This is a genomic window from Streptomyces naganishii JCM 4654, assembly GCF_014650575.1.
GTDB lineage: Bacteria > Actinomycetota > Actinomycetes > Streptomycetales > Streptomycetaceae > Streptomyces > Streptomyces naganishii.
The window spans coordinates 1-57,671 of the sequence record NZ_BMVF01000019.1 but is presented as its reverse complement, the minus strand read 5'-3'; the positions used below and the strand labels follow the sequence as shown (position 1 = coordinate 57,671).

Here is a 57,671-nt window from a genome sequence, read left to right as displayed (position 1 = left end):
TTCGCCAACCAGCAGGGCGAGCCGAAGAAGAACGCGCTTGCCATGCTGGAGAACATCTCCGCCGCCAAGCAGCGCCCGCTCGCCCGCGTCCTCACCGGACTGTCGATCCGTCACGTCGGGCCGGTGGCCGCCGAGGCGCTGGCCCGTGAGTTCCGCTCGGTCGACCGCATCGAGCAGGCCACCGAGGAGGAGCTGGCCGGCACCGAGGGCGTCGGCCCGATCATCGCGGCCTCGCTCAAGGAGTGGTTCGCCGAGGACTGGCACCAGGAGATCCTGCGCAAGTGGCGGGCGGCCGGGGTGCGCATGGAGGAGGAGAGCTCCGGCGAGGACGAGGGGCCGCGCCCGCTGGAGGGACTGACGGTCGTGGTCACGGGCACGTTGGAGCACTTCACCCGCGACGGCGCCAAGGAGGCGCTGCAGAGCCGGGGAGCGAAGGTGACCGGTTCGGTTTCGAAGAAGACCTCCTTCGTGGTGGTCGGTGACAGCCCCGGATCGAAGTACGACAAGGCGATGCAGCTCAAGGTTCCGGTTCTGAACGAGGAGGGTTTCGGGGTCCTGTTGGAGCGGGGCGCTCAGGCCGCGGCCGAAGTCGCGCTTCCGACCGGTGAGTAGCGGTTGAAGTCCACTCGTTCGGCGCATATCAGATGCATACGGGTGGCCGGGTCGCATTCGGGCAACCGTCGACGACCGCTGCCCCAGACAGCCTTCCGCGGCCTACTGTTGAGATGTGCGCCTGCCGTGCCCAACTGCGGTCGGGGCATCCCCGTGCTCCTGGTGAGCACGGGGAAGGGTTTTCCGGCGCGGAGCCGTTGAGGGTTGTTGTCGGGCACCGGGCCGCGTGGCGTGGGCACCGCCGGCTGTGAGAGGGACGGGAATGGAACCGACCGAGAGCGCCGCCCCGCACTCACGGCTGCGCCGGCTCACCGGCGCGCTGCGGGGGCGCCGGGAGCGGACGCCCAAGCGCCCGGGCGCCCCGGGACGTACGGGACAGGCGGGCGGCCCCGCCGGACAGTACACCGCGGCGGACGTCCGCCCCTCAGCGCAGCCGGCCGCCGAACAGGGCGCCGGACCGGCCGACGCCGGGCCCGGGGCGCACACCCCACGGCCCGTGCTGCCCGCCGCGGTCGTCGCGGCCGCGGGACTCGTCCTCGGCGCCGGCTTCTACCGCGCCTTCGCCGGCCACCACGCGCTCTTCCCCTGCCACACGGTCGGCTGGTCGCTGGCCGTGCTCACCGGCATCATCGTCGGCCACCTCGTCATGCTCGGCCGCGCCCGCTGGTGGGGCGGCACCGGCTCAGGCACCGCCCTCACCCTCGCCGTGCTGCTGCTCTACGGCTGGGTGCCCGCCGGCATGGTCAGCCTCACCGTGGTCGTCCTGGTCGGCATCGCCCGGCGCAACCGCTGGCGGCCCGGCGTGCTGCACGGCGCGGTGGACATCGTCGGCATCGGCGCCGCCGCCCTCGTGCTCGGCGGCTTCGGTCGCGTGCCGAGCGTGGAGCGGCCCTGGTACCCGGCCGGCTGGACCGCGTACACCGCGCTCGAGGTGGTGTCGGCCGCGGCGGTCTACCTCGCGGTCACCCGCACCCTGCTGTGGTACCTCAGCGCGCCGCGCACCGGGGGACTGCCCACCGTGGCCCGCACCGTCCTGGTCAGACAGGGCCTGGTCGCCGTCGCCCTGCTCGGCATCGCGCCCCTGCTCTGCGTGGTCGCCGCCGCCAAGCCGGTCCTGCTGCCCCTGTTCGCCATTCCGCTCATCGCCCTGGACTCCACCCTGTGGATGGCCCGCGCCCGGGCCGAGGAGCAGTTGCGCGACCCGCTGACCGGACTGCCCAACCGGCAGTGGCTGCTGGAGCGCATCTGGACCGCCCTCGACGACGCCGAACGCATCGGCGCCCGGACCGCCCTGATGCTGATCGACCTCGACCGCTTCCGGTCGGTCAACGACACACTCGGTCATCTCGCCGGGGACCGGCTGCTGTTGCAGATAGCCGACCGGCTGCGGGCCGCCCTCCCGCGCGGGGCGGAGGCCGCGCGGCTCGGCGGCGACGAGTTCGCCGTGTTACTGCCGGTCGCCGACTCCACCACCTCGGCCACCCGGATCGCGCGCGGCCTGGTCACCACGCTCAGCTCGCCGCTCGACCTGGACGGGCTCACCCTCGTCCTGGAGGCCAGCGCCGGCGTCGCCGTCTTCCCCGACCACGCCCTGGACGCCGAGGGCCTGCTGCGCCGGGCGGACGTGGCGATGTACCAGGCCAAGCGGGACCGCACGGGCGTGGAGGTCTACGAGTCCAAGCGGGACTCCAACACCCCCGACCGGCTCGGACTGCTGGGCGATCTGCGCCGGGCCCTGGACGCCCGCGAGGTCGAGCTGCACTACCAGCCCAAGGTCCGCTTCGACGGCCAGGTGGCCGGCCTGGAGGCGCTGGTCCGCTGGGTGCACCCCGAGCGCGGCAAGGTCCCGCCGGACGAGTTCATAGCGATAGCCGAGTCCTCGGGGCTGATGCCCCACCTCACGGAGTACGTGCTGGAGACCGCGCTCGGGCAGGTCGCCGAGTGGCGCGGACAGGGGCTCTTCGTGCCGGTCGCGGTCAACGTCAGCCCGCGCGACGTGCACACCCCCGGCTTCGCCGGCTCGGTCGCCGCCCGGCTCGCCCGGCACGGCGTCCCGGCCGGCGCGCTCCAGCTGGAGATCACCGAGCACGTGCTCCTCGAGGACCCCCAGCGCGCCGCCGACACCCTGCACGCGCTGACCGGGCACGGCGTGAAGATGTCCCTGGACGACTTCGGCACCGGCTACTCCTCGCTGGTGCACCTGCGGCGGCTGCCGGTCAGCGAGCTGAAGATCGACCGCTCCTTCGTGGCCCGGCTCGCGGTCGACACCGAGGACGCCGAGATCGTCCGCTGCACCGTGGACCTCGCCCACTCGCTCGGCCTGCTCGTCGTCGCCGAGGGCGTCGAGGACGACGAGACCTGGGAGCGCCTGCGCGACCTCGGCTGCGACGCCGTACAGGGCTGGCTGGTCGCGGCCGCGATGCCGCCCCAGGAGACCACGGCCTGGCTCCGCGCCCGCGGCTCCCGGGGCTGGGTCCGCCCCCGAGCGGCCCTCCCCGCGGCAGCCACCGACGACTAACACGCCCCTCGGAACCCCACCCGAGGCGGGACGAGCAGGCGCCCCCAGCGGCCAGCCGCGGCACGAGGAGGGATGCGCGCCGCTCCGGCGGATACACCAGGTCGGTGCCCGCACCCGGTACCGGACGCCGGCCGCCGGGCCAGGACGTGTGCGCGGGGCTGGAGGACACCCGCCGGGCCAGGGCAGGGGGCCCGTGCCGGACGACGCCCGCCGGGCCGCGAGATGCGCGCGCGGCCGGAGAGGGCCGCCGGGCGAGGGATGCGCGCCACGTCGGGCGACCCCGCGTGAGGCCGGGGAACACGGGGCAGACCGGGGGATACGCGCTGGCGCGGGGATACGTCCCACGCTCGGGGTGCATGCCGTGCTTAGGAGTGCCTGCCGCGCTGGGGGATTCTGGCCGTGCCGGGCGCGCACGCGGTGTCAGGGGCCGCGCGTCGGGCCAGGGGCCGCGCGTCGGACCAGGGAACGCGCGCGCCTGAGAGGACACTCTGGGCCCGTGACGTAGCGCTGCACCCGGAGACGTACTCCGGGCTGTGGACGCAACGCCGTATCAAGAGACGCACTCCGGGCCGGAGACGCAACGCCGTACAGGGAGGCGCGTGCCGGGCCGGTGGGCGCCGGGGCGGGGCGCTCCCTGGCCCGGGGGGCGCGCCGGGGCGGGCCGCGCATCCCGTGTCGGAGGGCGCGCGCCCTGCCGGGGAAACCGTTTCACGGGTACCCGGCCCCGCCCCATAGGATTGGCCCCAAACCACACGCACTCACCCCAGAGGATCGCTGCATGCCTGGCATTACGCGCGAGGAGGTCGCCCACCTCGCCCGGCTGGCGCGTCTGGAGCTGAAGCCCGAAGAGCTCGACCACTTCGCGGGACAGCTGGACGACATCATCGGCGCGGTGGCCCGCGTCAGTGAGGTCGCCGACCAAGACGTACCGCCGACCTCCCACCCGCTGCCGCTGACGAACGTCATGCGCGCGGACGAGGTCCGTCCCTCGCTCACCCCCGAGCAGGCGCTCTCCGGCGCCCCGGCCCAGGAGCAGCAGCGTTTCAAGGTGCCGCAGATCCTGGGGGAGGAGTAAGCAGCCATGACGGACATCATCAAGCTGACCGCGGCCGAGACCGCCGAGAAGATCGCCTCGGGCGAGCTCACCGCCGTCCAGGTCACCGAGGCCCACCTCGCCCGTATCGAGGCCGTCGACGAGAAGGTGCACGCCTTCCTGCACGTCGACCGCGAGGGCGCCCTCGCCCAGGCCCGCGCCGTGGACGAGAAGCGGGCGCGCGGCGAGAAGCTCGGCCCGCTGGCCGGCGTGCCCCTCGCGCTCAAGGACATCTTCACCACCGAGGGCGTGCCGACCACCGTCGGCTCCAAGATCCTCGAGGGCTGGATCCCGCCGTACGACGCGACGCTCACCAAGCGCCTCAAGGCCGCCGGCGTCGTGATCCTCGGCAAGACCAACATGGACGAGTTCGCCATGGGCTCCTCCACCGAGAACAGCGCGTACGGGCCGACCGGCAACCCCTGGGACCTCACCCGGATCCCCGGCGGCTCCGGCGGCGGCTCCTCCGCCGCGCTCGCCTCCTACCAGGCCCCGCTCGCCATCGGCACCGACACCGGCGGCTCCATCCGCCAGCCGGCCGCCGTCACCGGCACGGTCGGCGTCAAGCCGACGTACGGCGCGGTGTCCCGCTACGGCATGGTCGCCTTCTCCAGCTCCCTCGACCAGGGCGGCCCCTGCGCCCGCACGGTCCTGGACGCGGCGCTGCTGCACGAGGTGATCGCCGGACACGACCCGCTCGACTCGACCTCCATCGACGAGCCGGTCCCGCCGGTCGTCGAGGCCGCCCGCAACGGCAGCGTGGCCGGCATGCGCGTCGGCGTGGTCAGGCAGTTCCGCGGCGAGGGCTACCAGGCCGGCGTCATCCAGCGTTTCGACGAGTCCGTCGAGCTCCTCAAGGAGCTGGGCGCCGAGATCGTCGAGCTGGACTGCCCGTCCTTCGACCTGGCCCTGTCGGCGTACTACCTGATCGCCCCCTCGGAGTGCTCCTCCAACCTGGCCCGGTTCGACGGCCTGCGCTACGGCCTGCGCACCGGCGACGACGGCTCGCACTCCGCCGAGGAGGTCACCTCCCTCACCCGCGAGGCGGGCTTCGGCGCCGAGGTCAAGCGCCGCGTCATGCTCGGCACGTACGCGCTCAGCTCCGGCTACTACGACGCCTACTACGGCAGCGCCCAGAAGGTCCGCACGCTCATCAAGCGGGACTTCGACAAGGCCTTCGAGCAGGTGGACGTGATCGTCTCCCCGACGACCCCGACCACCGCGTTCGCGATCGGCGAGCGCGCCGACGACCCGATGGCGATGTACCTCGCCGACCTGTGCACCATCCCCACCAACCTGGCGGGCAACGCGGCCATGTCGCTGCCCTGCGGTCTCGCCCCGGAGGACAACCTCCCGGTGGGCCTGCAGATCATCGCGCCCGTGATGAAGGACGACCGGCTCTACAAGGTCGGCGCGGCCGTGGAGGCCGCCTTCGTGGAAAAGTGGGGACATCCGCTGCTCGAGGAGGCTCCGTCGCTGTGAGCAATGCACTGTCCAAGGCCAAGGGGTTCAAGAAGTCCCGCACCGGTCTCTACGTCTCGATGGCCACGTCGGCGTTCGGCGCCGTCGGTGTCTACAAGCAGATCAAGAAGGCCCGTGGCGACAACGACACGCTGCGGCTGCTCGACGCCGTCGTGACCGGCGCCGCGGTCGTCACCAACCTCGCCATCCTCTACCGCGAGCTGAAGCGGCTGGGCGACGACGACGTCCTGCTGGGCTGAGAGGGAAGTTTTCACCGTGACCACCACGACCGACCTGGTGTCGTACGAGGACGCGCTGGCGTCGTACGACCCCGTCATGGGCCTCGAGGTCCATGTCGAACTCGGCACCGCCACCAAGATGTTCTGCGGCTGTTCGACCGCGCTCGGCGCCGACCCGAACACCCAGACCTGCCCCACCTGCCTCGGCCTGCCCGGCGCGCTCCCGGTCGTCAACGCGACCGGCGTGGAGTCCGCCATCAAGATCGGTCTCGCGCTGAACTGCGAGATCGCCGAGTGGTGCCGCTTCGCCCGGAAGAACTACTTCTATCCGGACATGCCGAAGAACTTCCAGACCTCCCAGTACGACGAGCCGATCGCCTTCAACGGCTACCTCGACGTGCAGCTGGAGGACGGCGAGACCTTCCGCGTGGAGATCGAGCGCGCCCACATGGAGGAGGACACCGGCAAGTCGACGCACGTCGGCGGCGCCACGGGCCGCATCCACGGCGCGTCCCACTCCCTGCTGGACTACAACCGCGCCGGCATCCCGCTGATCGAGATCGTCACCAAGCCGATCACCGGCGCCGGCGAGCGCGCCCCCGAGGTCGCCAAGGCCTACGTCCGTGAGCTGCGCGAGCTCATCCGTGCCCTCGGCGTGTCCGAGGCCCGCATGGAGATGGGCCAGATGCGCTGCGACGTGAACCTGTCGCTGATGCCCAAGGGCGCGGACAAGTTCGGCACCCGCAGCGAGACGAAGAACGTCAACTCGCTGCGCTCCGTGGAGCGCGCCGCCCGCTTCGAGATCCAGCGGCACGCGGCCGTGCTCTCCTCGGGCGGCACGATCGTGCAGGAGACCCGGCACTTCCACGAGGACACCGGTTCCACGACCTCCGGCCGCGTGAAGGAGGAGGCCGAGGACTACCGGTACTTCCCGGAGCCCGACCTGGTGCCCGTGGCCCCCTCGCGCGAGTGGGTCGAGGAGATCCGGGCGGCGCTGCCCGAGCTGCCGCTGGCCCGCCGCACCCGGCTGCTGGCCGAGTGGGGCATCTCCGGCACCGACATGCAGGCCATCCTCAACGCCGGTGCGCTGGACGCGATCGTCGCCACGATCGACGCCGGCGCCGACGCGGCCTCGGCCCGCAAGTGGTGGATGGGCGAACTGGCGCGCAGCGCCAACGAGTCCGGCAAGGCGCTGGACGAGCTGGCGATCACCCCGGCGCAGGTCGCCCGGGTCACCGAGCTCGTCGCGAAGGGCGACCTGAACGACAAGCTGGCCCGCCAGGTCATCGAGGGCGTCCTCGCCGGCGAGGGCACCCCGGACGAGGTCGTCGACAAGCGCGGTCTGAAGGTCGTCTCCGACGAGGGTGCCCTGACGACCGCCGTCGAGGAGGCGATCGCGGGCAACCCGGCCATCGCGGACAAGATCCGCGGCGGCAAGGTGGCCGCGGCCGGCGCCCTGGTCGGCGCGGTCATGAAGGCCACCCGCGGCCAGGCCGACGCGGCCCGCGTCAAGGAGCTGATCCTGGAGAAGCTGGGCGTCACCGACGCCTGACCCGAGCGGCCCGGACCACGGGGGGACACGCCGACGAGGCGCGTCCCCCCGTACCGCTTCCCGGGCTCTCCCGGCCCGCACCCCGGCCCCGTACCCCGACCCGCATTCGGGCGGGTTCCGACCCCGCATCCGGGTTTTCCGCCCGGAGGCGCTACGCTCGCCCGCCATGAGTGGACGCGCCGATTCCGAAACGCACGCCGGCATATCCGGGGCGGACGACGTCGAGGCCACCGGCGACCGCGACGCGACCTCCGGCGCCGCCGGGGCGGCCGAGGACGACGAGGGGTCCGGGGACCCCGCGGAGGTCGCGCGCCGGGCCCGCTGGACGGCGAGCGGGGCCGGGGCGCTGCTCACGCTCGCCGGTCTCGCCGCGTCCCTGCTGCGGCTCAGCCGCTCCGCCCCCGCGGCCGTACCGGCCGCCTACGCCGCCGGCGCGGCCGTGTGCGCGCTCGCCGCCCTCCTCGGCGCCCGGGGCCGTACCCGGCGCGCGCTGTGGCTGCTGATCGCCGGGGTGATGGTGATGGCCCTCGGCGACCAGTCCGATTGAGCGAGCCCGCCGCGCGGCCCGTATCACCGAACGGACACCCGGCGGACGACAGATCATGCCTGATTGTGCTGTGAGTTGGGTCGCACTCATGTGAATAAGCCCACGAACGCGGTAAACGATCAGATTCGCCTGCAACAGTGTTATCCATTGCTCATGCGTTCTTTGCGGGCTGTTCCGTTCATGGACCACTGTTCCCGGTCAAAGATCCACAAATAGTCACTCGGGAGCACGTTCGTGGCAGCCCTTGCGCGCTGGTGTGTCCGGCACCGCCTCGTCGTCGTACTGCTCTGGCTTCTCGCGCTCGGCGGGGTCACGGTGGCCTCCACCGTCGCCGGCGCGGCGTACTCCAACGACTACGAGGTGCCCGGCACCGACTCCGGCCGCGCCACCCAGCTGCTCCAGGAGGGCTTCCCCGGACTCGGCGGCGACAGCGACACCGTCGTCTGGCACACCACCTCCGGCACCGTCCGCGCCGCCGACGTCGCGCAGACGATGTCCGGCGCCCTGGACCGGATCGCCGCCCTGCCCGGCGTGGCCTCCGTGACCAGCCCCTACAAGGGCGGACAGGGCGCCGGCCGGATCAGCCGGGACGGGCACACCGCGTACGCGACCGTCACCTTCGACCGCCCCGCCCAGGACATCACCAAACCGCAGGCCGAGGCCGTGGTCAGCGCCGCCAAGGCCGCCGAGGCGGACGGGCTCCAGGTGGAACTCGGCGGCAGCGCGATCAGCCTCACCCAGTCGTCCGGCGGGCACGTCGCCGAGATCGTCGGCGTGGTCGTGGCCGCCGCGGTGCTGCTGGTGGCGTTCGGCTCGCCGGCCGCCGCCCTGCTGCCCATCGCCACCGCGCTGGTCGGCGTCGGCACCGCCTACTCCGCCATCGAACTGCTCGGCCACGCCATGACGGTGGCCGACTTCGCGCCCATGCTCGGCATGCTGATCGGCCTCGGCGTCGGCATCGACTACGCGCTGTTCATCGTCACCCGGCACCGGCGCGGCCTCAAACGCGGACTGAGCACACCCGAGGCCGTCACCAACGCCACCGCCACCACCGGCCGGGCTGTCGTCTTCGCGGGTGCCACCGTTTGCATCGCGCTGCTCGGCATGCTCATCCTGCGGCTCGGCTTCCTCAACGGGGTGGCGATCGCCGCCTCGTTGACGGTCGTCCTCACCGTGGCGGCCTCGGTGACGCTGCTGCCCGCCCTGCTGTCCTTCATCGGCCCGCGCGCCCTGAGCCGGCGCGAGCGGCGCCGCCTGGCCGAGCACGGGCCCGAACCCGAGGTGCCCACCGGGTTCGCCGCCCGCTGGTCGGCCTTCGTCGAGCGCCACCCCAAGCTGCTCGGCGCCCTCGCCCTGGGCGTGATCACCCTGCTCGCGCTGCCCACGCTCTCCCTCCACCTCGGCACCTCCGACCAGGGCAACGACCCGGGTACGACGACCACCCGACGGGCGTACGACCTCGTCGCCGAGGGCTTCGGACCCGGCGTCAACGGGCCGCTCACCCTGGTCACCCGCGTCGACGGCGCCGAGGACCGGCTCGCCCTGGACAACCTCGACACCACGCTGCGCGGCACCCGGGGCGTCGCCGCCGTCACCCCGGTCACCTACGACACCGGCGGCACCACCGCCTACCTGAGCATCGTCCCCGACTCCGCGCCCCAGTCGCAGCGCACCAGCGACCTCGTCGACCGGCTGCGCACCGAGGTGCTGCCGCGCGCCGAGACCGGCACCGGCCTCGACGTGCACGTCGGCGGGGTCACCGCCGGGTACGACGACTTCGCCGGCGTCATCGTCGGCAGACTCCCGCTGTTCGTCGGCGTGGTCGTCGGCCTCGGCTGCCTGCTGCTCCTGCTGGCCTTCCGGTCCATCGGCATCCCGCTCAAGGCCGCCGCCATGAACATAGCCGCCGTGGCCGCCGCGTTCGGGGTCGTCGTCGCGATCTTCCAGTGGGGCTGGGGCAGCGAGTTCCTCGGCCTCGGCCGGGCGGGGCCCGTGGAGCCGTTCCTGCCCGTGATCATGGTCTCGGTGCTCTTCGGGCTGTCCATGGACTACCAGGTCTTCCTGGTCAGCCGGATGTACGAGGAGTGGCTGGAGACCGGCGACAACCGGCGGGCCGTGCGCGTGGGCCTCGCCGAGACCAGCCGGGTGATCAACTCGGCCGCGGTCATCATGATCTCCGTCTTCCTCGCCTTCGTGCTCAGCGGCGACCGCGTGATCGCGATGTTCGGCATCGCCCTCGCCGCCGCCGTCGCCCTCGACGCCTTCGTCCTGCGCACCCTGCTGGTGCCCGCCCTGATGCACCTGCTCGGCGACGCCAACTGGTGGCTGCCGCGCCGGCTGGACCGCGTACTGCCCCGGATCAGCATCGAACCGCCCGAGTGCCGCGCCGCCCATGAGAGGCTCACGGCGGTCACGGCGGCCGTGGCGGAACTGGCGAAGGAGACGCAACCGGATGTACGCGATATCCCTGGGTGACGACGGAGCCGAACTGCGTCCCCTGGAGCCCTGGCACGCGGGGGAGTTCCTCGCCCACCTCGACCGGGGGCGCGAGTTCATCACCCGGCACATCCCGTTCGGGGCGAACGCCACGGACACCGAGTCCGCCCGCGCCGTCCTGCAGTCGTACGCCGACAAGCGCGCCGCCGACAGCGGCTTCCTGCACGGGCTGTGGCTGGAGGGCAAGCTCGTCGGTGGGCTGCTCTTCCGCGTCTTCGACGCGGCGACCGGGACGTGCGAGGTCGGCTGCTGGCTGGAGCCCGCCGGAACCGGCCGGGGCCTGGTCACGCGCGGGGCGCGGGTGCTCATCGACTGGGCCGTGGAGGAACGCGGCATGCACCGCGTGGAGTGGCACGTGTCGTCGGCCAACGAGGCGAGCATCGCCGTGGCCCGGCGGCTGGGCATGATCCGCGAGGGCGTGCTCCGCGAGAGCTACCCCTACCGGGGCGTGCGCCAGGACACCGAGATCTGGGCGGTGCTCGCCCCCGAGTGGCGTGCCACGCGCGGGCGTGCCGCACGCGGCCATTAAGGGACCTCTCAGACAGTGTCCGTACGGTGCTCGGCATGGGAACCAGGACTGCGGACGAGACGGAAGCCACGAGCGGGGCCGAGACCCCCGGGACCCCCGAGGCGACCGGGACCGGGGCGGAGACCGGCGGGGCCGCCGGCGGGAAGGACGAGCAGGAGACGGCGGCGGCCGTGACCGAGGAGGGCGCGGAGCCGGAAGAGGGCGCTGAACCCGGCGAGGAGGGTCCCTCCGGGGTCGGGCAGGGCGCCGGAGCCCTCGTCTCCGCCGCGCTCGGCCTGGTCTCGCTGAGCGGCAGCTGGATCGGCACCGTGGCCGGCGCCCGCGAACAGCTCGTGGGCCAGCTGCGGACCTCCACGTCGGCGAGCGTGGCCACGCAGATCAAGGAGGTCTACGGCGACGCCTGGCACACCACCGCGCTGTGGGGCGGGCTGTTCGCGCTGGCCGCGCTCGTCGTCGGCGTGGTCGTGCTGGCCCGGCCCGCGTTCGGGGCGCCCGGCCGCGTACAGGCGCCGTGGACCAGGTCGGCCGCCTGGGCGGGCGTCGTCCTCGGGGTCGTCGGCCTGCTGCTGGCCGTCCTGAAGTACACCGACGCGCTGCTCGGACTGCCGTCCGCCTGACCGGCTGAGACACCCGGACGATCTCCCGTCCGGCGAGGGGTCTGGGGGCCGCCGTAAGTACCTTACGGCGGCCCCCAGACCCCTCCCGCGCGTCTAAGGCCCCCGGCGCCCCCGAAGATGCGGAATCCTCCCGATGCCGGCCGGCCCCCCGGGAGACGAAGGTGGTCCATGGCATCGCAGGACGCGATGCGGACGATCACCTCTCACCGAACGGGGAGTACGCCATGTTCGCCTACGAGATCCACCGGATGCGCTCCGCCGAACTGCGCGCGCAGGCCGACCGGGAGCGCCTGGCCCTCGCGGCCCTGCGCGGCCGCCGCGCCGGCCGGCGCAGTACCGGCCAGGAGGCCCCGGTGGCCGAGTCCCATAGCAAGGGGTCCCGGCGGCACCGGTTCACCCGGGCCGCATGACCCCGTCCGCACCCCGGAAAACCGGTGCCGCGGTGTCACAGGCACGTGCGATGCTCGGGGCTGTGGAGACCAGGTCCGTCAGTCCGGTGTTCGTCGGCCGCGCCGACGAGTTGAACACGCTGAACGACGCGCTCGCCCGCGCGACCGGTGCGGGCACCTCCCAGGCGTCAAGCACCGGGGGAGAGCCGCAGGCGTTGCTCATCGGCGGTGAGGCGGGCGTCGGCAAGACCCGCCTCATCGAGGAGTTCGCCTGCGCCGCGAGCCGCCGCGGCGCGATCGTGGCGCTCGGCGGGTGTGTGGAGATCGGCGCGGACGGACTGCCGTTCGCCCCGTTCTCCACCGCCCTGCGCGCCCTGGTCCGCGAGCTGCCCGGCGAACTCGCCGCCGCGGCCGCCGGGCAGGAGGAGGAACTGGCCCGTCTGCTGCCCGAACTCGGCGAGCCCGCCGCCGGCCGCGGCCGGCACGACGAGGAGGGCACGGCCCGCCTCTTCGAGCTCACCGCGCGCCTGCTCGAACACGTCGCCGCAGAGCGCACAGTGATCCTGGTCCTGGAGGACCTGCACTGGGCCGACGCCTCCACCCGGCACCTGCTCGCCTACCTCTTCCGCACCCTGCGCACCGGCCGCCTCGTCGTCCTGGCCACCTACCGCACCGACGACATCCACCGCCGCCACCCGCTGCGCCCCCTGCTCGCCGAGCTGGACCGGCTGCGCACGGTCCGCCGCATCGAACTCGCCCGCTTCACCCGGCACGAGGTGGGCCGCCAGGTCGCCGGCATCCTCGCCGCCGAACCCGACCCCGCCCAGGTCGACGACATCTTCGAACGCTCCGACGGCAACGCCTTCTTCGTCGAGGAACTCGCCGTCTGCGCCACCGAGAACCGCGCCTGCATCAGCGACTCCCTGCGCGACCTGCTCCTCGTCCGCGTCGAGGCGCTGCCCGAGGCCGCCCAGCGGGTCGTGCGGATCGCCGCCGAGGGCGGCTCCACCGTCGAGTACGAACTGCTCGCCGCCGTCACCGGGCTCGCCGAGGACGACCTCATCGACGCGCTGCGCGCCGCGGTCAACGCCAACATCCTCGTCCCCGCGCCCACCGGCGACGGCTACCGCTTCCGGCACGCCCTGGTGCGCGAGGCCGTCGGCGACGACCTGCTGCCCGGCGAGCGCTCCCGCCTCAACCGGCGCTACGCCGAGGCCCTGGAGGCCGACCCGGCACTCGTGCCAGCCGCCGACCGGGTCCTGCGCCTGGCCAGCCACTGGTATCACGCGCACGACGCGGCCAAGGCCCTGCCCGCCGTCCTCGACGCCTCCGTCACCGCCCGCTCCCGCCACGCCTACAGTGAGCAACTCAGGCTGCTGGAGCGCGCGATGGAGCTGTGGGATTCCGCCCCCGAGGAGGTGAGGGCGCGGCTGCGGCCCGTCGACTACACCGAGGTCTACCCGCCCTGCGGCTGCGACCCCGCGACCACACCCCTGCGCTACCTCGACCTGATGGCGGAGGCCGCCGTCGCCGGCCGCCTGTGCGGGGAGCGCGAACGCGCGCTGAAGATCACCAAGCGGGCCCTGCGCCTGCTGGAGGAGGAGCACGACCCGCTGCGCGCCGCCTGGTTCTGGGTCCAGCGCTCCCGCCTCGTCCAGCTGAAGTCCCACGGCGACGGCTGGGAGGAACTGGCCACCGCGCAGGAACTCGTGCGCGGCCTCCCGCCGTCCGAGGTCCACGCCGAGGTGCTGGCCAACGTCGCCAACTGGTCCATGGTCCACGTGCCCGGCCCCGACGCCCTCTCCGCCGCCGAGCGGGCCGTGGAGTACGCGCGCATGGTCGGCGCACGCGAGATCGAGATGACCGCCCGTCTCACCCTGGGCGGCCTCATGGTCGACGCCGGGGACGTCGAGGCCGGACTCGCCGAGATGCGCGAGGTGAACCGGCGCACCGTGGACGACGGCATCTCCGCCGTGGCGGGCCGCTCCTACGTCAACCTGCCCTCCGAACTGGAGGCCGTCGGACGCTCCCGCGACGCCGTGCCGCTGCTGGAGCGGGGGCTCGCCTACACGCAGAGCCACGGCCTGCTGGACCACGAGGCCTGGATCTGGGGCAACCTCGCCGAGTCCCTCTACAGCCTCGGCCGCTGGGACGAGGCCGCCGAGGCGGCGACCCGCTCCGCCCGCGTCGGCCAGAGCGCCAAACCCAACGCGTTCTACGCCAAGAACCGCGCCGAACTGGCCCTCGCGCGCGGCGACCGCCCCGAGGCCGCACGCCAACTGGCCGTGGCCCGCGAGAGCTTCGGCAAGTACGACCACGCCCCGCAGCACGCCCTGCCCCTGTCCCGCATAGCGATCGCGGTCGCCGCGGGCGAGGGCCGCCTGCCGGACGCCCGCGCCGAACTCGAAGAGGTCCTGGAGGCCGGCTTCCCGCCCGGCACCCAGCGCTACGGCTGGCCGCTGCTGCTGACCGCCGCCACCGTGGAGACCCGCGCCGCCGGACTGCCCACCGCCGACCCCGCCCGCCCCGCGATCCTGGAGCGCATCCGGCTGGCCGCCAAGTCGCTGGCCACCCACGCCCCCGTCTGGCAGGCCTACGAACGCTGGGTGCGCGCCGAACTGCTGCGCGCCGAGGGCCGCGCCGCCCCGGAGGACTGGGCCGAGCTCGTCACCGCCTTCGAGTCGCTGGAGCGGCCCTACGACCTCGCCCGCGTCCGCCACCGGCTGGCCGAGGCCCTGCTCGCCACCGGCGAGGAGGACGGGCGGGACAGCGCCGCGGAACTGCTCCGGCTGGCCCACGCGGTCGCCGAGCACCTGCGCGCCCGGCCCCTCGCCGACGCCGTCGCCCTGCTGGCCCAGCGCGCCCGCCTCGCCGTGGGGCCGGCCGCGCGCCGGCCGGACGTGCCCGCCGACCCGGTGGAGTCGCTCGGCCTCACCAGCCGCGAGCGGGACGTCCTGCGCCTGGTCTCGGCCGGCCGCACCAACCGCCAGATCGCCGAGGAGCTCTTCATCTCCCCGAAGACGGCGAGCGTGCACGTCTCCAACATCCTCGCCAAGCTCGGCGTCTCGGGCAGAGGAGAGGCGGCCGCGCTGGCCCACCGCCTGGGACTGTTCGAGCAGGAAGCGGGGGACCGGCTGGCGGCGGGATGATGGGGGCACGTATCGAGGACGAGTGACGTCTACCTCACCTCCAGCTCCAGGATCCGGTCGTCCCCCTTCTTCGGGTCGCCGCGGCCGTCCGTGTTGCTGGTGACCAGCCACAGCTTGTCGCCGCCCGCGGAGACGACCGTGCGCAGGCGGCCGTACACCCCGGTGAGGAACGCCTGCGGCGGTGCCGACGCCGTCGTGCCCTTGAGGGGGACGCGCCACAGGCGCTGCCCCTTCAGTGCGGCCATCCAGACCGAGCCCTCGGCGTAGGCGATCCCGCTGGGGGAGGCCTCGTCGGTGTGCCACTGGGCGATCGGGTTCACGAACCTCGGATCCTTGGACATGCCCTCCGCGTCCGGCCAGCCGTAGTTGCCGCCCGGCTTGATCGCGTTCAGCTCGTCCCAGGTGTCCTGGCCGAACTCCGAGGCGAACAGGCGCTGTCCGGCGTCCCAGGCCAGGCCCTGCACATTGCGGTGCCCGTAGGAGTAGACCGGCGAGCCGGGGAACGGGTCGCCGGGCGCGGGCTCGCCCTCCGGGGTCAGCCGCAGGATCTTGCCGCCGAGGGACTTGGTGTCCTGGGCGAGCCCCCGCTCGCCGCTCTCGCCCGTGCCCGCGTACAGCATGCCGTCCGGGCCGAAGGCGATCCGCCCGCCGTTGTGGATCACGCCCTTGGGGATGCCCTTGAACACCGTGTCGGGCGCGCCCAGTTGCTCCCCGGCCGGCTTCTTGCCGTCGTACAGCATCCGGACGATCCGGTTGTCCGAGGCGGAGGTGAAGTAGGCGTAGATCAGGTGGTCGGAGGCGAACCGCGGGGAGAGCGCGATGCCGAGCAGGCCGCCCTCGCCCTCGGGCGCCACCCCGGACACCGTGCCCAGCTCCGTCTTCTTCCCCGTCTTCTCGTCGACGCGGGTGATCGTCGCCTTGTCCCGGGAGGAGACCAGCAGCCCCCCGCCGGGCAGCGGGGCCAGCCCCCAGGGCGAGTTCAGACCCTCGGCGACCGTGCGCAGCACCTTCACCGATCCCTTGGCCGGCGGCACGGTTGGCCCGGACGCCTCCCCGGAGGGCGGGGCCTGCGCGCTCGTACGGCCGGGAGCGGCGCTGTCCGTCCCGCCGGGCCCGCCCCCGTCACCACCGGAGGAGCAGCCGGCCGCCAGCAGCAGCGCGGCGGCGGCCGACACGGCCGTCCCCACTCGACGTCGCACGATCCTGTCCCTTCGACGGTCGCGGGCCCTGCCCGGCCCGCCGGCACGCGGTCCTCCCTGTCATACCCCGCGCGCACCCCGTAAGTTCCCGATCACCCCGATCGGACCCGCCCGCCGGCGGCTGCCGGCGTCGGGCTTCCGCTCAGTGCCAGGACCCCTGTGCCGCCGGGAGCGATGCCACCTCCGCCAGGTCCCGCGCCGTCAGGCGCAGCCGCGCCGCCGCCGCGTTCTCGACGACCCAGCGTTCCCGCTTGGCGCCCGGCACCGGAACCACGTGGGGTCCCTGGGCGAGTGCCCAGGCCAGGGCCACCTGGGCCGGCGTGACGTCCTCGCCGTGCCGCGCGGCTATCCGGCGCAGCCCGGCGACGATCGGCTGGTTCGCCGCCATCATCTCGGCGGTGAACCGGGGGTGGCGGGCCCGCAGATCGTCCGGCTCGAAGCCCTCGCCCGGCGTGAGCGTGCCGGTGAGGAAGCCGTTGCCGAGCGGCATCGCCGCCAGGAACCCCACGCCCCGCGCCTCGCACCAGGGCAGCAGCGTCTCCAGCGCCTCCGGTGACCACACCGACAGCTCCGCCTGCACCGCGCTCACCGGGAAGACCTGTTGCACTCGCTCCAACTGCCGGATCGTTCCGTCGTACAGCCGCGCCCCCGCCCTGCGCCCCCCGCGCGCCCCCACCGCGCACAGCCCGAGGGCCCGCACCTTCCCGGCCCGCACCAGCTCCGCCATCGCCCCCCAGGTCTCCTCCACCGGGACCTCCGGGTCGGCGCGGTGCAGCTGGTAGAGGTCGATCACGTCCGTCTGGAGCCGCCGCAGCGAGGCGTCGCAGGCCCGCTGCACATAACCGGGGCGGCCGTTGGCCACGATGTGCTGCTCGCCCACCAGCAGACCGGCCTTGGTGGACACGAAGGCGTCGGACCGCCGCTCCTTCAGCACCCGCCCCAGCAGCAGCTCGTTGGTGAACGGCCCGTACATGTCCGCGGTGTCCAGAAGCGTGCAGCCGGCGTCCAGCGCCCGGTGCACCGCCCTCAGCGACTCCGGACCGCGCTGCCGCGAGGTGCTGTACGCCCAGCTCATCGGCATGCACCCGAGTCCCACGGCCCCCACCGCGAGTGCCGCCGCGCCGATCGTCCTGCGCTCCACCTCGCCGTAACCCTCCCTCGCCTGCGGCTCCCCAACCTAACCTCTGCCGGCCCGCGCCCCTGACATAGCCTCCTGACCATGACTGCTGACGTGTGGCTGCCCATCCCGCCGGACGAGATCGAGGGGCTTGTGGACGGGCCGAACTACCTCTTCTGGGACGGAGGGGCGGACGGCGCCCAGGAGTTCCCCGGCGACCCCGCCGACTGCGCCGTGTACGTGGTGCCCTACATGAAGCGGCAGCCCGTCAAGACGCGCCCCCTCGCGCACATGCGCAACCTCCGCCTCATCCAGACCCTGACGGCCGGCGTCGACGACATCACCGCGCACCTGTCCGACATCGTCCCCGGCGTACGGCTGTGCAACGCGCGCGGAGTGCACGAGGCGAGCACCGCCGAACTCGCGCTCGCCCTCATCCTCGCCTCCCTGCGCGGCATCCCCGGCTTCGTCCGCGCCCAGCAGCGGGAGGAGTGGAAGAGCGACTTCCACCCGGCCCTCGCCGACAAGAGCGTCCTCATCGTCGGCTACGGAGCCATCGGCGCCGCCGTCGAGGACCGGCTCGCGCCCTTCGAGCTCGCGCGGGTGGCGCGCGTGGCGCGCTCCCCGCGCACCACGGCGCGCGGTCCGGTGCATCCGCTCACCGATCTGCCCTCCCTGCTGCCCCAGGCCGACGTCGTCGTCCTCTCCACACCCCTCACGGAGGCCACCAGGGGCCTGGCGAACGCGGACTTCCTCGCCCGCATGAAGGACGGCGCGCTCCTCGTGAACGTGGCCCGCGGACCCGTCGTCGACACCGACGCCCTGCTCACCGAGCTGCAGAGCGGCCGGCTCACCGCCGCCCTCGACGTCACCGACCCCGAGCCGCTGCCGCCGGGACACCCCTTGTGGCACGCGCCCGGCGTGCTCATCAGCCCGCACGTCGGCGGCCCCACGTCCGCGTTCCTGCCGCGCGCCAAGCGGCTGGTGGCCGACCAGTTGCGCCGGTTCGTGAACCAGGAGCCGCTCGCGAACGTGATTCTGACGACGGGCGCGGAAGGCGTGTAGTCCGCTTCGGGTACGGACCGCGATCCCGCATGTGCGGGGCGTACCCGCATATGCGCTGGTCGTCACGGAGCGTAGAGGAACTATGTCCCTGAGTGACGAGACTGGTGTATCGTCCCCGACAGGGGCTGCGCCGCGACCGTTCGGCGCCGGGGACGGACATTTCAGACCGCGAGGGGGGCGACAGGCGATGCACGGCCTATGGACGAACGATCCGACGCGGCGGGGCCGCCACCGGAGGCCCTGGCGCACTGCCGCGCGCAGACGCGGCCACCACAACAGCCATCACCATCACCACCACCGCAGGCCCACCGGCCGCAGGAGCCACGCGCACACGGCGCACCGGGACCCGCGGGACCCGGCGGCGCGGACCGGGAGGGACCGGTGAGCCCGCCCCCGCCCGCCGTGACCACGCTGGGCACAAGCCTGCGCGGGCGCCCTCGCCACGACGCGCGGCCGCTCGCGCCCGCGCCCGCCGCGGACCGGCGGCGGGCGGTTCCCCAGCTCGCGCTGGCCCTGGTGTGCGCGGGATACGCCGTCGGTTCCGCCTGCGGCTGGGGTTCGCACGAGGTCGCGCTGATCATGGGGGACTTCGGGCTGAGCCTCGCGGCCGGCACCGGGGCCGTCTCATGCGTCCTGTACGCGCGAAGCCGCCGGGTCCGCTTTCGAACCGCCTGGCTGCTGTTCGCCCTGTCCTCGGCGATGGCGGCCCTCGGCAACGCGGTCTGGGGGTGGTACGAGGTCGTCCTCGGCACCCCCGTGCCCAGCCCCAGCTACGCCGACCTGTTCTTCCTGTGCTTCGCGCCGCCGGCCATCGTCGGGCTCCTGGTCCTCGCCAAGCGCCCCACCAACAGGGCGGGCTGGGTGTGCCTCGCGCTGGACGCCTGGCTGATCGGGGGCTCGCTGCTCACGCTGTCGTGGAGCATCGCCCTCGCCCAGGCGGCCAAGTTCGACGGCCCGAGCGTCGCGCACACCGCGCTGTCGCTCGCCTATCCGCTGCTGGACATCGCCCTGGTCAGCATGGTGCTCGCCCTGCACTTCCGGCGCTCACCGGTCAACCGCACCGCCGTGAACACCGCGATCGGCGGGCTCGGCCTGACCGTGATCAGCGACGCGCTGTTCACCTCGCCGCTGCTGCACAACAACTACCACTCGGGCCAGTTGCTCGACGCGGGCTGGTTCGCCGGCTCCCTCCTCCTGGCCTACGCCCCCTGGGCCGCCCCACACCCCACCGACGCGCCCCCGGAACACGCCGGGCCGTGCCGGTACGAGGCCGACGGCCACGCGACGACCGGCGCCGGACCACACGGCCACGAGCCGGGAGTCCGCGAGCCTGGAGGTCACGAGCCTGGAGGCCGGGGGGCGTTCGGCCGGGTGCTGTTCGGCCGCGGGCCGAGCGGTCGGCGGGCGTTCGGCCGAGCGCTGTTCGGCCGAGGACCGGGCGGTCGGCAGGCGTCCGGCCACGAGCCACACGGCCACGAGCCGCGGGGCCACGAGCCGCACGGCCACGAGCCGCGCGGCCCAGTGCCGTTCGGCGACGAGCCGTTGACCCACCAGCTGTTCGCCCACGAGCCGTTGGACCACCAGCCGTTCGGTCGCGGGGCGGGCGGTCACGAGCCGTTCGCCTACGAACCCGCCGGTCACGGGCCGGCCGGCCACGAACCCGCCGGCCACGAACCCGCCGCTCGCGGGGACGCCGGTCACGGAGCGGCCGGTCACGGAGCGGCCGGTCACGAGGCAGGCCTCCGCGAGGCCGCCACCGTCACCGGCGAGGAGAACGGGCACGCCCGCGCCCACCGCGAGCGGATCCCCGGGCAGCGCCCGGCCGGCCTCCGGACAGCGCCCCACCCGACACCTGTCCCCGTCCCGCAAGGCGGCGATCACGAGCGGTACCCGGCCGGGCGCCCCGTGTCCGGATCGCTCGCCGCCCTCACGCCCTACCTGGCCGCCGCCGTGTGCACCCTCGGAATCCTCTACAACGTGCTCAACGGCCACAGCGTGGACCGCGTGGTGCTGATCACCGCCGGCGCCGTGGTGCTGGCCCTCGTGGTGCGCCAGGGGATCATGCTGCTCGACAACATCGGCCTCGCCCAGGAACTGGCCCAGCAGGAGAACCACTTCCGTTCCCTGGTGCAGGGCTCCAGGGACGTCATCATGATCGCCGCGCCCAACGGCATCCTCAGATACGTCTCCCCGGCCGCTGCGGGGGTGTACGGGCGGCCCGCGGAGGAACTGGTCGGCAGGGAGCTGGCCACCCTCATCCACCCGGAGGACCTGGGCTGCGTGGTCCACGAGGTGCGCCGCTTCCTCGTGGCCGGGCCGCACGAGGAGCCGACCACCCGCATCGAGTGTCGCTTCCGCTCCGGCGACGGCGGCTGGCTCAACGTGGAGTCGACCATCAACCGCCACCACGGCGGCCTGATCTTCAACAGCCGGGACGTCACCGAGCGGGTCCGCCTCCAGGCGCAGCTCCAGCACAACGCCGAGCACGACCCGCTCACCGACCTGCCCAACCGCGCGCTGTTCACCAAACGCGTCCAGCAGGCTCTGTCCGGCCGCCGCAGCACCGACCACGGCACGGCCGTCCTCTTCATCGACCTGGACGGCTTCAAGGCCGTCAACGACACGATCGGGCACCAGGCCGGGGACGAACTGCTCGTCCAGGCCGCCCGCAGACTCCAGGAGGCGGTCCGGCAGGGGGACACCGCCTCCCGGCTGGGCGGCGACGAGTTCGCGGCCCTGATCGTCGGGGACGGCAACCGCGACCGCGCCGCCCGCGAGGGGCACATCCTGGAGCTCGCCGACCGCCTCAGGCTCACCCTCTCGCAGCCCTACCTCATCGACGGCAACGATGTCCGCGTCGCCGCGTCCATCGGGGTGGCGTTCGCCGAACCGGGCCTCGGCGCGGGGGAGTTGCTGCGCAACGCCGACCTCGCCATGTACCGGGCCAAGGCGGCCGGCAAGGACAGGGTCGAGCTCTACAAGCCCCAGATGCAGCAGGACGTCGTACGCAAGACGGAGCTGGCCACCCGGCTGCGGTCCGCGCTGCACCACGGCGAGTTCACCCTGCTGCACCAGCCGGTGGTCTGCCTGTCCGGCGGCCGGATCGCATCGGTCGCCGCCCAGGCGCGCTGGCGCTCCTCGCAGGGAGTGCTCTTCACGCCCGCCGAGTTCCTGCGGGTGGCCGAGGACAGCGACCGCACGGTCGAACTGGTCCGCTGGGTGCTGGAGGAGGCCGTCGAGCAGGCCGCCGAGCGCGCCGCGACCGGCCTGACCGTCCCCGTGGTGGTCCGGGTGGGCGCGCGCCGGCTGCTGGACCGCTCGCTGCCCCCCGGCTTCGTCGAGTCCCTGCTGACCCGGCACGGGCTGCCGTCCGGGGCGCTGGTGCTCGAACTGGCCGACCTCGACCCGCGGGCCCCGCTGGACGAACTGGAGCGGCGCCTGGCCGCGCTCAGGAGGCTCGGCGTACGCGTCGCGCTGGACGGCTTCGGCAGCGGCCACGGCGCGCTGGCGGCCCTTCGCAGGCTCCCCGCCGACGTGCTCAAGATCGACCGCTCGCTGGTCGAGGGCGTCGTCGAGTCGCCCCGGCTGCACAAGATCACCAGCGGGCTGCTGCGCATCGCGGGCGACCTCGGCATGCAGTCCGTGGCCGACGGCGTCGACCTGCCGGAACAGGTCGTCGCGCTGCGCGCGATGGGCTGCACCCACGGCCAGGGCATGGCCTTCGCCGGCCCGCTGGACGAGTACCGGCTGCGCCGGGCGCTCACTTCCGGCCACTACCCGGTGCCGCACGGACCGGTCGAACCGGCCTTCGCCGGGGGCGGCGCCGGGGTCTACACCCAGGCGGTCTCCGCCGGCGGCATCTCGTCGGCCGGCGTGACCGCCGTCATCGGCGGCGGGACGGCGCTGCGCTCACATGGTGAGACTCCCGTCCCACCCACTTGACAGTGAGTGCGCGCCGGGGGGAGGGTCAGTTCCATGCGCACCCGAATTCTCGTACTTGGACAGCGCGTCGGCTGAGCTGGGACCCCACCGGATGACATCCGGAATCCCCAGCGACCCTCACCGGCGCGCTCCCCTCGCTTGCCTTACGGCACGAGGGGTTTTTTGTTGCACGGGCACCCCCGAGCGGCAATCGCACACCGCACAAACCTCGCAAAAACCCTCAGCATCGAGAAGAGAATGCCGATGACCGAGCAGGCCACCGGGGCCCATCACCCGCAGCCGCGGCCCCGATCCGGAGGACACCAGTCCGCTCCCGAGCACGTCACGGGTGCGCAGTCCCTCATTCGCTCTCTCGAGGAGGTCGGCGCCGACACCGTATTCGGCATTCCCGGTGGTGCGATCCTTCCGGCGTACGACCCCCTGATGGACTCCACGCGGGTGCGCCACGTGCTGGTCCGGCACGAGCAGGGCGCCGGCCACGCCGCCACCGGCTACGCGCAGGCCACCGGCAAGGTCGGCGTCTGCATGGCCACCTCGGGCCCCGGCGCCACCAACCTGGTCACCCCGATCGCCGACGCCCACATGGACTCCGTCCCGCTGGTCGCGATCACCGGCCAGGTGGCGTCCTCCTCGATCGGCACGGACGCCTTCCAGGAGGCGGACATCGTCGGCATCACCATGCCGATCACCAAGCACAACTTCCTGGTCACCAAGGCCGAGGACATCCCGCGGGTGATCGCGCAGGCGTTCCACATCGCCTCCACCGGCCGCCCCGGCCCGGTCCTGGTCGACATCGCCAAGGACGCCCTCCAGGCGAGGACCACCTTCTCCTGGCCGCCGGTGATGGACCTGCCGGGCTACCGGCCCGTCACCAAGCCGCACGCCAAGCAGATCCGCGAGGCGGCCAAGCTCATCACCTCCGCCCGCCGCCCCGTCCTCTACGTCGGCGGCGGCGTGATCAAGGCCGGCGCCACCGCCGAGCTGAAGGTCCTCGCGGAACTCACCGGAGCGCCCGTCACCACCACACTGATGGCGCTCGGCGCATTCCCCGACAGCCACCCGCTGCACGTGGGAATGCCGGGCATGCACGGTGCGGTCACCGCCGTCACCGCGCTGCAGAAGGCCGACCTGATCGTCGCCCTCGGAGCCCGCTTCGACGACCGCGTCACCGGCAAGCTGGACAGCTTCGCCCCGTACGCCAAGATCGTCCACGCCGACATCGACCCGGCCGAGATCGGCAAGAACCGCGCTGCCGACGTGCCGATCGTCGGAGACGCCCGCGAGGTCCTCGCCGACCTCATCCAGGCCGTCCAGAAGGAGCACAGCGAGGGCCACAAGGGCGACTACACCGCCTGGTGGAAGGACCTCAGCCGCTGGCGCGACACCTACCCGCTCGGCTACGACCAGCCGGAGGACGGCTCCCTGTCCCCGCAGCAGGTCATCCAGCGGATCGGGCAGCTCGCCCCCGAGGGCACGATCTTCGCGGCGGGCGTCGGCCAGCACCAGATGTGGGCGGCGCACTTCGTCCAGTACGAGCAGCCCGCCACCTGGCTGAACTCCGGCGGCGCCGGAACGATGGGCTACGCGGTCCCGGCCGCGATGGGCGCCAAGGCGGGGCAGCCCGGCCGTACGGTCTGGGCGATCGACGGCGACGGCTGCTTCCAGATGACCAACCAGGAGCTCACCACCTGCGCCCTGAACAACATCCCGATCAAGGTCGCCATCATCAACAACGGCGCCCTGGGGATGGTCCGCCAGTGGCAGACCCTGTTCTACAACCAGCGCTACAGCAACACGGTGCTGCACTCCGGGCCGGGCGCCGAGCCCAAGGGGCCGAGCGCCGGCACCCGCGTCCCCGACTTCGTGAAGCTGTCGGAGGCCATGGGCTGCTACGCCATCCGCTGCGAGTCCCCGGACGACCTGGACAAGGTCATCGAGGAGGCGAACTCGGTCAACGACCGCCCGGTCGTCGTCGACTTCATCGTCCACGAGGACGCCATGGTGTGGCCGATGGTCGCCGCCGGCACCTCCAACGACGAGATCATGGCCGCCCGGGACGTCCGCCCCGACTTCGGCGACAACGAGGACGACTGAGAGCGCCGGGACCCCCGAGGACTTCAGGAAGGTACGACCGTCATGTCCACCAAGCACACGCTCTCGGTCCTGGTCGAGAACACCCCCGGCATCCTCGCCCGGATCGCCGCCCTGTTCTCCCGCCGCGGGTTCAACATCGACTCGCTCGCGGTCGGCGTCACCGAGCACCCCGACATCTCCCGCATCACCATCGTGGTCAGCGTCGAGGACCTGCCGCTGGAACAGGTGACCAAGCAGCTCAACAAGCTCGTCAACGTGCTCAAGATCGTCGAGCTGGAGCCCTCGCAGGCCGTGCAGCGCGAACTCGTCCTGGTGAAGGTGCGCGCCGACAACGAGACCCGCTCCCAGATCGTCGAGATCGTCCAGTTGTTCCGCGCCAAGACCGTCGACGTCTCCCCGGAGGCGGTGACCATCGAGGCCACCGGCAGCAGCGACAAGCTCTCGGCCATGCTCAAGATGCTCGAGCCGTTCGGCGTCAAGGAGCTGGTCCAGTCCGGCACGATCGCGATCGGCCGCGGCGCCCGTTCGATCACCGACCGGTCGCTGCGCGCCCTCGACCGTTCGGCGTAGCGGCGCGTTCGGGCGGCCGGGTGACACCGGCCGCCCGTATGCCGAGACCCCGAAACTTCCCTTCCCCTCACCGGCATACGGTGGGACGCACAACCCGCACACCAAGGAGAGAACCCAAAGTGGCCGAGCTGTTCTACGACGCTGACGCCGACCTGTCCATCATCCAGGGCCGCAAGGTCGCGGTCATCGGCTACGGCAGCCAGGGCCACGCCCACGCGCTGTCGCTGCGCGACTCCGGTGTCGACGTGCGGGTCGGTCTGCCCGAGGCCTCCAAGTCCCGGGCCAAGGCCGAGGAGCAGGGCCTGCGCGTGGTGACGCCCTCCGAGGCCGCCGCCGAGGCCGACGTCATCATGATCCTGGTGCCGGACCCGATCCAGTCCCAGGTCTACGAGGAGTCCATCGCCCCGAACCTGAAGGACGGCGACGCGCTGTTCTTCGGCCACGGCTTCAACATCCGCTTCGGTTTCATCAAGCCCCCGGCCGGCGTGGACGTCTGCATGGTCGCCCCCAAGGGCCCGGGCCACCTGGTGCGCCGTCAGTACGAGGAGGGCCGCGGCGTCCCGTGCATCGTGGCCGTCGAGCAGGACGCCTCCGGGGACGCCTTCGCGCTGGCCCTGTCGTACGCCAAGGGCATCGGCGGCACCCGGGCCGGCGTCATCAAGACCACCTTCACCGAGGAGACCGAGACCGACCTGTTCGGCGAGCAGGCCGTGCTGTGCGGCGGCACCGCCGCGCTGGTCAAGGCGGGCTTCGAGACCCTCGTCGAGGCGGGCTACCAGCCGGAGATCGCCTACTTCGAGTGCCTGCACGAGCTGAAGCTGATCGTGGACCTCATGTACGAGGGCGGCCTGGAGAAGATGCGCTGGTCCATCTCCGAGACCGCCGAGTGGGGCGACTACGTCACCGGCCCGCGCATCATCACCGACGCCACCAAGGCCGAGATGAAGCAGGTCCTCGCCGAGATCCAGGACGGCTCCTTCGCCCGCAACTGGATGGACGAGTACCACGGCGGTCTGAAGAAGTACAACGAGTACAAGCAGCAGGACTCCGAGCACCTGCTGGAGACCACCGGCAAGGAGCTGCGCAAGCTCATGAGCTGGGTCAACGAGGAGGCGTAGTCCTCACGCCAGGAGGCCGGGTGCGGGAACGCCCCGGCCTCTTCGGCGAACCCGGGGTAACGTCGGAGTTCACGGTGGATTCGCGGCGTTGTCCACCCCGTCCAGCCACGGACGGGTGATCCTTCCGCAGCGGCGCAATACGGCGGTCGCGACGCCACTAGACTGCTGCACAACAACGCGTCAGGCCCACAGCGTCGTGCGTCTTCCACGCGGCTAGCACCCCTCCGCCAGCGGCCGTCGGGACGGCCGTCCGCATTGGACTTGTGAGGACTCACGTGAGCTCGAAACCCGTCGTACTCATCGCTGAAGAGCTGTCGCCCGCGACCGTCGACGCGCTCGGCCCGGACTTCGAGATCCGGCACTGCAACGGCGCCGACCGCGCCGAACTGCTCCCCGCCATCGCCGACGTGGACGCGATCCTCATCCGCTCGGCCACCAAGGTCGACGCCGAGGCCATCGCCGCCGCGAAGCGGCTCAAGGTCGTCGCCCGGGCCGGCGTCGGCCTGGACAACGTCGACGTCTCCGCCGCCACCAAGGCCGGCGTGATGGTCGTCAACGCCCCGACCTCCAACATCGTGACCGCCGCCGAGCTGGCCTGCGGTCTCATCCTCGCCACCGCCCGCAACATCCCGCAGGCCAACGCGGCGCTGAAGAACGCCGAGTGGAAGCGCAGCAAGTACACCGGCGTGGAGCTGGCCGAGAAGACGCTCGGCGTGGTCGGCCTCGGCCGCATCGGCGCCCTCGTCGCCCAGCGCATGTCCGCCTTCGGCATGAAGGTCGTCGCCTACGACCCCTACGTCCAGCCCGCGCGGGCCGCGCAGATGGGCGTCAAGGTGCTGACCCTGGACGAGCTGCTCGAGGTCTCCGACTTCATCACCGTCCACCTGCCCAAGACCCCCGAGACCCTCGGCCTGATCGGCGACGAGGCGCTGCGCAAGGTCAAGCCGAGCGTGCGCATCGTCAACGCCGCGCGCGGCGGCATCGTCGACGAGGAGGCGCTGTACTCGGCGCTCAAGGAGGGCCGCGTCGCCGGCGCCGGCCTGGACGTGTACGCGAAGGAGCCGTGCACCGACTCCCCGCTGTTCGAGTTCGACCAGGTCGTCTGCACCCCGCACCTGGGCGCCTCCACCGACGAGGCCCAGGAGAAGGCCGGCATCGCCGTCGCCCGCTCGGTGCGCCTGGCCCTCGCCGGCGAGCTGGTGCCGGACGCGGTCAACGTCCAGGGCGGTGTCATCGCCGAGGACGTCAAGCCGGGCCTGCCGCTCGCCGAGCGCCTCGGCCGCATCTTCACCGCCCTCGCGGGCGAGGTCGCCGTCCGCCTCGACGTCGAGGTCTACGGCGAGATCACCCAGCACGACGTGAAGGTGCTCGAGCTCTCCGCGCTCAAGGGCGTCTTCGAGGACGTCGTCGACGAGACGGTCTCCTACGTCAACGCCCCCCTGTTCGCCCAGGAGCGCGGCGTCGAGGTCCGCCTGACCACCAGCTCCGAGTCGGCCGACCACCGCAACGTCGTCACCGTCCGCGGCACCCTCGCCGACGGCCAGGAGGTCTCGGTCTCCGGCACGCTGGCCGGCCCCAAGCACGTCCAGAAGATCGTCGCGGTCGGTGACTACGACGTCGACCTCGCGCTCGCCGACCACATGGTCGTCCTGCGCTACGAGGACCGTCCCGGCGTGGTCGGCACGGTCGGCCGGGTCATCGGCGAGGCCGGCATCAACATCGCGGGGATGCAGGTCGCGCGGGCCGCCGCGGGCGGGGAGGCACTGGCCGTCCTGACGGTGGACGACACGGTGCCCGCCAACGTCCTCGCGGAGGTCGCCGCCGAGATCGGCGCGACCTCCGCCCGGTCGGTGAACCTGGTCTAGGGCCTTTCTTCCGGATCAGGCCGGCTCCGAGCCGCCTCGCCTCCCGGCAGACCCGAGCGGTGGCTGGTGCGTGCAGATGCAAGGCGGAGGAGGGAGTCGACGCGGAGCGTCGGCGACCGACGACAACGCCGCAGATGTGCGTGCCAGCCACCGCGACCGGCGGCAAGATCCGGAAGAGAGGCCCTAGTCGTGAGCGCCGTTGAGGCCGGCCGGGCCGGGGGCCGTAGCCACCGGATCCCCGCTCCGGCCTGAACGGCCTCCTCCTCGAACGCCGGACGGGCTGACCGGGCTTGTCCGGCGTTCTCCACGCAGCGTCGTCGCCGCGCCCACCGCCGCCAGGGCCAGTACCACCGCTCCCGCGACGCCCGCGCCCTCCATGCCGTGGGTGAAGGCCTCCCGTGCCGTCGCCACCAGGGCGTCTCCCGTGCGCCCCGGAAGGTGCCGGGCCACCGCCAGCGCGCCGCCGAGGGTCTCGTGGGCCGGGGCCGGGGCGCTCGCCGGGATGCCGTGGCGGTAGAGCGCCGTACCGATCGAGCCCAGCACCGCCATCCCCAGCGCGCCGCCGAATTCCGAGCCGGTCTCCAGCAGTGAGGAGGCCGTGCCCGCGCGTTCCACCGGGGCCGCGCTCAGGGCCAGGTCCGTCATCTGGGACATGACCATCACGATCCCCGAGGCGAGGACCGCGCACGCGGTCAGCACCAGCCACAGCGAGTCCGTGTCGGCCAGGGCCAGCATCCCGTAGCCGCCCGCGGCGATCGCGAAGCCCGCCGTGACGACGTACGCCCGCTCGACGCCCTTGCGCACCAGCGCGGCCGCCAGCGGGGCGGCCATGCCGATCGGCACCGAGGGCAGCAGCGACCACAGGGCCGCCTCCATCGCGCTCTTGCCGAGCACCGACTGCAGGTACTGCGTGGTGAAGAAGGCGGAGCCCATCATCGCGAACGCGGACACCAGGTTCAGGACCACCGCGGGGGCGAAGCCCCGGCCGCGGAACAGGGCCGGCGGGATCATCGGCGAGGCCGCGGTGCGCTGGCGGTGCACGAACAGGGCGGCGAAGAGCAGGCCGACGGTGACACAGACGACGTAGAGCGGGTGCCAGCCCTCGGAGGGGATCTCCTTCAGGCCGTAGACGACGGGGAGCACCGCGGCCATCGACAGCGGGACGCCGAGCAGGTCGAAGCGGCCGGGCCCGGGGTTCTTCGACTCCGGCAGCAGGACCGGGCCGAGCACCAGCAGCAGGGCCATCGCGGGCAGGTTGACCAGGAAGACCGAGCCCCACCAGAAGTACTGCACCAGGACACCGCTGAGCACCGAGCCGAGCGCGATGCCGCCGGTCATCACGCCGGACCAGACGCCGATCGCCTTCGCCCGCTGGGCGGGGTCGGTGAACAGGGTGCGGACCAGCGCCATGGTCGAGGGCATCAGGGTCGCGCCGCCGATGCCGAGGACCGCGCGGGCGGCGATGAGGGTTTCCGGGCTGTTCGCGTACGCGGCGACCAGGGAGGCGGCGCCGAAGGCGGCGGCCCCGAACAGGAGCAGCCTGCGGCGGCCGACGCGGTCACCGAGCGCGCCCATGGTCATCAGCAGGCCCGCCAGCACGAAGGCGTAGATGTCGAAGATCCACAGCTGCTGGGTGCCGCTCGGCCTGAGGTCCGCGCTGATCGCCGGAATGGCGAAGTAGAGGACCGAGACGTCCATCGAGACCAGCAGCAGCGGCAGCATCAGCACGCCGAGCGCGGTCCATTCGCGGCGGCCGGCGCGCGCCGGGGGCGCGGCCGAAGTCGTGGTGGTGCGGGGTGAGTTCGTCATGCCGAGGACTGTACGGGCGTCTTAAACGCTTGTCTAGGACACTCGTATAAGTCGCTCGTGTAAGACATGCGTATAAGTCAGCCGTCTAGGACGGCTGTATGGATCGCGGGTAGGGTGGGCGTCATGGGACACCGGGAGGACCTGCTCGAGGGCGCCAAGCGCTGCCTGCTGCGGAAGGGGTTCGTACGCACCACCGCGCGCGACATCGTCAAGGAGTCGGGGACCAACCTCGCCTCGATCGGCTACCACTACGGCTCGAAGGACGCCCTGCTCGTGAAGGCGTACGTCGCGCTGATCGAGGAGATGGGCGACCGCTTCGACCCGGGCTGGGGGGCGGGCGGCAGAACCGAGACGCCCGCCGGCTCGCTGGAGCGCTTCCAGGAGGTCTGGGCGAACGTCATCCGCTCCCTGCCCGAGTCGCGGGCCGTGTGGCTGATCAGCTTCGAGCTGATCCTCCAGGGCGACCGGCTCCCCGAGGTGCGCAAGCTGCTGGTCGAGGCCCAGGAGGAGGGGCGCTCCGGGCTGATCCCCCTGTTCAGCGACGTCCCCGAGGCCGACCTCGGCAAGGAGGCCGTCGACACCGAGGGCAGGCTCTACCAGACCCTGCTCCAGGGGCTGATGGTCCAGTGGCTGTTCGACCCGGACTCCGCGACCGGCGCGGACCAGCTCACCGAGGGTCTGCGCCGGGTGATCGCGGGGGTCCGGGAAAGCGGCCGGGAAGCCTAGAGCCGGGCCGCCTTGAGGGCCATGTGCAGCAGCAGGCGGTCCTCGCCGTCGTCGAGGTCCAGGCCGGTCAGCTGCTCCACCCGGGACAGGCGGTAGTACAGGGTCTGGCGGTGGATCCCCAGCTCGGCGGCGGTGCGGCCGGCCTGGCCCGCGCAGTCGAGGTACACCTCGGCGGTGCGGGCGAGCTCCCGGTGGGCGGGGGAGAGCAGGACGCCCACCGCCGGGTCGTGCGCGGCCCGCGCGGGCAGCGCGGTCAGCAGGCGGAACGGGCCGATCGAGGCCCACTGGGCCACGGGCCCGAGGCGCGGCTCCGCCGCCGCCGCCCGCGCGGCGGCCACCGCCTCCGTCCACGCGGTCCCGAGCTGGGCCAGCCCCAGCCGCGCGCCGGCCACCCCGGCGGCCACGCGGGCGCCCCCACCGCCGGCGCCCGCCCGGTCCAGCAGCCGCGTCGCCGCCGACACCGCCGGGGTCGGCGTGTCCGTCGAGCGCAGCCGCACCAGCACCGCCAGGCAGTGCTCCGCCGTGCCCCAGGGCACCATGCACAGCGCCGTCGCGCCCGGCAGGGTGCGCACCGACGGCGCGTCCTCGGGGTCGGCCGAGGGCCACGGCGCCACGCACACCACCGTGTGCGGTCCGTCCGCCCGCACCCCGAGGGCCGTCCGCAGCTCGGCCACCGCCATGTCCCGCTGCCAGCCGGGCTCGGCGGTCAGCACCGCCCGCAGCTCCCGGGTCAGATCCGCGCCGTGCTGCGCCTCGTCCGCCAGCAGCGCACCGATCCGCCCGGTCACCCGCATGGCGGCGGCCAGCTGCTGCTCGCTGGGCCCGGGGTCGTAGTCCAGCAGCCAGACGTAGCCGAGGACGACGCCCCGATGGCGTACCGGAAGGCAGATCCGGCCCCGGTACACGCCCGCCTCCGGGGTGGGCGGGATGCGCACCGGCCCGGTCGCGCGGGTGATGCCGAAGCCCTCGAACCAGTGGCGCACCGCGGCAGTGGAGCGGCGGGTGAGGATCGAGCGGGTGCGCACCGGGTCCAGGGCCGACGGGTCCAGGTCGCCCTCGACGTCGTAGGCGCCGAAGGCGATCAGCTCGAAGTTCCGGTTCTCCAGGGTGGCCGGCGCGCCGAGCAGCTCCGAGATCTCGTCGACCAGCTCCTGGTAGTCACCCTTGTAATCCGGCGTCACTCAGGCATTCTCCCGCATTTTCGCAGGCGCTTCATACATCTGTCTGAGATCCAGTGCACGGATGCGTGACAGCTGTCGATGGCAGACGATCGCAGGGATCCTTAGGTTTCACGGTGGTTCTCCGTGCCGTCCCCGAATGGTCGGGTTTCGGCCGTCTGTTGCTTGCCTGTGGAGGTGCCCCGTGCTGGGTCCCGTGATTCTCGCCGCGTCGCGCAGCGACCGGATGCGACGCCTGATCTCGGCGGCGCCGGTCACCAAGCAGGTCGTCGACCGCTTCATCCCCGGCGAGACCGTGGATGACATCGTCCCCGTCATCGAGGACCTGACCGGCAGGGGCCTGGAGCTGACCATGGACGTGGTCGGCGAGGACATCACCTCCCCCGAGCAGGCCGAGGCCGCCCGCGACGCCTACCTGCGCCTGATCGACCGGATCAAGGAGCTCGAGCTCGGCCCGAAGGTCGAGATGTCGGTGAAGCTGTCGATGTTCGGCCAGGCGCTGCCCGGCGGCCACGAGCTGGCGCTCGCCAACGTCCGCCCGGTCGTCGAGGCCGCCGCCGCGATCGGCACCACGGTCACCCTGGACGCGGAGGACCACACCACCCTCGACTCGATGTTCGCCATCCACGAGGAGCTGCGCGAGGACTTCCCGCAGACCGGCTGCGTCATCCAGGCCTACCTCTTCCGCACCGAGGCCGACGCCGTCCGTCTTGCCGCGAGCGGCAGCCGGGTCCGCCTGGTCAAGGGCGCCTACAAGGAGCCCGCCGAGGTCGCGTACCAGAACAAGCACGAGATCGACAAGGCGTACGTCCGGATCCTGCGCACCCTCATGGAGGGCGACGGGTACCCGATGGTCGGCTCGCACGACCCGCGGCTGATCTCCATCGCCCAGGAGCTGGCGCGGACCTCCGGGCGCAAGCTGGACGAGTACGAGTTCCAGATGCTGTTCGGCATCCGCGGCGAGGAGCACCTGCGGCTGGCCGCCGAGGGCCACCGCATGCGCGTCTACACCGCCTACGGCACCGACTGGTACGGCTACTTCATGCGCCGCCTGGCGGAGAAGCCGGCGAACCTGCGCTTCTTCCTCCGCTCGATGGTCAGCAAGGGCTGAGCCCGCCCCGCTCGAGCCACGCCCCCGCTCGCAACACCGCTCAAGTCAAGGAGTTACGGAACCCATGGACGCTGTGACCCAGGTCCCCACCCCCGTCAACGAGCCGGTGCACGGCTACGCCCCCGGTTCCCCCGAACGCGCCCGTCTGGAGGCGAAGCTCAAGGAGCTCGCCGAGAACCCCGTGGACCTGCCCTGCACCATCGGCGGTGACAAGCGCATGGGCGGCGGCGAGGCCTTCGAGGTCGTCCAGCCGCACAACCACAAGGCGGTCCTCGGCACGTACCGCAACGCCACGGAGCAGGACGCACAGGACGCCATCGACGCGGCCCTCGCCGCCGCCCCGGCCTGGCGCGCGATGTCCTTCGACGACCGCGCCGCGATCATCCTGCGCGCCGCCGAGCTGCTGGCCGGCCCCTGGCGCGAGACCATCGCCGCCTCCACCATGCTGGGCCAGTCCAAGACCGCTCAGCAGGCCGAGATCGACAGCCCCTGCGAGCTGGTCGACTTCTGGCGGTTCAACGTCCACTACGCCCGCCAGATCCTGGCCGAGCAGCCCCCGGCCAACTCCCCGGGCGTGTGGAACCGCATGGACCACCGCCCGCTGGAGGGCTTCGTCTACGCGATCACCCCGTTCAACTTCTCGGCGATCGCCGCCAACCTGCCCACCGCGCCGGCCCTGATGGGCAACGTGGTGATCTGGAAGCCGTCCCCGACCCAGACCCACGCGGCCGTGCTGCTCATGAAGCTGCTGGAGGAGGCCGGCCTGCCCAAGGGTGTCATCAACCTCCTCACCGGTGACGGCATCGCGGTCTCCGAGGTCGCCCTGAACCACCGCGAGCTGGCGGGCATCCACTTCACCGGTTCGACCAAGACCTTCCAGTACCTGTGGAAGACGGTCGGCAACAACATCGAGAAGTACCGCTCCTACCCGCGCCTGGTCGGCGAGACCGGCGGCAAGGACTTCGTGGTGGCCCACCCGAGCGCCGACCGCGCGGTGCTCAAGACCGCGCTGACCCGCGGCGCCTTCGAGTACCAGGGCCAGAAGTGCTCGGCCACCTCCCGGGCGTACATCCCGGCCTCCATCTGGAACTCCGGTTTCAAGGAGGAGTTCGCGGCCGAGGTCGACGGCATCGCCATGGGTGACGTCACCGACCTGTCGAACTTCATCGGCGCGGTCATCGACGAGCGTTCCTTCGCCAAGAACAAGGCCGCGATCGACCGGGCCAAGGAGGACCCGGCCTGCACGATCGTCGCGGGCGGCACCTACGACGACTCGGTCGGCTACTTCGTCCGCCCGACCGTCGTCGAGTGCTCCGACCCGGAGAACGAGGTGTTCCGCACCGAGTACTTCGGCCCGATCCTCGCCGTGCACGTCTACGAGGACGACCACTACGAGGAGATGCTGACCCAGATGGAGTCGGTGTCGGACTACGCCCTGACCGGCTCGGTCATCGCCAATGACCGCGCGGCGGCGGCGTACACGATGGAGAAGCTGCGCTACGCGGCCGGCAACTTCTACATCAACGACAAGTCGACCGGCGCCGTGGTCGGCCAGCAGCCCTTCGGCGGCGGCCGCGCCTCCGGCACCAACGACAAGGCCGGCGCCCCGCAGAACCTGATGCGCTGGACCCTGACCCGCGCCATCAAGGAGACCCTGGTCCCGCCGACCGAGTACGGCTACCCGCACATGGGCTGAGCCCGGCCCGCCCCGCAGCACGGGCCGGGAAGCCTGACCCCCGAGCAGGCTTCCCGGCCCGTTCCCATGCCCCCGCGAGGCGGCACCCGAGGGCGGTCCGGGCGGGCGCACTCTCCCCCGGCGCGGCGGGATCGGCGGCCGGACCATGGCCGGGGCCCGGTAGGAAACCGCAGGTCAGGGCGGGGTGGGCCGTGTCGCCGTCTCAGATAGTAGGAAGTCCGAGTAATTGTGGAGACAGATACCCCGTCCTCGCCTACTTTTGTAGGAGCCGAACGCCTCGCTCGATCCAGCGCATGGCGGTCGTGAGCCGGGCCCCGCGCAGGTCACCCCTGCGGCGCGCCCCCGCCCCGCTTCCGGGGTACCGCCCACGCCCATAGGCAGTGGGGGAGTCTCGCAACCCTCTTTCCGCACTCCACGTTGTTCTCGAAGGAGTCGATTCCCCATGGCCGAGACGACCGTCCGCCGCCGAGTCCGCCACGTCTCCCGCACCACCGAGTCCGACCGCCGCAACGCCGCCGCCGCCCTCCAGCGCGCCCTCGACCGCCGCGACAACGGCGGCGAGACGGGCCACTGAGCCGTCCGTCCCCGCACGTACCGGCTGTCCGCATCGCGGACAGCGTGTGTCATCTCCTGGGACGAGGAGTAGGGTGCCGACATGTCTCGCAGCATCGATCTCGCAGTGATTCCCGGTGACGGCATCGGCCAGGAAGTCGTGGCCGAGGGCCTGAAGGTCCTGGCCGCCGTCCTCCCGCAGGACGTCAAGCTGGAGACCCGGGAGTTCGACTTCGGCGCCCGGCGCTACCACGCCACCGGCGAGACCCTCACCGACGCGGACCTCGAGCAGCTCAAGCAGCACGACGCCATCCTGCTCGGCGCGATCGGCGACCCCTCGGTGCCGTCCGGCGTCCTGGAGCGCGGCTTCCTGCTCAAGCTCCGCTTCGCCTTCGACCACCACGTCAACCTGCGGCCCAGCAAGCTCCTGCCCGGCGTCGCCACCCCGCTCGCCGGTGAGCCGGAGATCGACTTCGTCGTGGTCCGCGAGGGCACCGAGGGCCCCTACACGGGCAACGGCGGCACCATCCGCAAGGGCACCGAGCACGAGGTCGCCACCGAGGTCTCCGTCAACACGGCCTACGGTGTCGAGCGCGTCGTCCGCGACGCCTTCGCCCGCGCCCAGGCCCGCCCGCGCAAGAAGCTCACCCTCGTCCACAAGAACAACGTGCTGACCTTCGCCGGTCACCTGTGGACGAACGTCTTCAACAAGGTGGCCGAGGAGTACCCCGAGGTCACCACCGAGTACATCCACGTCGACGCGGCCACCATCTACCTGGTCACCCAGCCCGAGCGCTTCGACGTCATCGTCACCGACAACCTCTTCGGCGACATCATCACCGACCTCGCCGCCGCCGTCTCCGGCGGCATCGGCGTCGCGGCCTCCGGCAACATCAACCCCGGCCGCGAGTTCCCCTCCATGTTCGAGCCGGTCCACGGCTCCGCCCCCGACATCGCCGGCCAGGGCAAGGCCGACCCCACCGCCACGGTCCTGTCCGTCGCCCTGCTGCTGCGCCACCTCGGCTACGACGCCGAGGCCGGCCGGATCGAGGACGCCGTCTCCGCCGACCTCGCGGAGCGCGCCGCCCTGCCCGCCCGCAGCACCTCCGAGATCGGCGACGCGCTCGCCGTACGAGTAGCCGGCTGACCCTGCCCCAGAGACCAGAAGCCCTGGGGAGACCCCCAGGCCACTCGAAACTTTCGAAGCCGTCGGGTCGCATCCGCACCCGGCGGCTTTTCGTCCGCGCCGCCGGGTGCCACCATCAACCCTGGGCCGCATTCACCCCGTTTTCTTCCGTCGCAGCCCCCGCGCGATAATCGAACGCGGAGCCGCGACATGAGGGAATGCTCGGACGTCCTAGCACCGGCCACTGGCCGTGCGGGCGTGAGCGCGGCCCGTCACTACAACCCGGTGAAGGACACTCACTCATGACGACGCCCACGATCGAGCTCAAGCCCTCGGCCAATCCGCTCTCCGACGCGGAGCGCGAGGCGATCCTGGCCAACCCCGGTTTCGGCCGCCACTTCACCGACCACATGGTGACCATCCGGTGGACCGAGGGCCGCGGCTGGCACGACGGCCAGCTCGTTCCGTACGCGCCGATCCCCCTCGACCCCGCCACCCACGTCCTGCACTACGCGCAGGAGATCTTCGAGGGCCTGAAGGCCTACCGCCGGCCCGACGGCTCGGTCGCCACCTTCCGCCCGGAGAAGAACGCCCTGCGCTTCCAGGCATCCTCGCGCCGCCTGGCCATGCCCGAGCTGCCCGTCGAGACCTTCATCGAGGCCTGCGACGTGCTGGTCCAGCAGGACAAGGCGTGGGTGCCGGCGCACGGCGGCGAGGAGTCGCTCTACCTGCGCCCGTTCATGATCGCCACCGAGGTCGGCCTGGGCGTCAAGCCCGCCAACGAGTACCTGTTCCTCGTCATCGCCTCCCCGGCCGGCGCCTACTTCCCCGGCGGGGTCAGGCCGGTCTCCATCTGGGCCTCCGAGGACCGGGTGCGCGCCGTCCCGGGCGGCATGGGCGACGCCAAGACCGGCGGCAACTACGCGGCCTCCCTGCTCGCCCAGGCCGAGGCCGCCGCCAAGGGCTGCGACCAGGTCTGCTACCTCGACGCCGTGGAGCACAAGTGGGTCGAGGAACTCGGCGGCATGAACCTGTACTTCGTCTACGGCGACAAGATCGTCACCCCCTCCCTCAGCGGCTCGATCCTCGAGGGCGTCACGCGTGACTCGCTCCTCACGGTCGCCCGCGACCTCGGCTACGAGGCCGAGGAGGCCCGCGTCTCCATCGACCAGTGGCAGCGCGACTCGGAGAACGGCACCCTGACCGAGGTCTTCGCCTGCGGCACGGCCGCCGTCATCACCCCCGTCGGCACGGTCAAGCGCGCGGGCGCCGAGTGGAAGCAGTCGGGCGGCGAGCCCGGCGAGGTCACCATGCGCCTGCGCCAGGCCCTGCTGGACATCCAGCGCGGCATCACCGAGGACCGCCACGGCTGGATGCACGAACTCGGCTGAGACCCGGCTCCCGCCCGAGCCGGGACCCGCTCGCCCCTGAGAGCCCGTTCCCCCGTTCCCCGTCCGCCGCACCGACCGGCGGACGGGGAACGGCTGTTTAGAGCGGCAGTCAATGTAACGTTTGCCGAGGTGGGCCCCTCGGTTGGCTTTCCCGTGCCCCCGGTTTAGAGTGCTGTTCTAACCCGGGAGGACGAGGAGGTGCCGTTCCCGTGCGACTGACCCCCACCGAACGCGACCGACTGCTGCTGTTCACGGCCGCCGAACTGGCCCGCGCCCGCAGGGCCCGCGGGGTACGGCTCAACGTGCCGGAGGCCACCGCGCTGATCGCCGACACGGTGTGCGAGGCCGCCCGTGACGGCGCCCGGCTCGCCGAGGCGATCGAGCGGGCCCGCTCGGTGCTCGGCCCGGACGACGTCCTGCCCGGCGTCGCGGACGTGGTCACCGAGGTGCACGTGGAGGCCGTCTTCGACGACGGCTCACGGCTCGCGGTCGTTACCGGCCCCATCGCCGGCGGCTCCCTGGGCGACCGCGCACCGGGCGCGCTGCTGCCGGGCCCGGAGCACACCGAGCCGGAGACGGCCGTGCGGCTCACGGTCACCAACACCGCCACCGTGCCCGTCTCCGTGACCTCCCACTTCCACTTCTTCGAGGCCAACCCCAGGCTCGACTTCCCGCGCGAGCGCGCCTACGGCATGCGGCTCGCCGTGCCCGCCGGATCCTCCGTGCGCTTCGGGCCGGGCGAGAGCGCCGAGGTCGGCCTCGTGCCGATCGGCGGCGAGCGCGTCGTGATCGGCTTCGCCGGCCTCGTCGACGGACCGCTGGACGCGCCGGGCGCCAGGGAGGAGGCCCTGCGCCGGGCCGCCGCCTGCGGCTACCTCGGCGTACCGGACACCCAGGAGAAGGAGGCCGGGCGATGAGCCGTCCCGGAGGCCACCCCGCGGAGGCCCGCCGCCTCACGCCCCACGAGTACGCCGCCACCCACGGTCCCCGCGCCGGCGACCGCGTCCGCCTCGGCGACTCCGGGCTGGTGATCCGCGTGGAGTCCGACGCCCAGCGTCCCGGCGAGGAGTTCCTCGCCGGGTTCGGCAAGACCGCGCGGGACGGGCTGCACCTCAAGGCCGCCGCCGTGCGCGAGACCTGCGACGTGGTGATCAGCAACGTCGTCGTGATCGACGCCGTGCAGGGCGTGCGCAAGGTGTCCATCGGCATCCGCGAGGGACGCATCCACGCCATCGGACGGGCCGGCAACCCCGACACCCTCGACGGCGTGGACGTCGTCGTCGGCACGGGTACGTCCATCGTGTCCGGCGAGGGTCTGATCGCCACCGCCGGCGCCGTCGACACCCATGTGCACCTGCTGTCGCCGCGCATCATGGAGGCCTCGCTCGCCTCCGGCGTGACCACGGTCATCGGCCAGGAGTTCGGCCCGGTCTGGGGCGTCGGCGTCAACTCGCCGTGGGCGCTGAAGCACGCCTTCGGCGCCTTCGACGCCTGGCCCGTCAACATCGGCTTCCTCGGCCGGGGTTCGTCCTCGCACGAGGCCCCGCTGATCGAGGCGCTGGCCGAGGGCGGCGCCTCGGGTTTCAAGGTGCACGAGGACATGGGCGCCCACACCCGCGCCCTGGACACCGCGCTGCGCGTCGCCGAGGAGCACGACGTCCAGGTCGCCCTGCACAGCGACGGCCTGAACGAGTGCCTGTCGGTCGAGGACACCCTGCGCGTCCTTCAAGGCCGTACGATCCACGCCTTCCACATCGAGGGCTGCGGCGGCGGACACGTGCCCAACGTGCTGAAGATGGCCGGCGTCCCCCACGTCATCGGCTCCTCCACCAACCCCACCCTGCCCTTCGGCCGGGACGCGGTCGCCGAGCACTACGGGATGATCGTCTCGGTCCACGACCTCAAGACCGACCTGCCCGGCGACGCCGCCATGGCCCGCGACCGCATCCGCGCCGGCACCATGGGCGCCGAGGACGTGCTGCACGACCTGGGCGCCATCGGGATCACGTCCTCCGACGCGCAGGGCATGGGCCGGGCCGGCGAAACCGTGCGCCGCACCTTCGCCATGGCCGGCAAGATGAAGGCCGAGCTGGGCCCGGCGGACGGGGACGGCCCGGACGACGACAACGGCCGCGTGCTGCGCTACATCGCCAAGCTGACCATCAACCCCGCCATCGCGCACGGGCTTTCGCACGAGGTCGGTTCCCTGGAGATCGGCAAGCTGGCCGACATCGTGCTGTGGCGCCCCGAGTACTTCGGCGCCAAGCCGCAGCTCGTGCTCAAGTCCGGCTTCCCCGCCTACGGCGTCACCGGCGACCCCAACGCGGCCACCGACACCTGCGAACCCCTCGTCCTGGGACCGCAGTTCGGCGCGCACGGCGCCACTCCCGCGGAGATCTCGGTGGCGTTCGTCGCCCGCGCCGCCCTGGACCAGGGCCACGACACGATGCCTACCCGCAGGCGCCGGGTCGCCGTGCGGGGCACCCGCGGCATCGGCCCCGCCGACCTGCTCCTGAACTCCCGTACCGGATCGGTCGACGTGGACCAGCGCACCGGCCTGGTCACCCTCGACGGCGAACCGGTCCGCTCCGAGCCCGCCGAGTCGGTCTCCCTCAACCGCCTGTACTTCCTCTGAGGACGCGCCCCATGAACACCCCCGCCGCCGACGGCTTCCGCATGCCCGCCGAATGGGCCCCGCACGAACGCACCTGGATGGCCTGGCCGTCCCCCAACCCCACCTTCGACGACCCCCGCGATCTCGCCGCCGCCCGTGACGCCTGGGCGTCCGTCGCCCGCGCCGTCCGCCGCTTCGAACCGGTCACCGTGGTCTGCGGCCCCGGCCAGTCCGCCGAGGCCCGCGCCCTGCTCGGCGAGGGTGTCGACACCGTCGAACGCGACCTCGACGACGCCTGGATGCGCGACATCGGCCCCACCTTCCTCACCAACGGCGCCGGTGAACTCGCCGCCGTGGACTGGACGTTCAACGGCTGGGGCGCCCAGCACTGGGCCCGCTGGGACCACGACGCCAAGATCGCCGCGCACGTCGGCGACCTCGCCGGCGCGAGGACGTACGCCTCGAAGCTGGTCAACGAGGGCGGCGCCCTCCACGTCGACGGCGAGGGCACGGTCCTGCTCACCGAGACGGTCCAGCTCGGCCCCGAGCGCAACCCGCACTGGACGCGGGAACAGGTCGAGGCGGAGATCCACGCCCACCTCGGCACCGAGAAGGCCATCTGGCTCCCGCGCGGGCTGACCGGCGACTACCCTCCCCACGGCTACGGCACCCTCGGCCATGTCGACATCGTCGCCGCCTTCGCCCGCCCCGGCGTGGTCGTCGCCCACCACCAGCCCGACCCCGCGCACCCCGACCACGAGGTGACCAAGGAGGTCATCGGCATCCTGGAGGCGGCCACCGACGCGCGCGGCCGCCGCCTGGAGGTCGTCCGGGTCGCCGCCCCCACCGTCCTGGAGGCCGACGGCCACTGGGCCGACTACTCCTACATCAACCACTACCTCTGCAACGGCGCGGTCGTGCTGTGCGCCTTCGGCGACCCGCGCGACCGGCTCGCCGCCGAGACCTTCGGCCGGCTCTTCCCGGAGCGGACGGTGACCCTCGTCGACGCGCGTACGATCTTCGCGGGCGGGGGCGGGATCCACTGCATCACGCAGCAGCAGCCCAGGGTCTGACCCGCGGCCCAAGGTCCGACCGGCAGCCCGGAGCCCGACACGCAGTCCGAAGGCCGACACGTACAGGAGCAGCAGATGGCCGGTGCGGCCCGCGCGCGCAGGAACGCGCCGCCGCGCGAGGAGGTCCTCGCCGCCGCCATGGAGATGATCGCCGAGCGCGGTCTGGAGAAGCTCACCATGGCGGCGCTGGGCCGCGAGGTCGGCATGAGCAGCGGCCACCTGCTCTACTACTTCGGCTCCAAGGACGAACTGCTGCTGCGCACCCTCCAGTGGAGCGAGGGCCGGCTCGGGGCCGAGCGCGCCCGGCTGCTCACCCGTACCGGATCCGCCCGGGAACGCCTGGACGCCTACGTCGACCTGTACGTGCCCGACGGCCACCGCGACCCGCACTGGACCCTGTGGCTGGAGGTCTGGAACCGCTCGCAGAACGCCGACGACGACGCCCGCGACCGGCTGGCCGCCATCGAGGGCGCCTGGCACCGCGACCTGGTCGCCCTGATCGCCGAGGGCGTCTCGCGCGGCGAGTTCCGGCCGGTGGACGCCGACCGCTTCGCCACCCGGCTGCGCGCCCTGCTCGACGGGTTCTCCATCCACGTGGCGATCGGCCTGCGCGGCACCGACCGCACGCGCGTCCTCGGTCACGTGGGGGAGTTCCTCGACCAGTCGCTGGGGACCACCGGGCCCGCGGACGCCTGATCACCCGCCCGCGCGTCTCGGGCGGGCGCCCGCATCCTGAGACGGCGGTGAGCGGTGAGGGCGGAATGTGCCAGACTGCCCCCGTGCTCTCGTTCGTCATGATTATTGGCAGCAGGCGCGCCGGTCCGCAGTGACCGTCTCGTACGACCAGGTGCGAGCGGCCACCGTCGTCCTCGACCCGCGCGCAGACCTCTCGCACCCGCGAGGGGTCTTTCGTTTTCCTGGCCCACCCGCAGCCGGGGGACAGGCGCGAGGGACCATTGGGGGGACGGTGGAGCCGGTTATTCCGGTAAGACCGAGATTCACCAACAGGAGCCTTGAGACCATGACCGAAACCAGCCGGCCGGCCGACTCGTTCCACGTCTTCGACACCACCCTGCGCGACGGCGCCCAGCGTGAGGGCATCAACCTCACCGTCGCCGACAAGCTGGCCATCGCCCGGCATCTGGACGACTTCGGCGTGGGCTTCATCGAGGGCGGCTGGCCGGGCGCGAACCCCAGGGACACCGAGTTCTTCGCCCGCGCCCGGCAGGAGATCGAGTTCCGGCACGCCCAGCTGGTCGCCTTCGGCGCCACCCGGCGGGCGGGCGGCAAGGCGGCCGACGACCCGCAGGTCAGGGCGCTGCTGGAGTCCGGCGCCGAGGTGATCACCCTGGTCGCCAAGTCGCACGACCGGCACGTGGAGCTGGCGCTGCGCACCACCCTGGAGGAGAACCTCGAGATGGTGCGGGACACGGTCTCCCACCTGCGCTGCGAGGGCCGCAGGGTCTTCGTCGACTGCGAGCACTTCTTCGACGGCTACCGCGCCAACCCCGAGTACGCCAAGGCCGTCGTGCGGGCCGCCGCCGAGGCGGGCGCCGACGTGGTCGTCCTCTGCGACACCAACGGCGGCATGCTGCCCGCGCAGGTCCACGCGGTCGTCTCCACCGTGCTGGCCGACACCGGGGCGCGGCTCGGCATCCACGCCCAGGACGACACCGGATGCGCGGTGGCCAACACCCTCGCCGCCGTCGACGCCGGTGCCACCCACGTGCAGTGCACGGCCAACGGCTACGGCGAGCGCGTCGGCAACGCCAACCTCTTCCCGGTGGCCGCGGCCCTCGAGCTGAAGTACGGCAAGCGGGTGCTGCCCGAGGGGCGGCTGGCGGAGATGACGCGGATCTCGCACGCCATCGCCGAGGTCGTCAACCTCACGCCCTCCACCCACCAGCCCTACGTGGGTGTGTCCGCCTTCGCGCACAAGGCCGGCCTGCACGCCTCCGCGATCAAGGTCGACCCCGACCTGTACCAGCACATCGACCCCGAGCTGGTCGGCAACACCATGCGCATGCTGGTCTCCGACATGGCCGGCCGCGCCTCCATCGAGCTCAAGGGCAAGGAGCTCGGCATCGACCTCGGCGGCGACCGCGAGCTGGTCGGCCGGGTGGTCGAGCGGGTCAAGGAGCGCGAGCTCAAGGGCTACACCTACGAGGCCGCCGACGCGAGCTTCGAGCTGCTGCTGCGCGCGGAGGCCGAGGGCAGGCCGCTGAAGTACTTCGACGTGGAGTCCTGGCGGGCCATCGTCGAGGACCGCCCCGACGGCACCCACGCCAACGAGGCCACGGTCAAGCTGTGGGCCAAGAGCGAGCGCATCGTCGCCACGGCCGAGGGCAACGGCCCGGTCAACGCCCTCGACCGCGCCCTGCGCGTGGCCCTGGAGAAGATCTACCCCGAGCTGGCCTCCCTGGAGCTGGTCGACTACAAGGTCCGCATCCTGGAGGGCAAGCACGGCACGTCCTCCACCACCCGCGTCCTGATCTCCACCTCGGACGGCAAGGGCGAATGGTCCACGGTGGGCGTGGCCGACAACGTCATCGCCGCCTCCTGGCAGGCCCTGGAGGACGCCTACACCTACGGCCTCCTGCGGGCAGGCGTCGAACCGGCGAAGTAGCCCGGCCCGCCCGGCGCACGGCCACAGCGCTCTCCGCGCCCGGCCCGCCCTCGGTCCCCGGCTCGCGGTGGCTAGGGGGCCCGCCAGATGTTGTCGAAGGCCGCGTCTTCGATCCGGCGGCGTTGGCGGACCGCCTCCAGTTCCGTGACCGCGTCGTTCACGGCGGCCAGGACCGCCGTCAGGGAGTCGTCGTCGGGGGCCGGGAGTTCGCCCGGTTCCCCGGCGCCCGCCGCCGCGGCGAGGCCGCGGAGCACGGGATCGCCGGACGCCCAGCGGCCGGCCGCCTCGCGGCGGGCGGGCGTGTCGGCCGCGGTGTCGCCCGCCGTGTCGGCCGGGGACCGGCGGGCCGGGCGGTGCGGCGTCCAGCGGTGGCGCTCCCCGGCCGGCGGCTCCGCCTCGGAGGCGTAGGCCGCGGCCAGCCCGCGCCCCCGGCGCCACAGCCAGTCCTCCACCGTCTCGTACGGCGGCCCGTCCACGAGCGCGGCCCCCGCCTCGTCCAGGAGCCGGTCGCCCGTGGCCGGCCGCGCGCCGGGCACGACGCGGTCGCCGTCCAGGGTGACGTACCCGCCCGTCAGCAGGTCGGCCAGTTCGGCCCCCGCCAGCGCGAGGGACAGGTCGCCCTGCTCGACGGGCCGGGCGGCCGGCCCGTCCAGGGTGACGATCATCAGGTCGCGCGCTGTGGTCATGCCTCCTGACGATACGTCACTTCAGCTGCCACTTCTGGTTGGCCGCCCCGGTGCACGACCAGATCTGCGCCCGCGCCCCGTTGGCGGAGGAGTCGTCCGTGACGTCGAGGCACTTGTCCGCGGCCAGGTTCACCACGTCCCCGGTCGAGGCGTTGTACGACCACTGCTGCGCCCCGGTGCCGTTGCAGTCGTAGAGCTGCGCCTTCGCGCCGTCCGCCGTGGACCCGGACGTCACGTCCAGGCACTTGCCGAGCGCCCGTACGGTCCCGTCCGTCCGCACGGTCCACTGCTGGGCCGGTGTGCCGTTGCAGTCGTAGAGCTGCACCGCCGTGCCGTTGGCCGCCGAACCGCCCGCCACGTCCAGGCACTTGCCCGCGAGCCCCACGAACGCCCCCGTCGGGCTCCCGCCGCCCGACTGCGCCCCCGACCAGGTGAAGGTGGCAGACGTGTGGCCCGGCAGCGAGTAAGTGGCGTGCTGCGCACCCCAGTCGATGGTCACCGTCTTCGCGCCCGGAGCGTCGTTGTAGGCGATCAGCGCCTTGCTCCCGTCCGGGTTGCGCCAGGCCACGTTGGGCACCGAGGCGGACGCCGTGGAGGCGATCCGCTGCGCTCCGGGCCGGACGAACTTCGTCAGGTGCCCCATGTCGTAGTACTCGACGGTGTAGTCGACCTGTCCCGAGCGCGCGTCCCCGTCGTGCACCGTGACCAGCCCGGTGCAGGTGCCGCAGCCCCCGTTGTGCGGGCCCATGTCCTGGTCCACCGCCAGCGACCACTTGGTCACCGACTTCGCCCAGTTGCGCGTGTAGTCGACGATGTTGTTCATGTCCTCGCGCTGCTGGTTCGCGATCCACGTGCCGCCCGAGTGCTCGGTGCCGAAGGCGTCCAGCTGCGGGTACCGGTCGTGCACCGCCGTCTGCTCGGTGACGTCGCCGCCGTAGCCGTGCCAGGCGATCCCGCCGAAGTTCGGGTGCGAGCGCACCGTCGCGTCGTCCACCGTCTGGGCGGCGTAGGAGTCGTAGGTGTCCCAGTTCCAGTCGAGCGCCAGCACCTTGGTGGACAGGCCCGCCGCCGCCAGCTTCGGCAGCAGCTCGCTCTTGGTGAAGTAGGCCAGGCCCGAGGCGTTCCAGCTCATCGACGGATACCCCGAGCAGCACGTCGGCTCGTTCTGCGCGGTCACGTACGACACCGGCACGCCCTGGTCGCGGTAGGCCTGGAGGTACTTCACGAAGTACGAGGCGTAGGCCCCGTAGTCCTCCGCCTTCAGCCAGCCGCCGTTGAGCTGCCCGCTGTCCTTCATCCAGGCCGGCGCGGTCCACGGCGAGGCCATGACGGTCAGGGCGGGGTTCAGCTGGAGCGCCTGCCGGGTCAGCGGGACCACGTCCGCGAGGTCGTGCGCGATGGAGAACCTCGACAGCGTGGCGTCCGTCTGCCCGGCGGGCACGTCGTCGTACGTGTAGCCGTAGCGGGCCAGGTCGGAGGCGCCCATCGGGTTGCGCAGGAACGACAGCCCGATGCCGTCGGTGGGGGAGAACAGCTTGCGCATGGTGGCGTCCCGGGTCGCCTGGGACAGCGCGCCGCCGCTGTTCATCAGCCAGGCCGCGGTGTCCGTGAAGGAGGCGCCGCCGCCGGTGAAGGTCTGGTAGCGGGTGTTCTCGTCCACGGTGATGTTCTCGCCGCCGCCGCCGGTGCCGGGCTGGAAGGCGAACGGCGCCTGGGGTTCGAGCCCGCGGACCACGTGCCGGCCGCCGGAGTCGTCGGTCGTGGTCAGCCAGGCGGTCACCTGCTCGCCGGCCGCGTGCGCGGGAGTCGCGCCGGCCGTGCCGAGAGTGCCGAGCCCGGCGGCGGCCAGCAGCCCGGCGACGAGCAGCCGGGCCGTGGGGGAGGGTTTTCTCATGGTGCGCCGCCCTTCGTGAGGTGGGGGATGGGGGCGTGCGAGCCGTGAGTAAATGACGGCTTGGTGTACGCGTCAAGGGGGTGCGCGTTCACAACCCGAACTGACAACGCCCGTCATCCGGCCGCCCGTTGGCCCGTCGCGGGCCTGTGTACCGGTTCCGGCGTGAAGTCTTGACGGCTCCCCGGCGGACCAGTTAACTCACGCCCTGATCTAAGTCATGAGTTTCCTGCCGTGAGTTGAGCCCAGAGGGTTCACAGAGCCGAGGGAAGGTCCATGCGAAGAACCGCCCTGCTCGCCTCCGCCACCCTGCTCACCGCCCTGATCCCGCTCGCCTCCGCGGGCCAGGCCGCCGGCGCCGGCGACCCGGCCCCCGTACCCGTCGACCGCTTCGAGGGCGAGGTGCCCTTCGCGAGCCAGCCCGCCGAGGGCATCTTCACCTGGGGCGGCGACTCCGACGACCCGCCCGCCCTCCAGCTCACCGCCCGCCCCGACGCCCCCGAGGGCGCCAAGGTCCTCACCGGCACCTACGACATCAGCGGCTACGGCGGCTTCACCCACGACTTCGCCGCGAACCTGCCCGCCCACGACTGGTCCGCCCACCAGGGCGTCCGCTTCTGGTGGGACGGCCAGGACAACGGCCGCAAGATCGCCTTCGAGATCAAGGACGGCGGCGCGAACGGCGAGGCGTCGGAGCTGTGGACGACCTCCTTCACCGACGACTTCAGCGGCTGGAAACAGATCGAGCTGCCCTTCACCGCCTTCACCTATCGCACGGACTACCAGCCGGTCGGCGGCATCGACCACGTCCTCGGGCTCACGCAGATGTGGGGCTACGCCGTCACCCTCCCGACCGGCGCGCCGGGCCGCTTCGCCATGGACGACGTCGAGCTGTACGGCAGGGCCGACCAGGCGCTGCGCGCCTCCGTCACCACCGACGCACCGGTGTACCCCGTCAGGGAGGGGACGACCGCGTCCGTCCGCGTCACCGTCGCCACCACCGGCTCCGCACCCCTGGCCGAACCGGTCACCGTCGCCTACCGCACCGGCGCCGGCACCGCCCGCCCCGGCACGGACTACCGCCCGCTCACCGGCACCCTCACCTTCCCCGCGGGCACCGCCTCCGGCACCACACGGACCGTACGGGTGCCCACCCTCAACAACCGGTCCCCGCAAGCCGCGAGGACCGTCCCCCTCGACCTCGACGTCACCGGCGCCAGGGCCCCCGCCGAGACCCCGCAGATCGTCCTGGACGCGCACGGACTGCCGTACCTGGACAGCGGACTGCCCGTGAGGAAGCGGGTCGCGGACCTCCTGTCCCGGATGTCCCTGGAGGAGAAGGCGGGGCAGATGACCCAGGCCGAGCGCGGCGCGATGAGCGCCCCGGCCGACATCGCCGGCTACGCGCTGGGCTCCCTGCTCTCCGGCGGCGGCTCCACCCCGACGCCCAACACCCCCGCCGCCTGGGCGAGGATGATCGACGCCTTCCAGCTCCGCGCGCAGGCGACCCGCTTCCAGATCCCCCTGATCTACGGCGTGGACGCGGTGCACGGCCACAACAACCTGGCCGGCGCCACGGTCATGCCGCACAACATCGGCATCGGCGCCACCCGCGATCCCCGACTGGCCGAGCGGACCGGAGCGGTGACCGCGAGCGAGGTCCGCGCGACCGGCGTGCCCTGGGACTTCGCCCCCTGCCTGTGCGTCTCGCGCGACGAACGCTGGGGCCGCTCCTACGAGTCCTTCGGCGAGGACCCGGCCCTGGTGCAGTCCATGGAGACGGTCGTCCAGGGCCTCCAGGGCCGCGCGGACGGCCGTGACCTGTCCCGCGCCGACAAGGTGCTCGCCACCGCCAAGCACTTCGCCGGCGACGGCGGCACCGAGTACGGCTCCTCCACCACCGGCACCTACACCATCGACCAGGGCGTCACCAAGGTCACCCGGCAGCAGCTCCAGGCGATCCACCTCGCGCCCTTCCGCACGGCGGTCGACCGGGGCGTCGGCTCAGTCATGCCGTCGTACTCCTCGCTCGACGTCATCGGCGACGGGCGCGGCCCGGTGAGGATGCACGCCCGCGCCGACATGATCAACGGCGAGCTCAAGGGGCGCATGGGCTTCGACGGCTTCGTCATCAGCGACTGGAACGCCATCGACCAGCTGCCCGGCGACTACGCCACCCAGGTGCGCACGGCCGTGAACGCGGGCGTCGACATGATGATGGTGCCGTACTCCTACAAGGACTTCCGCACCGCCCTGATCGGCGAGGTGAGGGCCGGGCGGATCAGCGAGCGGCGGATCGACGACGCCGTCTCGCGCATCCTCGCCCAGAAGTTCCGCCTCGGCCTCTTCGAGCACCCCTACGCCGACACCTCCGGCGCCGCGCGGATCGGCTCCCCCGCGCACCGCGCCGTCGCCCGCCGGGCGGCCGCCGAGTCCCAGGTGCTGCTGAAGAACACGGGCGGCGTACTGCCGCTGAAGAAGAACCAGAAGGTGTACGTCGCCGGGTCCAACGCCGACGACCTCGGCAACCAGACCGGCGGCTGGACCATCACCTGGCAGGGCGAGTCCGGCACCCACACCCGGGGCACCACCGTCCTCCAGGGCATGCGGAACGCCGGGGGAGACGTCACCTACTCCAAGGACGCCTCCGCGCCCACCGGCGGCTACGACGTCGGTGTGGTCGTCGTCGGCGAGACCCCGTACGCCGAGGGCGTCGGCGACGTCGGCAACGGCCACGGCCTGGAGCTCTCGGCCGCCGACAAGGCGGCGGTGGACAAGGTGTGCGCGGCCATGAAGTGCGCGGTGCTGATCGTCTCGGGCCGGCCCCAGCTGATCGGCGACCGGCTCGGGCGGATCGACGCCCTGGTCGCCTCCTGGCTGCCGGGCACCGAGGGCGACGGCGTGGCCGACGTGCTCTACGGCAGGCGGCCCTTCACCGGACAACTCCCCGTGACCTGGCCGAAGTCCGAGGCCCAGCTGCCCATCAACGTGGGCGACACGGCGTACGACCCGCAGTTCCCGTTCGGCTGGGGGCTCACCACGCTGACCGCCGTGCCCTCGGGCGGCACCGGGACCCTGCGGGCGCTGGAATTGGCGGCGGGCGCGGCCGAGCGGGCCCACGCCGCGCGGACCGGCCGCGCGATCGTCACCAAGGCGCGGCTGATCGTCCAGTGCGCGGTGGGCCAGAACATGAGCGCGGCCGTGGCGAAGCCCTTCGCCGACGCCGACCACCTGCTGCTGACCGGGCACTACCGGGCGGCGGTGCAACGGCTCACGGCGGCCTACCGGGCGGCGTGAGAGGCGGATGGGAGGCATGCCCGGCAGCGGGGTACTCGCCGGGTGTGCCCCCCATCCATGTATATGCCCTACTTCCTCGCCTTTCGGGTAGCGTCGAACCATGAAGGCCCTCGCCCAGCCCCGAGCCCTTCGCGCCCCGGTCCGCCTGCTGGTCGCCCTCGCGGTCGCCGTCGTGGCCGTACTGTCGGCCGGAGTGCCGCGGGCGAGCGCGGCCACGAGCATCTCCACGGTCGCCCAGGCGCTGCGCAAGAACCCCGTCTACGTCGACCCGGCCGCCTCCGGGCAGTTGTCGGCCGCCGACGCCGACGCGCTGTCCCGGCAGATCAAGGACGCCGACAAGCCGCTGTTCGTCGCGGTGCTCCCCGCGGACTACCCCACCCGGAGCCTCTTCACCGACCTGCGCACCGCCACCGGGATCACCGGCGCCTACGCCATCCGCCTCGGCGACCGCTTCGACGCCCGCGCCGACGCCTCCGTGCTGCCCCGCACCGCCGTGCGCAACCTGGTCACCAGCGTCCAGGGCGAGGACGCCAAGACCCAGCTGACCGACTTCACCAACAGGGCGCTGCCCACCATGCACGGCTCGGCCCCCGGCACCTGGGGCACCTCCGGCCACGGCCGCGGCGCCTCGAGCACCGCGCTGATCACCGCCGCGGCGGTCCTGGTGGCCGGCGGCCTCGGCGCGTACGGGCTGGTCAGGCGCAACCGGCGCCGCCGGGCCACCGAGCAGCGGGCCGCCCTGGACCGGCTGCGCGTGGTCGTCGACGAGGACATCACCGCCTTCGGCGAGGAACTGGACCGCCTCGACTTCCACCCGGCCGAGGCCGGCGCGGACGACGCCATGCGCGCCGACTACGAACGCGCCCTGGACGCCTACGAGCAGGCCAAGCAGTACATGGCCCAGGCCCGCCGCCCCGAGGACGTGCGCCCCGTCACGGAGGCGCTGGAGGACGGCCGCTTCTCACTGGCCCAGCTGGCCGCCCGCCGCGAGGGCCGCCCGCTGCCCGAACGCCGGCCGCCCTGCTTCTTCGACCCGCGCCACGGCCCCTCCGTCACCGACGCCACCTGGGCGCCGGCCGGCGGCGCGCCCCGCCAGGTGCCGGTGTGCGCGGCCGACCAGGTACGCCTGGCCGAGGGCGCCGACCCGCACATCCGCGAGGTGGAGACCAACTGGGGCCGCCGCCCCTACTGGGACGCCGGCCCCGCCTACGGCCCCTGGGCCGGCGGCTACTTCGGCGGCGGCATCCTCCCCGGCCTCCTCGTCGGCACCCTGCTGGGCAACGTCATGGCCGCCCCTGCCTACGGCGCGTACTACGGCGGCGGCTACGGCGACTTCAGCGGTTACGGCTACGACGGTTCCGGAGGCTTCGGCGGCTACGACGGGGGTGACGTGTCGGGCGCCGACTTCGACCCGGGCGACTTCGGGGGCGGCTTCGGCGACGGCGGTGACTTCGGAGGCGGAGGCGACTTCGGCGGGGGCGGGGACTTCGGCGGGGGCGGCGGCGGGTTCTGAGCCCCGCCCCGCGAGTTCACGTCCGCGAGCCGGACGCGCGTGTCATAGCCGGGTGCCGGAGGCGCGTGTCACAGCCGGGTGCCGAAGTCCTGCGTCCACCACGGCCCGCCCGAACCCTTGTGGACGCCCACGCCGATGTCCTTGAAGGAGCAGTTGAGGATGTTGGCGCGGTGGCCGGGGCTGTTCATCCAGGAGTTCATCACCGACTCCGGGGTCTGCTGGCCCCTGGCGATGTTCTCCCCGTAGGTGGACCAGCGGTACCCGGCCGCCGTGATGCGCTGACCGGGGTCCTTGCCGTCGGGGTTGGTGTGGTCGAAGAAGTCGCGGGCCGCCATGTCGTCGGAGTGGCCCTGCGCGGCGGCGTCCAGCTGTGGGTCCTCCGTCAGCGCCCCGCAGCCCGCCTTCGCACGCTCCTGGTTGACCAGGGCGACGACCTGCGCCACGGCGCCCGCCGGGGCCGGCTGGGCGGGCGGCGCGCTCGGCGCGCTGGGCGTCGGCCGCACCGGCCGCTTCGAGGCGGGCGCGGCCGCCTTGTGGGTGCTCGCGGCGGGGCTCGGGCTCCTGGACGCGGAGCGGGAGGGGGAAGGGGACGGCGAGGGGGAGGCGGACGGGGAGACGGGAGCGCTGGTGGCGGGCGCGGCCAGGTCCGTGACGGGGGTGGCCGCGGTCCGCGCGGCGGTGTCGTCCTCGGCTCCCGAGCCCGGCCCCACGCCGAAGTACCACGCGCCGCCGCCGGCCAGGCAGGCCGCCACGACCGCCCCGGCGGCCGCCCGCCGCCGCACCCGCCGGCGCCGCCGCGCCGCCTCGCGCGAGGCGACCCGCCCGCCGGCCGCCTCGTGGTCGCCCGCCGCCCGGCGGCGCGCCGCACGCCCGGCGCGGCCCGGGACCGCGCCGGCCGGCACCCCGTCGAAGCCCGGCCGCACGTTCGCCAGCAGTGCCACCGGCACCGGCACCAGCGCAAGGCCCGCCAGCAGCCCCTCGGCCGGCATCAGCCCGCTCCACAGGCCCGAGCAGCGCACGCAGTCGCGCGCGTGCCGGGCTATTCGCTTGCGCCACAGCGCGGACGGCGTGCCGTCCCAGGCCGCGAGCACCTCGCCCAGCTCCGGGCAGCGGGGACGCGCGTCCAGGGCCCGTACGACCACGCGGGCCGCCTCCAGCTGAGCCTTCATCCGCTGCACCCGTACGGCGGTGTGCTGCGGCGACAGCTTCAACGCCCCGGCGACCTCCGCCCGGGTCAGCTCCCCGGCGCACTCCAGCCACCACAGCGACAGCAGCGCCCGGTCGTCCGGCTCCAGCCAGCGGGTGGCCCGCGCGGTCTCCTGGCGCTGCCCGGACAGCTGGAGCCGCACCATGGTCAGGTCCACGAAGTCGGCGCCCGGGTCCGCGACCTCGCCCGCCTCCTCGACGGCGCCCGGCGCGGCCTGCCGGTCCTGCCAGTGCGCCCGGACCCGGTTCATGGCGATGGCCACCAGCCAGGAGCGGAAGCTCTCGGGGGAGCGCAGGGAGCCGAGCCCGCCCAGGGCGCGCAGCATGGTGTCCTGCACCACGTCGTCCACGTCCACCGAGCCGTTCAGGGCGCGGCCCACGATGTTGTAGACCAGCGGGAGATGCGCGCTGACCAGGGCGTCCTGAGCCTGCGGATCGCCCTCGCGGGCAGCGGCGACCAGTGCCGCGAGGTCCGCCGTGTGCTGTGTGGTCATACGAGAACTTCCCCGTCCCTAGACGTCGGTCGATGATGTCCGATGCCTGGGAGACCGCTGAGGGCGGCCCGGATAACAGTTCTTCGCACGCGCGCCCGAAAAAGATGCCGGGCAGGCCGCCGCGGTGGTCTTCGTCCGCTCCCGGGACGGCGAAGCGCCCGCTCTCACATACGGGGGAGTGGAGAGCGGGCGCGTTCAGGGGTGCGCGAGCGCCGGCGCGGCGGGGCCGCGGGCGGCTCACGCGTTCTTGATCGCCGAGATGTCGAAGTTCAGCTTGATCTTGTCCGAGACCAGGACGCCACCGGTCTCCAGGGCCGCGTTCCAGGTCAGGCCCCACTCGGAGCGCAGGATCTCGGCCTTGCCCTCGAAACCGACGCGCTCGTTGCCGAAGGGGTCCTTGGCGGCGCCGTTGAACTCCAGGTCGATGGTGAGCGGCTTGGTCACGCCGAGGATCGTCAGGTCGCCGGTGATCCGGTAGTCGTCGCCGCCCAGGGCCTCCGCCTTGGTGGAGCGGAAGGTCATCGTCGGGAACTCCTCGGTCTTGAAGAAGTCCGCGCTCTTCAGGTGGCCGTCGCGGTCGGCGGAACCGGTGTCGATGCTGTCCATCTTGACGTCGAGGGAGGCGCTGGACGCGGCCGGGTCGCCGCCGTCCAGGTGCAGGGCGCCGGAGAAGTCGAGGAACTTGCCCTTGACGTTGGTGACCATGGCGTGCCGCGCGACGAAGCCCAGCGTGGAGTGGGCCGGGTCGATCGTGTACTCACCGGTGAGGGCGGCGAGCTCCGGGTTCACGGCGGCCGGCGCGGCGGGGGCGGCGGTGGTGGTCTCGGTGGTGTCGTTCTTGCGGCCGAAGATGCCCATGATCTGCTCCTTGAGGATGTGATGTCGCCCGGCGCGGTGGGGGAGCGCCGAGGATGTTGAACATTCAACGAGGTCAACACTCACGACCGTAGACCTATTCCGTTCGACTTTCAACATCATGCGATGCGTGTCGGCCGAATGGCTGACGGTGACCGTGTCCGCCCTCTGGCCAACGCGCGTAGACCTCGGGCACCATCGGCGTGCACCACCTGCACAGCCGCCCCACAGGAAGCACGGCCAACAGCAGGAAGGGTTCCCCATGAGCGTCATGAAGGCCCGCGCGGCCCTCACCGCCCTCGCCCTCGTCGTCGCCCCCGGCGTCGCCGTCCTCGGCACCGCCACCGACGCCTTCGCCGTCACCAAGATCAGTCACGCCACCGCGACCTCGATGTTCCGCCAGGTGGGCATCACGTGGTCCTCCTCCGGCAACTGCTCCGACCGCAACAACTCCACCTGCACGTCCTTCGAGCAACTCAACCTCGCCACGGCCCAGGGCGCCCAGACGCTCAAGCGGGCCGCCGGCTGCGCTCTCAACATCACCGGCGGCACCGAGACCGGCCACGCCTCCGGCACGTACTCCCACTGGAACGGCTACAAGCTCGACTACGGCAAGAACACCTGCGTCACCGCCTACATCAAGAACAACTTCACCTACATAGGCCTCCGAGGCGACGGCGCCCCGCAGTACAAGGCCGCCTCCGGCAACATCTACGCCGACGAGGGCAACCACTGGGACGTCCTGTACTACAACTGCGGCGGCTGCTGAAGCCTCGTCACCCCCCGCGCCCCGCGGCGCGGGGGCGAACCCCGGCCGCGAACGACGACCCGCCACAGCGCCACGATCACTGGCGAGCCGTACAGTCCGGCCCGGGCCGGGAAGGCGGCCTGGAAGCGGAGCCCGTCCGCGTTTGACGGACCCGGTGTGGGCGGTTAGCCAGGGGGTATGACGGTGCATCAGCGCACGACCCCCGGTCCCCGGAGCAATGGCGGGCCCTCGTGAGGGCCAACCGCCGCTCGCTACTGCTCACCGCCGCCCTCCTCGCCGCCACCACCACAGGCACCCGTCCGCCCCGGACCCCGCTTCCCGCCGACCCGTACGAGGCCCTCCGCCGCCGCTGGGTCGGCCTCGCCCTCGGCGCCGGGTACGACCCCGCCGCCGAACCCTGGGCCGGCAGGCTCGCCGAGACCGGCCGGCTCGCCCGGGCCCACCAGGCCACCATGGCCCCCACCCCCACCTCCCTCTGGCCGGGCCACCCCTTCGACCCGCCCGCCAACATCACCTTCAGCTACGGCCGCCTGTGGACCATGACCCAGGCCTGCGTCCAGCCCGGCACCGGCGCGACCGGCGACGAGGACCTCCTCGCCTGCGTCCTGCGCGGCCTCGACCACCTCGCCGCCACGGTCTACCACCCCGGAACCACCCCCTACGGCAACTGGTGGGAGTGGCGGATCGGCAGTCCGCGCCTGCTCACGGACATCACGGCCGCCCTGTACGACCGCCTCGGCACGGACCGGATCGCCGCCGCCTGCGCCGCCGTCGGCCACTTCGTCCCCGACGGCGCCCTGCGCGCGTACTCCGGCACCTCCACCGGCGCCAACCGCGTCGACCTGTGCCGGGTCGTCGCGCTGCGGGGCGTGCTCGGCCGCGACGGCTCGCGGATCGCCCTGGCCCGGGACGCGCTCTCACCGGTCTTCCCGTACGTCACCGAGGGCGACGGCCTCTACGCCGACGGCTCGTTCGTGCAGCACACCCGGGTCCCCTACACGGGCACGTACGGTCAGGTGTTCCTCGACGGACTGGGCCGCCTGCTCACCCTGCTGGCCGGCTCCCCCTGGGAGGTCACCGACCCGAACCGGCACCACGTCCTGGACGCCGTCGAGCACGCCTTCGCCCCGCTCGTCCACGACGGACTGGTGATGGACGGCGTCAGCGGCCGCGCCATCAGCCGGGGCCTGCCCACGAACGACGACCGCGGCGTCCCGCAGAGCGACCACTCCCGCGGGCACGCGCTCATCGCCGCGATCGCCCTGCTCGCCGACGCGGCCGGCCCGGCCGAGCGTGAGCGCTGGTACGGGCGCGTCAAAGGGTGGATCCAACGGGACACGGTGAGCCCCGTACTGACGGACCCCCAGTTCGGCGTCGCCGACCTCGCCCGGCTGCACACGGCCGTCGCCTCCCCGGCCGCCCCCGCGCCCGAACCGCTCGGCCACCGCCTCTTCGCCGCCATGGACCGGGCCGTCCACCGCCGGCCCCGCTTCACCGCGCACATCGCCATGGCGAGCGACCGCGTCGCCCACTACGAGTGCGGCAACGGCGAGAACCCGCGCGGCTGGCACACGGGCGCCGGAATGCTCACCTGGTGGGCCGCCGGGCAGCCCACCGACCAGTACACCGACTGGTACTGGCCCACCGTCGACTGGTACCGGCTGCCCGGCACCACCGTCTCCACCCGGCCCCTGCCCGACCGCGCGGGCGGCGAGTGGGGCGCGCCCCGGCCCGACGCGCGCTGGGTCGGCGGCGCGACGGACGGCACGTACGCGGCGATCGGGCAGCACCTCAAGGGCCTCGGCTCCACGCTCGAGGCCCGCAAGTCCTGGTTCTGCCTCGACGACGCCGTGGTCTGCCTGGGTGCCGGCATCACCTGCGCCGACGGGGTGCCCGTCGAGACGGTCGTCGACAACCGCGACCTCGGGCCGGACGGCGCCCAGCCCTTCGTACGGGGACGGGACTGGGCGCACCTGGAGGGCCACGGCGGCTGGCTGGTCCCCGGCGGCCAGTGCCTGCGCGTCCTGCGCGAGGACCGCACGGGAGCCTGGGGCGCCATCAACACGGGCGGCTCGGCCGAGCGGCGCACCCGCCGCTGGCAGACCCTCTGGCTGGACCACGGCACCGACCCGGACGGCGCCGCGTACGTCTACGTGCTCCTGCCCGGCGCGTCCCGGGAGGAGACCGCGGCCCGCGCCGCCCGTCACCACGGGATGACGGTCCTCGCCAACGACCCCGGCCGGCAGGCCGTCGCCGTGCCCCGCCTCGGACTGCTCGCCGCCAACTTCTGGCGGGCCGGTACCGTGGGACCGCTCACCGCGTCGGCGGGCGCCAGTGTCCTGGTCCGCCGTCAGGGGCGTACCGCCACCCTCCACGTGAGCGAGCCGCCCCGCTCCGGCCGGCCGCTGGACGTCTTCTGGGAGACGCCGGAGCACCCCGTGCGCCGGGTGCTGCGGGCCGGGAAGGGCGTCGAGGTGATCCGCGAAGGCCCCCGTCTGGGCCTGCGTGTCACTCCGGGGAGGGCATGTTCCACCCATGATTGTGAGGTGGCTCTCGCACCCTGAGTTTGTGTGACCTCCACAACGCCGATCCCCTCTGAGCAGTCGGAAAGGCTGCAAGGCCCGGTGGTTCTGTTCAGGGGTACCAGGAAAACGGGCCGGAGACTGTACGGAGTCGACGGCTCGCTTTCCCAGGTGTGCTTCGTAAGGTCACTACATGACCGTTTTGGAAGAGACGACGGGTGAGCCCACCGGCGAGCCGGCGGATGCGCGCGGGCGCGTGGCCGAGTTGCACGGGATCCGTGCGCAGGCGGTGGCGGGTCCGAGCGAGAAGGCGACCGCGGCGCAGCACGCCAAGGGCAAGCTGACCGCGCGGGAGCGGATCGAG

The 57,671-nt window shown here is 72.7% G+C and carries 41 protein-coding genes and 1 pseudogene (1 of these 42 running past the window's edge); 34 read left to right on the top strand and 8 right to left on the bottom strand.

Translation table 11 applies throughout. The features are described 5' to 3' along the window. From ligA to IE217_RS35285, 12 genes are all read left to right on the top strand, one after another. A protein-coding gene (ligA, locus tag IE217_RS27975) for an NAD-dependent DNA ligase LigA (protein WP_190180800.1) crosses the window boundary here: on the top strand, positions 1 to 612 show its final stretch. The gene continues 1,584 nt to the left of window position 1, outside the view; 612 of the gene's 2,196 nt are visible here — the last part of the coding sequence; the start codon falls outside the window, past its left edge; the stop codon is at positions 610 to 612. A gap of 262 nt (positions 613 to 874) precedes the next feature. Then, complete coding sequence (locus IE217_RS27970; RefSeq protein ID WP_190180737.1) at positions 875 to 3,130, top strand: putative bifunctional diguanylate cyclase/phosphodiesterase; 2,256 nt, start codon at positions 875 to 877, stop codon at positions 3,128 to 3,130. Between the two features lie 778 nt (positions 3,131 to 3,908). Beyond that, complete coding sequence (gene gatC / locus IE217_RS27965; RefSeq protein WP_006130840.1) at positions 3,909 to 4,205, top strand: Asp-tRNA(Asn)/Glu-tRNA(Gln) amidotransferase subunit GatC; 297 nt, start codon at positions 3,909 to 3,911, stop codon at positions 4,203 to 4,205. Positions 4,206 to 4,211: 6 nt separating this feature from the next. Beyond that, the gene (gatA, locus tag IE217_RS27960; protein ID WP_190180736.1) at positions 4,212 to 5,705 is read left to right on the top strand and encodes an Asp-tRNA(Asn)/Glu-tRNA(Gln) amidotransferase subunit GatA; all 1,494 of its coding nucleotides are present in this window, start codon (positions 4,212 to 4,214) and stop codon (positions 5,703 to 5,705) included. Next, positions 5,702 to 5,944: a hypothetical protein gene (locus tag IE217_RS27955; protein ID WP_189709499.1), complete on the top strand. Its 243-nt coding sequence runs from the start codon at positions 5,702 to 5,704 to the stop codon at positions 5,942 to 5,944. The genes gatA and IE217_RS27955 overlap by 4 nt, the downstream gene beginning before the upstream one ends. A 16-nt stretch (positions 5,945 to 5,960) precedes the next feature. Then, a complete protein-coding gene (gene gatB / locus IE217_RS27950) occupies positions 5,961 to 7,475 on the top strand; it encodes an Asp-tRNA(Asn)/Glu-tRNA(Gln) amidotransferase subunit GatB (RefSeq protein WP_190180735.1) in 1,515 nt (504 codons plus the stop codon). A 166-nt stretch (positions 7,476 to 7,641) separates the two neighbouring features. Beyond that, on the top strand, positions 7,642 to 8,022 hold the full coding sequence (locus tag IE217_RS27945) for a hypothetical protein (protein ID WP_190180734.1): 381 nt from the start codon (positions 7,642 to 7,644) through the stop codon (positions 8,020 to 8,022). A 234-nt stretch (positions 8,023 to 8,256) separates the two neighbouring features. Next, positions 8,257 to 10,497, top strand: coding sequence for an MMPL family transporter (locus IE217_RS27940; protein WP_190180733.1), 2,241 nt, complete (start codon positions 8,257 to 8,259; stop codon positions 10,495 to 10,497). Continuing rightward, positions 10,475 to 11,047 carry a GNAT family N-acetyltransferase gene (locus IE217_RS27935; protein ID WP_190180732.1) on the top strand — a complete coding sequence of 191 codons (573 nt, stop codon included), beginning with the start codon at positions 10,475 to 10,477 and terminating at the stop codon, positions 11,045 to 11,047. The genes IE217_RS27940 and IE217_RS27935 overlap by 23 nt, the downstream gene beginning before the upstream one ends. A gap of 35 nt (positions 11,048 to 11,082) precedes the next feature. Then, positions 11,083 to 11,664, top strand: coding sequence for a hypothetical protein (locus IE217_RS27930; protein ID WP_190180731.1), 582 nt, complete (start codon positions 11,083 to 11,085; stop codon positions 11,662 to 11,664). Between the two features lie 224 nt (positions 11,665 to 11,888). After that, positions 11,889 to 12,074: a hypothetical protein gene (locus IE217_RS27925; RefSeq protein ID WP_190180730.1), complete on the top strand. Its 186-nt coding sequence runs from the start codon at positions 11,889 to 11,891 to the stop codon at positions 12,072 to 12,074. Between the two features lie 50 nt (positions 12,075 to 12,124). Further along, entirely contained in the window at positions 12,125 to 15,202 is a 3,078-nt protein-coding gene (locus tag IE217_RS35285) for a helix-turn-helix transcriptional regulator (RefSeq protein ID WP_190180799.1), read from the top strand. Between the two features lie 29 nt (positions 15,203 to 15,231). Here the strand turns inward: IE217_RS35285 and IE217_RS27915 are convergent, their stop codons facing one another. Together IE217_RS27915 and IE217_RS27910 are read right to left on the bottom strand one after the other, a co-directional pair. Further along, positions 15,232 to 16,401: a PQQ-dependent sugar dehydrogenase gene (locus tag IE217_RS27915; protein ID WP_190180729.1), complete on the bottom strand. Its 1,170-nt coding sequence runs from the start codon at positions 16,399 to 16,401 to the stop codon at positions 15,232 to 15,234. A 142-nt stretch (positions 16,402 to 16,543) separates the two neighbouring features. Further along, entirely contained in the window at positions 16,544 to 17,542 is a 999-nt protein-coding gene (locus IE217_RS27910) for an aldo/keto reductase (RefSeq protein ID WP_190180728.1), read from the bottom strand. 78 nt (positions 17,543 to 17,620) lie between these two features. On the opposite strand from IE217_RS27910, the gene IE217_RS27905 reads away from it, so the two are divergent. From IE217_RS27905 to serA, 6 genes are all read left to right on the top strand, one after another. Beyond that, entirely contained in the window at positions 17,621 to 18,583 is a 963-nt protein-coding gene (locus IE217_RS27905) for a 2-hydroxyacid dehydrogenase (protein WP_190180727.1), read from the top strand. Positions 18,584 to 18,964: 381 nt separating this feature from the next. Further along, positions 18,965 to 22,525, top strand: a complete 3,561-nt coding sequence (locus IE217_RS34940; protein WP_229865653.1) for a putative bifunctional diguanylate cyclase/phosphodiesterase — start codon at positions 18,965 to 18,967, stop codon at positions 22,523 to 22,525. A 243-nt stretch (positions 22,526 to 22,768) separates the two neighbouring features. Then, positions 22,769 to 24,619, top strand: coding sequence for an acetolactate synthase large subunit (locus IE217_RS27890; RefSeq protein ID WP_190180726.1), 1,851 nt, complete (start codon positions 22,769 to 22,771; stop codon positions 24,617 to 24,619). A gap of 42 nt (positions 24,620 to 24,661) precedes the next feature. Further along, positions 24,662 to 25,189, top strand: a complete 528-nt coding sequence (gene ilvN / locus IE217_RS27885) for an acetolactate synthase small subunit (protein ID WP_190180725.1) — start codon at positions 24,662 to 24,664, stop codon at positions 25,187 to 25,189. A gap of 119 nt (positions 25,190 to 25,308) precedes the next feature. Further along, positions 25,309 to 26,307 (top strand): ketol-acid reductoisomerase, encoded by a 999-nt coding sequence (gene ilvC / locus IE217_RS27880; protein ID WP_190180724.1) that lies wholly within the window; start codon positions 25,309 to 25,311, stop codon positions 26,305 to 26,307. Positions 26,308 to 26,582: 275 nt separating this feature from the next. After that, positions 26,583 to 28,172 (top strand): phosphoglycerate dehydrogenase, encoded by a 1,590-nt coding sequence (gene serA, locus IE217_RS27875; RefSeq protein ID WP_190180723.1) that lies wholly within the window; start codon positions 26,583 to 26,585, stop codon positions 28,170 to 28,172. A 183-nt stretch (positions 28,173 to 28,355) separates the two neighbouring features. Here serA and IE217_RS27870 read toward each other — a convergent pair whose 3' ends face one another. After that, on the bottom strand, positions 28,356 to 29,981 hold the full coding sequence (locus IE217_RS27870) for an MFS transporter (protein WP_190180722.1): 1,626 nt from the start codon (positions 29,979 to 29,981) through the stop codon (positions 28,356 to 28,358). Positions 29,982 to 30,104: 123 nt separating this feature from the next. Here IE217_RS27870 and IE217_RS27865 point away from each other — a divergent pair, with 123 nt between their 5' ends. Then, complete coding sequence (locus IE217_RS27865; RefSeq protein WP_190180721.1) at positions 30,105 to 30,707, top strand: TetR/AcrR family transcriptional regulator; 603 nt, start codon at positions 30,105 to 30,107, stop codon at positions 30,705 to 30,707. Here the strand turns inward: IE217_RS27865 and IE217_RS27860 are convergent. Beyond that, positions 30,704 to 31,888, bottom strand: a complete 1,185-nt coding sequence (locus IE217_RS27860; protein ID WP_190180720.1) for a PucR family transcriptional regulator — start codon at positions 31,886 to 31,888, stop codon at positions 30,704 to 30,706. The two genes, IE217_RS27865 and IE217_RS27860, sit on opposite strands and share 4 nt — an antisense overlap. Before the next feature lie 181 nt (positions 31,889 to 32,069). Here IE217_RS27860 and IE217_RS27855 point away from each other — a divergent pair, with 181 nt between their 5' ends. The 10 genes from IE217_RS27855 to cimA all read left to right on the top strand — a co-directional run bounded on the left by IE217_RS27855 (position 32,070) and on the right by cimA (position 44,074). Beyond that, complete coding sequence (locus IE217_RS27855) at positions 32,070 to 32,996, top strand: proline dehydrogenase family protein (protein ID WP_190180719.1); 927 nt, start codon at positions 32,070 to 32,072, stop codon at positions 32,994 to 32,996. Between the two features lie 64 nt (positions 32,997 to 33,060). Continuing rightward, positions 33,061 to 34,692: an L-glutamate gamma-semialdehyde dehydrogenase gene (gene pruA / locus IE217_RS27850; protein ID WP_190180718.1), complete on the top strand. Its 1,632-nt coding sequence runs from the start codon at positions 33,061 to 33,063 to the stop codon at positions 34,690 to 34,692. A 442-nt stretch (positions 34,693 to 35,134) separates the two neighbouring features. Continuing rightward, positions 35,135 to 35,266: a hypothetical protein gene (locus tag IE217_RS35140; protein WP_268249178.1), complete on the top strand. Its 132-nt coding sequence runs from the start codon at positions 35,135 to 35,137 to the stop codon at positions 35,264 to 35,266. 81 nt (positions 35,267 to 35,347) lie between these two features. Then, positions 35,348 to 36,391: a 3-isopropylmalate dehydrogenase gene (locus IE217_RS27845; protein ID WP_190180717.1), complete on the top strand. Its 1,044-nt coding sequence runs from the start codon at positions 35,348 to 35,350 to the stop codon at positions 36,389 to 36,391. 281 nt (positions 36,392 to 36,672) lie between these two features. Continuing rightward, positions 36,673 to 37,761, top strand: a complete 1,089-nt coding sequence (locus IE217_RS27840; protein WP_190180716.1) for a branched-chain amino acid aminotransferase — start codon at positions 36,673 to 36,675, stop codon at positions 37,759 to 37,761. Between the two features lie 209 nt (positions 37,762 to 37,970). Further along, positions 37,971 to 38,678, top strand: coding sequence for an urease subunit gamma (gene ureA / locus IE217_RS27835; protein WP_190180715.1), 708 nt, complete (start codon positions 37,971 to 37,973; stop codon positions 38,676 to 38,678). Next, complete coding sequence (locus IE217_RS27830) at positions 38,675 to 40,396, top strand: urease subunit alpha (protein ID WP_190180714.1); 1,722 nt, start codon at positions 38,675 to 38,677, stop codon at positions 40,394 to 40,396. Before ureA ends, IE217_RS27830 begins: the two co-directional genes overlap by 4 nt. Before the next feature lie 11 nt (positions 40,397 to 40,407). Beyond that, positions 40,408 to 41,448, top strand: coding sequence for an agmatine deiminase family protein (locus IE217_RS27825; RefSeq protein ID WP_190180713.1), 1,041 nt, complete (start codon positions 40,408 to 40,410; stop codon positions 41,446 to 41,448). Between the two features lie 75 nt (positions 41,449 to 41,523). Beyond that, positions 41,524 to 42,144, top strand: coding sequence for a TetR/AcrR family transcriptional regulator (locus IE217_RS27820; protein WP_190180712.1), 621 nt, complete (start codon positions 41,524 to 41,526; stop codon positions 42,142 to 42,144). Positions 42,145 to 42,469: 325 nt separating this feature from the next. Beyond that, the gene (cimA, locus tag IE217_RS27815) at positions 42,470 to 44,074 is read left to right on the top strand and encodes a citramalate synthase (RefSeq protein ID WP_190180711.1); all 1,605 of its coding nucleotides are present in this window, start codon (positions 42,470 to 42,472) and stop codon (positions 44,072 to 44,074) included. Between the two features lie 71 nt (positions 44,075 to 44,145). Here the strand turns inward: cimA and IE217_RS27810 are convergent, their stop codons facing one another. After that, positions 44,146 to 44,760, bottom strand: coding sequence for a GPP34 family phosphoprotein (locus tag IE217_RS27810; protein WP_190180710.1), 615 nt, complete (start codon positions 44,758 to 44,760; stop codon positions 44,146 to 44,148). A 16-nt stretch (positions 44,761 to 44,776) separates the two neighbouring features. Next, positions 44,777 to 46,654, bottom strand: a complete 1,878-nt coding sequence (locus IE217_RS27805) for a ricin-type beta-trefoil lectin domain protein (RefSeq protein ID WP_190180709.1) — start codon at positions 46,652 to 46,654, stop codon at positions 44,777 to 44,779. Between the two features lie 273 nt (positions 46,655 to 46,927). Between IE217_RS27805 and IE217_RS27800 the strand changes: the two genes are divergently transcribed. Both IE217_RS27800 and IE217_RS27795 read left to right on the top strand, forming a co-directional pair. Then, positions 46,928 to 49,948, top strand: coding sequence for a glycoside hydrolase family 3 protein (locus IE217_RS27800; RefSeq protein WP_190180708.1), 3,021 nt, complete (start codon positions 46,928 to 46,930; stop codon positions 49,946 to 49,948). A 100-nt stretch (positions 49,949 to 50,048) separates the two neighbouring features. Further along, the gene (locus IE217_RS27795; protein ID WP_190180707.1) at positions 50,049 to 51,461 is read left to right on the top strand and encodes a hypothetical protein; all 1,413 of its coding nucleotides are present in this window, start codon (positions 50,049 to 50,051) and stop codon (positions 51,459 to 51,461) included. 68 nt (positions 51,462 to 51,529) lie between these two features. Here IE217_RS27795 and IE217_RS27790 read toward each other — a convergent pair whose 3' ends face one another. Together IE217_RS27790 and IE217_RS27785 are read right to left on the bottom strand one after the other, a co-directional pair. Continuing rightward, positions 51,530 to 53,161 carry a sigma-70 family RNA polymerase sigma factor gene (locus IE217_RS27790; RefSeq protein WP_190180706.1) on the bottom strand — a complete coding sequence of 544 codons (1,632 nt, stop codon included), beginning with the start codon at positions 53,159 to 53,161 and terminating at the stop codon, positions 51,530 to 51,532. A gap of 237 nt (positions 53,162 to 53,398) precedes the next feature. Further along, complete coding sequence (locus IE217_RS27785; protein ID WP_190180705.1) at positions 53,399 to 54,019, bottom strand: YceI family protein; 621 nt, start codon at positions 54,017 to 54,019, stop codon at positions 53,399 to 53,401. A 268-nt stretch (positions 54,020 to 54,287) separates the two neighbouring features. Between IE217_RS27785 and IE217_RS27780 the strand changes: the two genes are divergently transcribed. The 3 genes and pseudogenes from IE217_RS27780 to IE217_RS27770 form a co-directional block, all read left to right on the top strand. After that, entirely contained in the window at positions 54,288 to 54,785 is a 498-nt protein-coding gene (locus IE217_RS27780) for a hypothetical protein (protein ID WP_190180798.1), read from the top strand. Positions 54,786 to 55,015: 230 nt separating this feature from the next. Then, on the top strand, positions 55,016 to 57,349 hold the full coding sequence (locus IE217_RS27775) for a polysaccharide lyase 8 family protein (protein WP_190180704.1): 2,334 nt from the start codon (positions 55,016 to 55,018) through the stop codon (positions 57,347 to 57,349). A 151-nt stretch (positions 57,350 to 57,500) separates the two neighbouring features. After that, a pseudogene (locus IE217_RS27770) lies at positions 57,501 to 57,671 on the top strand (methylmalonyl-CoA carboxyltransferase); the annotation flags it as partial.

Bases quoted from the DNA above. Each gene is read 5' to 3' on its own strand.
- IE217_RS27945 (WP_190180734.1), top strand. From the start codon at position 7,642: ATGAGTGGACGCGCCGATTCCGAAACGCACGCCGGCATATCCGGGGCG.
- IE217_RS27890 (WP_190180726.1), top strand. From the start codon at position 22,769: ATGACCGAGCAGGCCACCGGGGCCCATCACCCGCAGCCGCGGCCCCGA.
- IE217_RS27820 (WP_190180712.1), top strand. From the start codon at position 41,524: ATGGCCGGTGCGGCCCGCGCGCGCAGGAACGCGCCGCCGCGCGAGGAG.
- IE217_RS27970 (WP_190180737.1), top strand. From the start codon at position 875: ATGGAACCGACCGAGAGCGCCGCCCCGCACTCACGGCTGCGCCGGCTC.
- IE217_RS35140 (WP_268249178.1), top strand. From the start codon at position 35,135: ATGGCCGAGACGACCGTCCGCCGCCGAGTCCGCCACGTCTCCCGCACC.
- pruA (WP_190180718.1), top strand. From the start codon at position 33,061: ATGGACGCTGTGACCCAGGTCCCCACCCCCGTCAACGAGCCGGTGCAC.
- IE217_RS27845 (WP_190180717.1), top strand. From the start codon at position 35,348: ATGTCTCGCAGCATCGATCTCGCAGTGATTCCCGGTGACGGCATCGGC.
- IE217_RS27795 (WP_190180707.1), top strand. From the start codon at position 50,049: ATGAAGGCCCTCGCCCAGCCCCGAGCCCTTCGCGCCCCGGTCCGCCTG.
- IE217_RS27780 (WP_190180798.1), top strand. From the start codon at position 54,288: ATGAAGGCCCGCGCGGCCCTCACCGCCCTCGCCCTCGTCGTCGCCCCC.
- IE217_RS27805 (WP_190180709.1), bottom strand. From the start codon at position 46,654: ATGAGAAAACCCTCCCCCACGGCCCGGCTGCTCGTCGCCGGGCTGCTG.
- IE217_RS27785 (WP_190180705.1), bottom strand. From the start codon at position 54,019: ATGGGCATCTTCGGCCGCAAGAACGACACCACCGAGACCACCACCGCC.
- IE217_RS27830 (WP_190180714.1), top strand. From the start codon at position 38,675: ATGAGCCGTCCCGGAGGCCACCCCGCGGAGGCCCGCCGCCTCACGCCC.
- IE217_RS27935 (WP_190180732.1), top strand. From the start codon at position 10,475: ATGTACGCGATATCCCTGGGTGACGACGGAGCCGAACTGCGTCCCCTG.
- cimA (WP_190180711.1), top strand. From the start codon at position 42,470: ATGACCGAAACCAGCCGGCCGGCCGACTCGTTCCACGTCTTCGACACC.
- IE217_RS27800 (WP_190180708.1), top strand. From the start codon at position 46,928: ATGCGAAGAACCGCCCTGCTCGCCTCCGCCACCCTGCTCACCGCCCTG.
- IE217_RS27790 (WP_190180706.1), bottom strand. From the start codon at position 53,161: ATGACCACACAGCACACGGCGGACCTCGCGGCACTGGTCGCCGCTGCC.
- IE217_RS27840 (WP_190180716.1), top strand. From the start codon at position 36,673: ATGACGACGCCCACGATCGAGCTCAAGCCCTCGGCCAATCCGCTCTCC.
- IE217_RS27925 (WP_190180730.1), top strand. From the start codon at position 11,889: ATGTTCGCCTACGAGATCCACCGGATGCGCTCCGCCGAACTGCGCGCG.
- IE217_RS27825 (WP_190180713.1), top strand. From the start codon at position 40,408: ATGAACACCCCCGCCGCCGACGGCTTCCGCATGCCCGCCGAATGGGCC.
- gatA (WP_190180736.1), top strand. From the start codon at position 4,212: ATGACGGACATCATCAAGCTGACCGCGGCCGAGACCGCCGAGAAGATC.
- ilvN (WP_190180725.1), top strand. From the start codon at position 24,662: ATGTCCACCAAGCACACGCTCTCGGTCCTGGTCGAGAACACCCCCGGC.
- gatC (WP_006130840.1), top strand. From the start codon at position 3,909: ATGCCTGGCATTACGCGCGAGGAGGTCGCCCACCTCGCCCGGCTGGCG.
- IE217_RS27905 (WP_190180727.1), top strand. From the start codon at position 17,621: ATGACTGCTGACGTGTGGCTGCCCATCCCGCCGGACGAGATCGAGGGG.
- IE217_RS27810 (WP_190180710.1), bottom strand. From the start codon at position 44,760: ATGACCACAGCGCGCGACCTGATGATCGTCACCCTGGACGGGCCGGCC.
- IE217_RS27870 (WP_190180722.1), bottom strand. From the start codon at position 29,981: ATGACGAACTCACCCCGCACCACCACGACTTCGGCCGCGCCCCCGGCG.
- IE217_RS35285 (WP_190180799.1), top strand. From the start codon at position 12,125: ATGCTCGGGGCTGTGGAGACCAGGTCCGTCAGTCCGGTGTTCGTCGGC.
- IE217_RS27865 (WP_190180721.1), top strand. From the start codon at position 30,105: ATGGGACACCGGGAGGACCTGCTCGAGGGCGCCAAGCGCTGCCTGCTG.
- IE217_RS27930 (WP_190180731.1), top strand. From the start codon at position 11,083: ATGGGAACCAGGACTGCGGACGAGACGGAAGCCACGAGCGGGGCCGAG.